General features: G+C 56.9%; 46 protein-coding genes and 1 tRNA gene (2 of these 47 only partly in view). 21 read left to right on the top strand and 26 right to left on the bottom strand.

What is annotated here, in order from left to right; genetic code table 11:
• The 3 genes in view from IM295_RS05720 to IM295_RS05730 are tightly spaced (at most 11 nt apart) and all read right to left on the bottom strand, a layout consistent with a single transcriptional unit that may run on beyond the window.
• A protein-coding gene (locus IM295_RS05720) for a tripartite tricarboxylate transporter permease (RefSeq protein ID WP_041908947.1) crosses the window boundary here: on the bottom strand, nt 1-930 show its 5' portion. 585 nt of this gene lie to the left of the window's left edge; 930 of the gene's 1,515 nt are visible here — the first part of the coding sequence; the start codon lies at nt 928-930; its stop codon lies off the left edge, out of view.
• A gap of 11 nt (nt 931-941) precedes the next feature.
• Nucleotides 942-1,373 carry a tripartite tricarboxylate transporter TctB family protein gene (locus tag IM295_RS05725; RefSeq protein WP_014884622.1) on the bottom strand — a complete coding sequence of 144 codons (432 nt, stop codon included), beginning with the start codon at nt 1,371-1,373 and terminating at the stop codon, nt 942-944.
• 11 nt (nt 1,374-1,384) lie between these two features.
• A complete protein-coding gene (locus IM295_RS05730; protein ID WP_047363034.1) occupies nt 1,385-2,365 on the bottom strand; it encodes a tripartite tricarboxylate transporter substrate binding protein in 981 nt (326 codons plus the stop codon).
• A gap of 137 nt (nt 2,366-2,502) precedes the next feature.
• Here IM295_RS05730 and tctD point away from each other — a divergent pair, with 137 nt between their 5' ends.
• The 4 genes from tctD to IM295_RS05750 all read left to right on the top strand — a co-directional run bounded on the left by tctD (nt 2,503) and on the right by IM295_RS05750 (nt 6,534).
• Nucleotides 2,503-3,177 (top strand): transcriptional regulator TctD, encoded by a 675-nt coding sequence (tctD, locus tag IM295_RS05735; RefSeq protein WP_049137273.1) that lies wholly within the window; start codon nt 2,503-2,505, stop codon nt 3,175-3,177.
• The gene (locus IM295_RS05740) at nt 3,164-4,573 is read left to right on the top strand and encodes a sensor histidine kinase (RefSeq protein ID WP_193066378.1); all 1,410 of its coding nucleotides are present in this window, start codon (nt 3,164-3,166) and stop codon (nt 4,571-4,573) included. The genes tctD and IM295_RS05740 overlap by 14 nt, the downstream gene beginning before the upstream one ends.
• Nucleotides 4,574-4,701: 128 nt before the next feature.
• Nucleotides 4,702-5,241, top strand: coding sequence for a YfaZ family outer membrane protein (locus tag IM295_RS05745; RefSeq protein WP_028013913.1), 540 nt, complete (start codon nt 4,702-4,704; stop codon nt 5,239-5,241).
• Nucleotides 5,242-5,334: 93 nt separating this feature from the next.
• Nucleotides 5,335-6,534, top strand: coding sequence for a nicotinamide mononucleotide deamidase-related protein YfaY (locus tag IM295_RS05750; RefSeq protein WP_193066379.1), 1,200 nt, complete (start codon nt 5,335-5,337; stop codon nt 6,532-6,534).
• Between the two features lie 33 nt (nt 6,535-6,567).
• Here IM295_RS05750 and glpC read toward each other — a convergent pair whose 3' ends face one another.
• Genes glpC through glpA form a run of 3 tightly spaced genes read right to left on the bottom strand, consistent with a single transcriptional unit; the run spans nt 6,568 to nt 10,590 of the window.
• A complete protein-coding gene (gene glpC / locus IM295_RS05755) occupies nt 6,568-7,758 on the bottom strand; it encodes an anaerobic glycerol-3-phosphate dehydrogenase subunit GlpC (protein ID WP_047363036.1) in 1,191 nt (396 codons plus the stop codon).
• Nucleotides 7,755-8,972: a glycerol-3-phosphate dehydrogenase subunit GlpB gene (gene glpB / locus IM295_RS05760; protein ID WP_193066380.1), complete on the bottom strand. Its 1,218-nt coding sequence runs from the start codon at nt 8,970-8,972 to the stop codon at nt 7,755-7,757. The genes glpC and glpB overlap by 4 nt, the downstream gene beginning before the upstream one ends.
• Nucleotides 8,962-10,590, bottom strand: coding sequence for an anaerobic glycerol-3-phosphate dehydrogenase subunit A (gene glpA, locus IM295_RS05765; RefSeq protein ID WP_193066381.1), 1,629 nt, complete (start codon nt 10,588-10,590; stop codon nt 8,962-8,964). The genes glpB and glpA overlap by 11 nt, the downstream gene beginning before the upstream one ends.
• 250 nt (nt 10,591-10,840) lie before the next feature.
• Between glpA and glpT the strand changes: the two genes are divergently transcribed.
• Nucleotides 10,841-12,193 carry a glycerol-3-phosphate transporter gene (glpT, locus tag IM295_RS05770; RefSeq protein ID WP_028013908.1) on the top strand — a complete coding sequence of 451 codons (1,353 nt, stop codon included), beginning with the start codon at nt 10,841-10,843 and terminating at the stop codon, nt 12,191-12,193.
• An 11-nt stretch (nt 12,194-12,204) separates the two neighbouring features.
• A complete protein-coding gene (glpQ, locus tag IM295_RS05775; RefSeq protein ID WP_041908960.1) occupies nt 12,205-13,257 on the top strand; it encodes a glycerophosphodiester phosphodiesterase in 1,053 nt (350 codons plus the stop codon).
• A 23-nt stretch (nt 13,258-13,280) separates the two neighbouring features.
• Here the strand turns inward: glpQ and yfaE are convergent, their stop codons facing one another.
• The 4 genes from yfaE to ubiG all read right to left on the bottom strand — a co-directional run bounded on the left by yfaE (nt 13,281) and on the right by ubiG (nt 18,076).
• Complete coding sequence (gene yfaE / locus IM295_RS05780; RefSeq protein WP_047367977.1) at nt 13,281-13,535, bottom strand: class I ribonucleotide reductase maintenance protein YfaE; 255 nt, start codon at nt 13,533-13,535, stop codon at nt 13,281-13,283.
• Entirely contained in the window at nt 13,535-14,665 is a 1,131-nt protein-coding gene (gene nrdB, locus IM295_RS05785; RefSeq protein WP_041908962.1) for a class Ia ribonucleoside-diphosphate reductase subunit beta, read from the bottom strand. The genes yfaE and nrdB overlap by 1 nt, the downstream gene beginning before the upstream one ends.
• Before the next feature lie 49 nt (nt 14,666-14,714).
• On the bottom strand, nt 14,715-17,000 hold the full coding sequence (gene nrdA / locus IM295_RS05790) for a class 1a ribonucleoside-diphosphate reductase subunit alpha (protein ID WP_028013905.1): 2,286 nt from the start codon (nt 16,998-17,000) through the stop codon (nt 14,715-14,717).
• Nucleotides 17,001-17,347: 347 nt separating this feature from the next.
• Complete coding sequence (gene ubiG, locus IM295_RS05795; RefSeq protein WP_020690665.1) at nt 17,348-18,076, bottom strand: bifunctional 2-polyprenyl-6-hydroxyphenol methylase/3-demethylubiquinol 3-O-methyltransferase UbiG; 729 nt, start codon at nt 18,074-18,076, stop codon at nt 17,348-17,350.
• A 146-nt stretch (nt 18,077-18,222) separates the two neighbouring features.
• Between ubiG and gyrA the strand changes: the two genes are divergently transcribed.
• Together gyrA and rcsC are read left to right on the top strand one after the other, a co-directional pair.
• Nucleotides 18,223-20,859, top strand: a complete 2,637-nt coding sequence (gene gyrA / locus IM295_RS05800) for a DNA topoisomerase (ATP-hydrolyzing) subunit A (protein ID WP_193066382.1) — start codon at nt 18,223-18,225, stop codon at nt 20,857-20,859.
• Nucleotides 20,860-20,993: 134 nt separating this feature from the next.
• Nucleotides 20,994-23,840: a two-component system sensor histidine kinase RcsC gene (rcsC, locus tag IM295_RS05805; protein ID WP_047367976.1), complete on the top strand. Its 2,847-nt coding sequence runs from the start codon at nt 20,994-20,996 to the stop codon at nt 23,838-23,840.
• A gap of 112 nt (nt 23,841-23,952) precedes the next feature.
• Here the strand turns inward: rcsC and rcsB are convergent, their stop codons facing one another.
• The gene (gene rcsB / locus IM295_RS05810; RefSeq protein WP_006176468.1) at nt 23,953-24,603 is read right to left on the bottom strand and encodes a response regulator transcription factor RcsB; all 651 of its coding nucleotides are present in this window, start codon (nt 24,601-24,603) and stop codon (nt 23,953-23,955) included.
• 16 nt (nt 24,604-24,619) lie between these two features.
• Complete coding sequence (gene rcsD, locus IM295_RS05815; protein WP_193066383.1) at nt 24,620-27,292, bottom strand: phosphotransferase RcsD; 2,673 nt, start codon at nt 27,290-27,292, stop codon at nt 24,620-24,622.
• A gap of 743 nt (nt 27,293-28,035) precedes the next feature.
• On the opposite strand from rcsD, the gene IM295_RS05820 reads away from it, so the two are divergent.
• From IM295_RS05820 to mgtE, 6 genes are all read left to right on the top strand, one after another.
• Nucleotides 28,036-29,148, top strand: coding sequence for a porin OmpC (locus IM295_RS05820; RefSeq protein WP_028013899.1), 1,113 nt, complete (start codon nt 28,036-28,038; stop codon nt 29,146-29,148).
• A 114-nt stretch (nt 29,149-29,262) separates the two neighbouring features.
• On the top strand, nt 29,263-30,318 hold the full coding sequence (apbE, locus tag IM295_RS05825; protein ID WP_193066384.1) for an FAD:protein FMN transferase ApbE: 1,056 nt from the start codon (nt 29,263-29,265) through the stop codon (nt 30,316-30,318).
• A gap of 72 nt (nt 30,319-30,390) precedes the next feature.
• On the top strand, nt 30,391-31,449 hold the full coding sequence (gene ada, locus IM295_RS05830; RefSeq protein WP_193066427.1) for a bifunctional DNA-binding transcriptional regulator/O6-methylguanine-DNA methyltransferase Ada: 1,059 nt from the start codon (nt 30,391-30,393) through the stop codon (nt 31,447-31,449).
• Nucleotides 31,449-32,105 carry a DNA oxidative demethylase AlkB gene (gene alkB, locus IM295_RS05835; RefSeq protein WP_193052311.1) on the top strand — a complete coding sequence of 219 codons (657 nt, stop codon included), beginning with the start codon at nt 31,449-31,451 and terminating at the stop codon, nt 32,103-32,105. Before ada ends, alkB begins: the two co-directional genes overlap by 1 nt.
• Before the next feature lie 69 nt (nt 32,106-32,174).
• Complete coding sequence (locus IM295_RS05840; RefSeq protein WP_041911987.1) at nt 32,175-33,818, top strand: multidrug ABC transporter permease/ATP-binding protein; 1,644 nt, start codon at nt 32,175-32,177, stop codon at nt 33,816-33,818.
• A 147-nt stretch (nt 33,819-33,965) separates the two neighbouring features.
• On the top strand, nt 33,966-35,402 hold the full coding sequence (mgtE, locus tag IM295_RS05845; protein WP_193066428.1) for a magnesium transporter: 1,437 nt from the start codon (nt 33,966-33,968) through the stop codon (nt 35,400-35,402).
• Here the strand turns inward: mgtE and IM295_RS05850 are convergent.
• Complete coding sequence (locus IM295_RS05850) at nt 35,365-36,654, bottom strand: SulP family inorganic anion transporter (RefSeq protein WP_045259768.1); 1,290 nt, start codon at nt 36,652-36,654, stop codon at nt 35,365-35,367. The two genes, mgtE and IM295_RS05850, sit on opposite strands and share 38 nt — an antisense overlap.
• Before the next feature lie 188 nt (nt 36,655-36,842).
• Here IM295_RS05850 and mqo point away from each other — a divergent pair, with 188 nt between their 5' ends.
• Nucleotides 36,843-38,492: a malate dehydrogenase (quinone) gene (gene mqo, locus IM295_RS05855; protein WP_028013892.1), complete on the top strand. Its 1,650-nt coding sequence runs from the start codon at nt 36,843-36,845 to the stop codon at nt 38,490-38,492.
• A gap of 80 nt (nt 38,493-38,572) precedes the next feature.
• Here mqo and eco read toward each other — a convergent pair whose 3' ends face one another.
• Nucleotides 38,573-39,076, bottom strand: a complete 504-nt coding sequence (gene eco, locus IM295_RS05860) for a serine protease inhibitor ecotin (RefSeq protein WP_028013891.1) — start codon at nt 39,074-39,076, stop codon at nt 38,573-38,575.
• A gap of 209 nt (nt 39,077-39,285) precedes the next feature.
• On the opposite strand from eco, the gene IM295_RS05865 reads away from it, so the two are divergent.
• Both IM295_RS05865 and IM295_RS05870 read left to right on the top strand, forming a co-directional pair.
• Entirely contained in the window at nt 39,286-39,546 is a 261-nt protein-coding gene (locus IM295_RS05865; protein ID WP_008500962.1) for a DUF2534 family protein, read from the top strand.
• A gap of 123 nt (nt 39,547-39,669) precedes the next feature.
• Entirely contained in the window at nt 39,670-40,857 is a 1,188-nt protein-coding gene (locus tag IM295_RS05870; RefSeq protein ID WP_193066385.1) for an MFS transporter, read from the top strand.
• Nucleotides 40,858-40,894: 37 nt separating this feature from the next.
• On the opposite strand, the gene IM295_RS05875 is transcribed toward IM295_RS05870, so the two are convergent.
• The 3 genes from IM295_RS05875 to IM295_RS05885 form a co-directional block, all read right to left on the bottom strand.
• Nucleotides 40,895-40,971 (bottom strand) — tRNA-Pro (locus IM295_RS05875).
• Nucleotides 40,972-41,043: 72 nt separating this feature from the next.
• The gene (yejM, locus tag IM295_RS05880) at nt 41,044-42,804 is read right to left on the bottom strand and encodes an LPS biosynthesis-modulating metalloenzyme YejM (protein ID WP_136485351.1); all 1,761 of its coding nucleotides are present in this window, start codon (nt 42,802-42,804) and stop codon (nt 41,044-41,046) included.
• 19 nt (nt 42,805-42,823) lie between these two features.
• Nucleotides 42,824-43,051, bottom strand: a complete 228-nt coding sequence (locus IM295_RS05885) for a YejL family protein (protein WP_014884596.1) — start codon at nt 43,049-43,051, stop codon at nt 42,824-42,826.
• A 134-nt stretch (nt 43,052-43,185) separates the two neighbouring features.
• Here IM295_RS05885 and yejK point away from each other — a divergent pair, with 134 nt between their 5' ends.
• Nucleotides 43,186-44,193 carry a nucleoid-associated protein YejK gene (yejK, locus tag IM295_RS05890; RefSeq protein WP_008500957.1) on the top strand — a complete coding sequence of 336 codons (1,008 nt, stop codon included), beginning with the start codon at nt 43,186-43,188 and terminating at the stop codon, nt 44,191-44,193.
• Between the two features lie 50 nt (nt 44,194-44,243).
• Here yejK and rplY read toward each other — a convergent pair whose 3' ends face one another.
• Both rplY and IM295_RS05900 read right to left on the bottom strand, forming a co-directional pair.
• Nucleotides 44,244-44,528 carry a 50S ribosomal protein L25 gene (gene rplY / locus IM295_RS05895; RefSeq protein WP_028013887.1) on the bottom strand — a complete coding sequence of 95 codons (285 nt, stop codon included), beginning with the start codon at nt 44,526-44,528 and terminating at the stop codon, nt 44,244-44,246.
• A 125-nt stretch (nt 44,529-44,653) separates the two neighbouring features.
• On the bottom strand, nt 44,654-46,414 hold the full coding sequence (locus IM295_RS05900; RefSeq protein ID WP_047363059.1) for a DEAD/DEAH box helicase: 1,761 nt from the start codon (nt 46,412-46,414) through the stop codon (nt 44,654-44,656).
• A gap of 152 nt (nt 46,415-46,566) precedes the next feature.
• On the opposite strand from IM295_RS05900, the gene rsuA reads away from it, so the two are divergent.
• From rsuA to IM295_RS05915, 3 genes are all read left to right on the top strand, one after another.
• A complete protein-coding gene (gene rsuA, locus IM295_RS05905) occupies nt 46,567-47,274 on the top strand; it encodes a 16S rRNA pseudouridine(516) synthase RsuA (protein ID WP_028013885.1) in 708 nt (235 codons plus the stop codon).
• A gap of 15 nt (nt 47,275-47,289) precedes the next feature.
• The gene (locus IM295_RS05910) at nt 47,290-48,486 is read left to right on the top strand and encodes a Bcr/CflA family multidrug efflux MFS transporter (protein ID WP_028013884.1); all 1,197 of its coding nucleotides are present in this window, start codon (nt 47,290-47,292) and stop codon (nt 48,484-48,486) included.
• Between the two features lie 279 nt (nt 48,487-48,765).
• The gene (locus IM295_RS05915) at nt 48,766-49,110 is read left to right on the top strand and encodes a YejG family protein (protein WP_193066386.1); all 345 of its coding nucleotides are present in this window, start codon (nt 48,766-48,768) and stop codon (nt 49,108-49,110) included.
• A gap of 3 nt (nt 49,111-49,113) precedes the next feature.
• On the opposite strand, the gene yejF is transcribed toward IM295_RS05915, so the two are convergent.
• From yejF to IM295_RS05950, 7 genes are all read right to left on the bottom strand, one after another.
• The gene (yejF, locus tag IM295_RS05920) at nt 49,114-50,703 is read right to left on the bottom strand and encodes a microcin C ABC transporter ATP-binding protein YejF (protein WP_028013882.1); all 1,590 of its coding nucleotides are present in this window, start codon (nt 50,701-50,703) and stop codon (nt 49,114-49,116) included.
• A gap of 1 nt (nt 50,704) precedes the next feature.
• Nucleotides 50,705-51,730 (bottom strand): ABC transporter permease, encoded by a 1,026-nt coding sequence (locus IM295_RS05925; protein WP_193066387.1) that lies wholly within the window; start codon nt 51,728-51,730, stop codon nt 50,705-50,707.
• Complete coding sequence (locus IM295_RS05930) at nt 51,730-52,824, bottom strand: microcin C ABC transporter permease YejB (protein WP_028013880.1); 1,095 nt, start codon at nt 52,822-52,824, stop codon at nt 51,730-51,732. Before IM295_RS05930 ends, IM295_RS05925 begins: the two co-directional genes overlap by 1 nt.
• Nucleotides 52,825-52,833: 9 nt before the next feature.
• Nucleotides 52,834-54,639, bottom strand: coding sequence for an extracellular solute-binding protein (locus IM295_RS05935; protein WP_193066388.1), 1,806 nt, complete (start codon nt 54,637-54,639; stop codon nt 52,834-52,836).
• A gap of 74 nt (nt 54,640-54,713) precedes the next feature.
• A complete protein-coding gene (locus tag IM295_RS05940; RefSeq protein WP_047367968.1) occupies nt 54,714-56,270 on the bottom strand; it encodes a cyclic di-GMP phosphodiesterase in 1,557 nt (518 codons plus the stop codon).
• Nucleotides 56,271-56,396: 126 nt separating this feature from the next.
• A complete protein-coding gene (gene mepS / locus IM295_RS05945) occupies nt 56,397-56,966 on the bottom strand; it encodes a bifunctional murein DD-endopeptidase/murein LD-carboxypeptidase (RefSeq protein ID WP_028013877.1) in 570 nt (189 codons plus the stop codon).
• Between the two features lie 415 nt (nt 56,967-57,381).
• A protein-coding gene (locus tag IM295_RS05950; RefSeq protein ID WP_028013876.1) for a phosphatase PAP2 family protein crosses the window boundary here: on the bottom strand, nt 57,382-57,671 show its 3' end. It continues 424 nt past the right edge of the window; only the last 290 of its 714 coding nucleotides appear in the window; its start codon lies off the right edge, out of view; it ends in the stop codon at nt 57,382-57,384.

A 57,671-nucleotide genomic window follows, 5' to 3' on the forward strand; every position in this document is an offset into this window, starting at 1 on the left:
GTTATTGGCCGCCTCAGGCGCGGCGACGCCGCGAATATCGCCTTTACCAAAGCTGTCGCTATTGCCGCTGAGCTTCTTCTCGGTCATGTAGGTGATGGCGCTGGCGATAGTAGCCCCGGCGCCCGGCAGGATGCCGACGAAGAAGCCAATCACCGACGAGCGCAGCGTGGCGCCGATGCACTGCGCGCCCTCTTTAGCGCTAAAGAGCATCCGACCGGTTTTGCGCACCAGCGTCTGCCCGCTGCTGGTATGCTCCAGCATCAGTAAGATCTCAGAGACAGAGAACAGGCCGATCACGACGACAATGAACTGCACGCCATCGGACAGGTGAACGCTGTCGAAGGTAAAGCGATAGACCCCGGTGTTGGCATCCACGCCGACGGTGGCTAACCCTAAGCCAATCAGCGCGGATAAAAACGACTTCAGCGGATTTTGCGCCATCATGCTGCCGAGGCAGGCAATGGCGAACACCATCAGGGCAAAATATTCTGCCGGACCAAACGCCAGCGACCACTGGGCCAGCGCAGGAGCGAACAGAATGATGCCGCCAATGGCAATCAGTGAGCCAAAGAATGAACTGACCGCAGAGATGGAGAGCGCCACGCCGCCGCGTCCCTGCCGCGCCATTGGGTAGCCGTCCAGCGCGGTCATGATCGCCGCCGCATCCCCCGGCACGTTAAGCAGGATCGACGAAATGCGTCCGCCATATTCACAGCCGATGTAGACCGTTGCCAGCAGGATCAGCGCCGATTCCGCAGGCAGATGCAGGGCAAACGCCAGCGGGAGTAAAATCGCCACGCCGTTGATCGGCCCAAGGCCCGGCAGCAAGCCGACAATCGTGCCCACGAAACAGCCGATCAGGGCGATCACCAGGTTTTCCGGGGTCATCGCCACGGCGAACCCCTGCGAGAGGTAAATCCAGGTATCCATAGCGTGCTCCGTTAATTAAGCCAGGCGCCGAGCGGTAACGTCACGTCCAGCAGGCGGTCAAAGGCGTACCACAGTAAAATCCCCATCACCACGCCTGAGATCCCCGCCGCGGGGAGGGTGGCGTTAAACAGCATGCCGATGACCATCGTCAGAATGGCGGTCGCCACCGGGAAGCCGAGCCACTCAAAGCCCCAGGCATACATCAGCAGGACAATCACCATCACCAGCAGACGCTGCAGAATGCGACGCGGCGGCCACTCGACGGTATCCGGGTGGCGAAGCAGCAGCGCCACCGAGCAGAGCAGCATCAGGCCGACGATGCCCATTGGGAAGGGGCGGGGTCCCACGGGTTCATAGCTGTATTCGCTGTGGATCTGCCAGGCGACAAACATCCCGCCAACGCAAAGCAGCAGCCATATCCCGGCAAAAATACGATCGCTCATAGCGCCTCCGGTTATTTCGCCAGGCCAAAGGCTTTCGCCTGTTCGCGGTAGTCATTCACCTGTTTTTTGACGTACTCATCCAGTGGCTTACCGGTCAGGTTAAACTCAAACAGTCCGCGCAGATCGCGCTGTTTCTTAAATTCTTCCGTCTGCTGGAGTTTGTTGAACGCGTCGACCCACCACTGGTACTCGGCGTCGGTCACTTTTGGCCCGACGAAGAAGCCGCGGATTATCGGCCAGACCAGGTTATAACCCTGCTCTTTGGCGGTCGGGACGTTCGCCAGCTGGCCCGGCAGACGGTTTTCCGAGAAGACCGCCAGCACGCGAATTTTATCCCCGCTCAGGTACGGCACCATCTCGCTGAGATCGCCGGAAACGGCCTGAACGTGGTTGCCCATCAGCGCCGTGACCGGTTCGCCGCCGCCCTCAAAGGCCACGTAGCGCATCTTGTGCGGGTCAACCTTCGCCTGCTGGGCGAGAAGGGCCGCTTTCATCCAGTCCTGGCTGCCGATAGACGCCCCTGCGCCAATCACCACGCTGTTCGGATCTTTTTCCATAGCGGTCAGCAGATCTTTCAGGGATTTCCACGGGGAATCGGCACGCACGGCAATCATTCCGTAGTCGGTGCCGACGGTCGCCAGCCAGCGCACGTCATCCACACCGTAGCGGCCAAACTTGCCCTGCGACAGGTTCAGCAGCGAGCCGCCGGAGAAGGCCACCACCGTTCCCGCTTCCGCCGGACGTTGCGCGACAATCGCGTTATAGGCCACCGCGCCCACGCCGCCTGGCATGTAGGTGACGCGCATCGGTTTCTCAATGGCCTTCGTCTCCAGCAGGCTGACCTGAATAAGCTTGCAGGTGAGATCGAAACCGCCGCCCGGTTTGGCCGGGGCGATACATTCGGTACGGGACGGAGCGTCCTGGGCCTGAACGACAGAGGTACTCAACAGCAATACGCTTGCAGCAAGGGTAGAAAGTAATTGTTTTTTCATCGTTTATCCTCACGCCGGGGGTACGGGTCTTTTTTTCTGATTATGTGAACCACCTTGTAGCGGTTCCGTTGCGTGATTGTTAAAACAATAACCTTTCATTTCCCTTTCAACGGGACACCAACTTTACAGGATGTGACATGCGTCTCTTACTCGCAGAAGATAATCGTGAGCTGGCTCACTGGCTGGAGAAAGCGCTGGTGCAGGAAGGCTTTGCCGTGGACTGCGTCTCCGACGGACGTGCCGCCGACCATCTGCTGCAGGGTGAAAACTACGCGGTCGCTATTCTGGACATCGGCATGCCCGGTTTTGACGGCCTGGAAGTGGTCCACCGCCTCAGAAAACGGGGGCAAACGCTGCCGGTGCTGTTTCTTACCGCCCGCAGCAATGTGGCGGATCGGGTGAAGGGACTGAACGCCGGGGCAGATGACTATCTGCCAAAACCGTTTGAGCTGGAGGAGCTTGACGCGCGTCTGCGCGCCCTGTTGCGCCGAAGCGAGGGTCGAACGCAGGAGCGCCAGCGCCTTGGGGAGCTGGAGTATGACGACGAGGGCTTTTTCCTGCTGCGCGATGAACCGCTTTCCCTGACGCCGCGGGAGCTCTCCCTGCTGAAAGTGCTGATGCACCGCCGGACCCGTCCGGTTTCACGACAGCAGCTTTTCGACCAGGTGTTCAGCCTGAACGACGACGTCAGCCCTGAAAACATCGATCTCTATATTCACCGGCTGCGTAAGAAGCTGACCGGCAGCGGCGTGCGGATCACCACCCTTCGGGGGCTTGGGTACGTGCTGGAGTGCGGCGATGAGGTGGGTTAAGCCGCAGTCGCTCTATCTGCAGCTGTTGCTTTTCCTGGGTCTGCCGCTGCTGCTGCTGTGGGGATTGTCGGCCTTTAACAGCTACGTTAGCGCACTGCAGGCGGCCACGCAGGCCTACGATCGCACGCTGTTATCCTCTGCCCGCACCATCTCCGAGCGGCTGGAGGTGCGCAACGGCAGGCTGGCGGTGGACGTGCCCTGGGTGGTGCTCGACAGCTTTGAGCTCAACATGAACGACCGGCTCTACTATAAGGTGGTCGACCCCGACGGACGGGTGATCTCCGGCTATGACGATCTGCCGAAGATGCCGCCTGCGACGTCGCGCACAACGCTCTATCCGGCGCTGGCCTGGTTTTACCACACCGAATATCGCGGCCAGGCGATTCGGGTGGCGCGCCTGCTGCAGCCCGTAAATGAAGATAATGTTTTTGGCATGGCGGAGATTTACGTCGCCGAGACGCTCCAGTCCCGCCGCTATCTCGCCAGCCAGTTGCTCTTTTCATCCTGGGTTTCACAGGGGCTTCTGGTGCTGCTGACGCTGGTGCTGACCGCATGGCTGCTGCGCCGCGTGCTGCGCCCAATGCGCCAGCTTTCGTCACTGATGGTGCGGCGCGAGCCGGGCCTGCTCGCACCGCTGCCGGAGCTGCTGCCCTGGTCGGAGACCCGGCTGCTGATAGTCGCCTTTAACCGCTATATCGACCGGCTGCGCGGCGTGCTTTCGCGTCAGGAACGCTTTAACGCGGATGCGTCGCACCAGCTCAAAACGCCGCTGGCGGTGCTTAAAACCCAGGTCACCGTCGCCCTCGCGCGTCAGGATCCCGCCCTGTGGCAGGAGAGCCTGCGGGCAATGAATGCCACCCTGGACGACACTATCGTGCTCACCGAGCGGCTGCTGCAGCTTTCAGCGGTGAAGGGAAAAGAGCAGGGGGATCGTCATTTCACGCCTGTGGATCTGGTTCAAGTGGTGCAGAACTGCTGTTTTTCCCGGCTGGCGCAGGCGCGGAGCAAGGCGATCGATTTAGGATATGACGGTGTACAGCAGCCGGTCACGATCGAAGGCGATGACGTTCTGCTGGGCGAGTTGTGCGCCAACCTGCTGGAGAACGCGATTAAATATACGCCTGCAGGCGGGACCGTGACCGTATTCCTGCGCGTGGATGGCGGCGCCGTTGAGCTGAGCGTTGAGGACAGCGGCCCCGGCATTGAAGAGGATCAGATCTACCAGGCGATGCAGCCTTTCCACCGTCTGGACAACGTCGGGAACGCCGCCGGTTCCGGGATTGGGCTGGCGCTGGCGGGGGATATCGCCCGGCTGCACCGCAGCCATTTGCAGCTGACCCGCAGCGAAACGCTGGGTGGCCTTTGCGTCAAAATGCGCTTTCTGCTGCTTACGTAAAAAAGCCGGGGGTTTCAAATCGTTACAATCTTCCTGTCCGCCGCACGCAGAGTGCTTGATCCCCCGCAGACTCAGGTTAAAATCTCGCGGTTTTGGGGACTTCTCTATAATTATGCAGGATCGCGATAATGAAAAAAGTGGCATTACTGGGCCTCGGCCTGATGGTTGTATCTGCGGCGGCTAACGCCATTAGCATTAATGGTTCGGCGGGTCAGGACTATACCCACCTCGGTTTTGGCATGGGTACTGACACCTCCGGTCTGGCAATGACCGGCGGCTGGACGCACAACGATGACGACGGCGACGCGGCAAGCCTCGGCCTCGGTCTGAATATTCCTCTTGGCCCATTCCTGGCCACCGTTGGCGGTAAAGGTATCTACACCAACCCGAATGACGGTGATGAAGGGTACGCAGCGGCAGTGGGCGGCGGCCTGCAGTGGAAAATTGGCGACAGCTTCGGCCTGTTTGGCGAGTACTACTACTCTCCGGATTCCCTCTCCAGCGGCATCGACAGCTATGAAGAAGCCAACGCCGGCGCGCGCTGGACCATCATGCGTCCGATTACCATCGAAGCGGGCTACCGTTATCTGAACCTGGCCGGTAAAGACGGCAACCGCGATAACGCGCTGGCTGACGGCCCGTACGTGGGCGTGAGCGCAGGCTTCTAATCGTTCCGGCGCGGCGTTCCGTCGCGCCAGTTTCTCTCATCTCCACCCCGCGTTTGCGCTATAGTGTTTTGACCAAATAAGCGGGAGAACACAATGATTAACGTGGAGATGTTATCCACCGGCGACGAAGTGCTGCACGGACAGATTATTGATACCAATGCTGCCTGGCTTGCCGATCTTTTCTTTGAGCAAGGATTACCGTTAACGCGCCGCAATACGGTAGGAGACAACCTTGAGTCCCTGGTCAGCATTTTGCGCGAGCGTAGCGAACAGTGCGACGTGCTGATTGTGAACGGCGGGCTCGGCCCCACCAGTGACGATCTTAGCGCGCTGGCTGCCGCGACCGCAAAAGGCGAAGGGCTGGTGCTGCACGAGGCGTGGCTTTCGCAGATGGAACGCTTCTTCTCCGAACGTGGACGCGTTATGGCTCCCAGCAACCGCAAGCAGGCTGAAATTCCCGCCAGCGCCGAGCTGGTTGATAACCCGGTCGGTACCGCATGCGGGTTTGCCATGCAGCTGAACCGCTGCCTGATGTTCTTCACGCCGGGCGTGCCTTCCGAATTTAAGGTAATGGTCGAGCAGCAGATCCTGCCGCGCCTTCGCCAGCGTTTTACTCTGCCTGAACCTCCGCTGTGCCTGCGCCTGACCACCTTTGGCCGCTCGGAAAGCGATCTGGCCCAGAGCCTTGACCACCTTCCGCTGCCGCCGGGCGTCTCCATGGGTTATCGCTCCTCTATGCCGATCATTGAACTCAAATTAACAGGACCGGCCACGCAGAAAGAGGCGATGCTGGCCCTGTGGCCTGAGGTGCAGCGCGTGGCGGGCGAAAGCCTGATTTTTGAAGGGACGGAAGGGTTGCCTGAGCAGATTGCAAAACATCTGCAGACTCGCCAGCTCAGCGTGACCTTAAGCGAGCAGTTCACCGGTGGCCTGCTGGCGCTGCAATTGTCGCGCGTCAACGCGCCGCTGCTCGCCAGCGAAGTGGTGCCGTTTCAGCAGGAGACCCTGGCGCAAACCGCCCGCTGGGCTTCCGAAAGAAGGGTGAAGCATTTTGCCGGTCTGGCGCTGTTTGTCGGCGGGCTGGATGAGGATTACCTCAACTTCGCGCTGGCGACGCCGGATGGCACCTGGGCGCTGCGGGTAAAAATGAGCATCACCCGCCACAGCCTGGCGGTGCGTCAGGAGGTGTGCGCCATGATGGCGCTGAATATGCTGCGCCGCTGGCTCAACGGCAAAGAGGTCGCCAGCGAGCACGGCTGGATTAACGTTGTCGAGTCGCTGTTCGTTGAGTAATGCCTGTGCCGGGGCCTTTCGCCCCGGCAACGTTCAGCCCAGCGCTTTCGCCAGCAGGGTAATCGGATGTTCGCAGCGCTTGCTGGTGGACATCTCAATCTGCCATTTACAGGTTTCGCAGTCCGTCACCACGATATCCGCGCCGCTCTCTTCAATCTGGCGGAACAGCGGGGCGCCAATTGCCTGCGAGGTTTCGTAGTTTTCACGCTTAAAGCCGTAGGTGCCTGCGATGCCGCAGCAGCGCGAATCCAGCACCGTCAGCTCCAGCCCCGGAATTAACCGCAGCAGCTCCAGCGTATAAAGCGACCAGCCCATTTTCTCCATATGACACGGGGTGTGATAGACCACCTTCAGCGGCAATGTTCCCAGCGGCAACGTCTGCCCGCTGTCCAGCTTGCGCCAGAGGAAGCGCGTCGCCAGCTCGATGTGCTCGCGCAGTCCGGCGTTATCCACGTCCAGCAGGTGCGGGTACTCATCGCGCAGGGTGAAGGTGCAGGTGGACGACGTCGCCAGCACCGGCATGCCTTTATCGACAATCGCTTCGCGCAGGGAGGTGACGTTGCTTTTGGCCTGCCTGCGCGCTTTATCGGTAAACCCGTTGGCAATCAGCGGCACGCCGCAGCACTTCTCTTTGCTAAGCAGCTGTACGCCGGTTCCCATGGCGTTGAGCACCTTCAGCAGGTCTTTTCCCAGCTGCGGGTGGTTGTAGTTCACATAGCAGCCGTGGAAAAAGGCTACCCGATCGTCGTACTGCGCCTGCTGCTCCGCGACGGTTTTATACCAGCGACGGAAGGTGCCGTGAGAATATTTTGGCAGGCTGCGGTGATGGTCTATTTTAAGCGTGGCATCCAGCAGCTGACGCACCGGCTTGAGTGAGGTTGCGGCATTCACCAGCGGGGCAAACGGCGTGGAGACGCTGCCCATCAGATCGGTATGGCTCAGGATCGCATCGCGCAGTGTCGGCTTTTGCGTGCTGTAACGCGCCCGGGCGCGCTGGATGATGTCGCCGATTTTCACGTCCGACGGGCAGGCGACCTCGCAGCGCTTGCAGTTGATGCAGTATTTCAGCGCCTCGTCGTACAGCCTGCCGTCCTTCAGGCGCAGGCGCTCGCCGTCCGGCCCGGCCTGCTTTGGCCCAGGGTAGCGCGGGTTTACGCCGCTGACCGGGCAGACGGTGGTACAGACCGTGCATTTAATGCAGCTTTCGAAACGGGTGTCGTTCATTGTTCAGCCTCCACGCGCTGGATAATCTGCTCGGCTACATACAGCGCCGTGACGGCGCAAACCCCGCCGCCGCATCCCTGGGGGATCGGATCGTATCCGCCCAGCAGCGAGCCGATGGCAAAAAGATTACCGACGGGCATACCGGAAAGCTGCGGATGTAGCCGGTTATCGACAATTACGCCAAACTGCTGCCAGGGCTGCGGCGTGAAGAAATCACACTGATACCAGTCCGCGCGGGAAGCGGTTTGCCGCACATCCAGCCCCATAATCGCTTCCCGGATGCCCTCCCGGCAGCTCAGCAGCCCGTTGCTGAAGAAGCTCCCGCTCGCCAGCACCGTATAGCGGGCGCGAAGCGGAATATCCTCGTGGTTGCGCGTCCAGATTTCGCTCACCGCGCCGTCAGTCAGGGTGATTTTTTTCACCTCGTCACCCGCCATCCACACGCCGCCCTGCGCAACAAACTGGCGCTGAAGCTGGGTATGCAGACGAATGCCGGGTACGGAAGGGGGAAGCATCGGCAGTAAACCGAGCGTGCAGGGCAGACGATCCGAGAGCCAGCGCCAGAGCCGGTTGTCGTTTAAACCAAAGCAGGCGGGCATTAACAGGGCATCGCAGGTTTCACCGAGCGGCCTGAGCGCGTCATACAGCAGCGGCCATTTGTCCTCGTTATCCAGAAAACGGGCGATATTCACCGCGCGAAACTCGCTCGGGTTATCGCGCAGGATATCCAGCTCGGGCAGCTCTATTTCTGCCGTGTCGGCGTTGATGCCCTGGCGACAGAGCGAGGCCGCCGCGAGATGGGGTTGAAAATCCAGAAAGCCGCTAATACCCACCACCCGCACTCGTCCCGCGCTGACGGGGGCCACGGGGACTTCCTCCGGGCTGAGCCACGCGGAGCGCAGGGTGCCGAGCGGCGTGATGCGCTGGTGATTTTGCCTGGCGCTTCCCTTCAGACGCGCGCCGCAGCCCGCCAGCAGCGCTTCGGCTTCCAGCGCAAAGCGGTCAATATGCTGCGCGCCAACCAGGTGATAGGGGTGCTCCGGCGGCAGCCTGTCGCGGTACGCTTCGTCCACCAGATCCAGCGATCCCGACGAGAAGTGCAGGGCGCTCTGGCCGCGGGTGATAATGGCGCAGCGCAGCCCCTGCTTCGTGAGTTTGATGCCGCAGAGCAAGCCTGCCAGCCCGCCGCCGACGATTACGGTATCAAATTTCATCGTGTTGCTCCTTCTCCAGGCCGCAAAGCCCCTGATAGACCCAGCGGGTAAATTCGCTTTCGCGCAGAGCATCGCCCCAGGCGACAGGCTGAATGCCTTTCCAGCGCTCGTTCAGAAACGCGCTGAGCTGATCGAGCGACTGGGTGGCGGTGGTGGTATGAAAACGCTGCAGCAGCCCGGCGGCACGGCAGGCGCACAGCTCGCCCTGACAGGTCCCCATTCCGACGCGGGTGCGGCGGCGGAGATCCAACAGGCTGTTGACCGTCAGGTTCTCTACCGCGTACTGCACTTCGCCTGCGGTAACGGCTTCGCACTCGCACACCAGGCTGCGGCTCAGTCGTCCTTCACCGAGCCACTGCGGCGTTCTGTCGCCGTGGCGGTAGATGGCCGAACCGCGCAGTGGCGCGGGCAGGGAGATGATTTTTTGCAGCGTTTTTTCGGTAGACTGGCGCGATCCCGGCAACGGCTGTTCTGCGGTAACGCACGGTTCGGTATTTCCGAGCTTGCGGCACACGGCATCGGTCGCCCACTCGGCCATCAGCCGGTAGGTCATCAGCTTGCCGCCGGTAATGGTGATAAACCCGTCCATGCCGTCGCGCCCGGCGTGATCGAGCAGCACGATGCCCCGGCTGACGTTACGTCCGCTCGGATCGTTATCGCTGGCGACAAGGGGACGCACGCCCGCGTAGGCGCGCAGGACACGCGTCTGCGCCATCACCGGCGCCAGCTTTTCCCCTTCGCGCAGCAGAATATCCACTTCTTCGGCGGTGACCCGGTTGACGTCAATGTCGCTGTAGTCAACGTGCGTTGACGTCGTACCGATGAGCGAAATGGTGTCGCCCGGCACAAGAATGTCGGCGTCAGACGGTTTGCGGCAGCGGTTGATGACGTGGTTATTGATGCGGTGGTCAAGGATCAGCAGCGAACCTTTGGCCGGGAACATGCGGATGGATAAATCGGCGTATTCCGCGATGCGCTGGCCCCAGATCCCCGCCGCGTTGACCACCACGGCGGCGTGCAGCTCGCTGTGCTCGTTATACTGCGTATCAAACACCCGCACGCCGCAGATGCGATGACCCTCGCGGATAAGCCCGGTCACTTCATGTCCGGTCAGAATGCGCGCGCCATGCTCGCGGGCGTCCAGCATGTTGGCGGCGGTCAGGCGGAACGGATCGACGGTGCCGTCAGGTACCTTCACCGCGCCGATCAGCGTCGGGTTCACCGACGGCTCCAGCCGCCGGGCCAGCGCCGGATCCATGGCCTCCGCCTGAATGCCCGCTGCAGTACAGGCGGTTATAAAGGTTGACTGAAAGGCGAGGTCATCTTCGGGAAGGGTAATAAAGAGGCCGTCGGTCGGCTCTATGCAGTGTCGGGCGATACGCTTGAGGATCTGGTTTTCAGCGATACATTCGCGCGCGGATTCACCGTCGGTGACCGCATACCGCGCGCCGCTGTGCAGCAGGCCGTGGTTACGTCCCGTCGCGCCGGTGGCTATATCGTGGCGCTCCAGAAGCGTGACGCTTAAGCCGCGAAGGGCGCAGTCGCGTGCGATGCCAGCGCCGGTTGCGCCACCGCCAATGATAATCACATCGCTGTAGCGTGGATCGTGAATTGTCATTGCCTTTCCTCTATGTTCGTTTTTTAGCATTTAGCCACATAGATCGTGTGGTTTGTTTGATTTCGAACATAAACGCGCGAAATTCGAAACTGAAACGTGATTTCATGCGCTTTTTTGCGCATTCTGTCATATTTCTGTAACAATCTGTGCGTTGATTCACAGTAACAAACCGCATGTTTTTTTAACATCCCCGCCTCTGTAACCGGGCGCGAGATGCCTGGTCATTTTTTGAAAGGCCACGGAGGCTGTTATGCTCAGTATCTTCAAACCTGCGCCGCATCGGGCGCGACTGCCAGAGGCAGAGATCGATCCTCTCTACCGCCGTCTGCGTTGGCAAATCTTCCTCGGGATCTTCTTCGGGTATGCGGCGTACTATCTTGTACGTAAAAACTTTGCGCTCGCCATGCCGTATCTGGTGGAGCAGGGCTTCTCTCGCGGCGACCTGGGCTTCGCGCTGTCGGGGATCTCCATCGCCTACGGTTTTTCTAAATTCATCATGGGTTCTGTGTCGGACCGTTCGAATCCGCGCGTGTTCCTGCCCGCCGGTCTGATCCTCGCGGCAGCGGTCATGCTGTTCATGGGCTTTGTGCCGTGGGCGACGTCCAGCATTGCCATCATGTTCGTGCTGCTGTTCCTCTGCGGCTGGTTCCAGGGGATGGGGTGGCCGCCGTGCGGACGTACCATGGTGCACTGGTGGTCGCAGAAGGAGCGTGGCGGCATTGTGTCGGTGTGGAACTGCGCGCATAACGTCGGGGGCGGGCTTCCACCTCTGCTGTTCCTGCTGGGGATGGCCTGGTTCAACGACTGGCACGCGGCGCTCTACATGCCTGCCTTTGGTGCTATTCTGGTGGCGATTATTGCCTTCGCCCTGATGCGCGACACACCGCAGTCCTGCGGGCTGCCGCCAATCGAAGAGTACAAAAACGACTATCCGGATGACTACAGCGAGAAGCACGAAGAAGAGCTGACCGCGAAACAGATCTTCATGAAGTACGTGCTGCCGAACAAGCTGCTGTGGTACATCGCGGTGGCGAACGTGTTCGTATACCTGCTGCGCTACGGCATCCTCGACTGGTCCCCGACCTACCTGAAAGAGGTGAAGCACTTCGCGCTGGATAAATCCTCCTGGGCGTACTTCCTGTATGAATATGCCGGGATCCCGGGCACGCTGATTTGCGGCTGGATGTCGGACAAAGTGTTTAAAGGCAACCGCGGCGCAACGGGCGTGTTCTTTATGACCCTGGTGACCATCGCGACTGTCGTTTACTGGCTTAACCCGCCGGGTAACCCATCAGTAGACATGGCCTGTATGATCGTTATCGGCTTCCTGATTTACGGCCCGGTGATGCTGATCGGTCTGCACGCGCTGGAGCTGGCGCCGAAAAAAGCGGCGGGCACGGCGGCAGGCTTTACCGGTCTGTTTGGCTACCTCGGCGGTTCCGTCGCGGCGAGCGCTATCGTGGGCTACACCGTTGACTTCTTCGGCTGGGACGGCGGCTTTATGGTGATGATCGGCGGCAGCGTGCTGGCGGTTCTGCTGCTGGTTGTTGTGATGATCGGCGAGAAACGTCACCACGCGGAAGTGCTGGCGCGTCGTCAATAAGGAGCATTGCGATGAAATTAACCCCATTAACCACCGGCCTGCTGCTGGCAGGCCTGATGACAGGCTCTGCCCTGGCGGCGGATAAAATCGTTATCGCCCACCGCGGTGCCAGCGGCTATCTGCCGGAGCATACGCTGCCGGCGAAAGCGATGGCCTATGCCCAGGGGGCGGATTACCTGGAGCAGGATCTGGTGATGACGAAGGACGACCAGCTGGTCGTCCTGCATGACCACTATCTTGACCGCGTCACGGACGTGGCGGAGCGTTTCCCGGACCGCGCGCGCAAAGACGGTCGTTACTACGCCATCGACTTTACCCTGGATGAAATTCGCTCTCTGAAGTTTACCGAAGGCTTTGAGATTGAAAACGGCAAGAAGGTGCAGGTCTACCCGGGACGCTTCCCGATGGGCAAATCTGACTTCCGGATCCATACCTTCCAGGAAGAGATTGAGTTTGTTCAGGGGCTGAACCACTCGACCGGTAAAAACATCGGTATCTACCCGGAAATCAAAGCGCCGTGGTTCCACCATCAGGAAGGGAAGGACATTGCCGCGAAGACGCTGGAGGTGCTGAAACAGTACGGCTACACCAGCAAGAAGGACAAAGTTTACCTGCAGTGTTTTGACGCAGCCGAGCTGAAGCGCATCAAAACCGAGCTGGAGCCGAAGATGGGGATGGATCTCAATCTGGTGCAGCTGATTGCCTACACCGACTGGAACGAAACCCAGGAGAAACAGCCGGACGGGAAGTGGGTGAACTACAGCTACGACTGGATGTTCAAGCCGGGCGCGATGAAGCAGATTGCGCAGTACGCTGACGGCATCGGGCCGGATTATCACATGCTGGTGGCGGAAGGCTCAACGCCTGGCCACGTGAAGCTGACGGCGATGGTGAAAGAGGCGCACGCCAGCAAGATGCAGGTGCATCCGTACACGGTGCGTGCCGACCAGCTGCCGCCATATGCCACCGATGTGAATCAGCTTTACGAGGTGTTGTATAAGCAGGCGGACGTGGACGGGCTGTTTACGGATTTCCCGGATAAAGCGGTGACGTTCTTAAAATAGAAAAAGGGCCGTAAGGCCCTTTTTTACATCTCGATCTCAATATCGCCTTTTGCCCGGCAGCAGCAGGGCAAAATTTCCCCTTCACTGATAAAGGCCAGCGGTTCGGTCAGCCAGTCCACCTGGCCTGCGACCAGACGGCAGCGGCAGGAGCCGCAATAGCCTTCACGACACTGGTACTCTACCTCCACCTGATGCGCTTCAAGCGCCACCAGAAGGGAAGGGTGCTCATCCTGGCACAGCACTTCGGTGCCAGAAAGGCTCAGCGTTACGCGCGTCATCAGAGCTGGAAGTCGCTCAGGTCGTCGGTGTTGACTTCAGAATCAATCTGACCGACCAGATAAGAGCTCACTTCCACTTCCTGCGGCGCAACCTGCACGTTATCGGATACCAGCCAGGTGTTGATCCACGGAATCGGGTTAGAGCGCGTCTGGAACGGCAGGTCCAGACCAACCGCCTGCATGCGGATGTTGGTGATGTACTCCACGTACTGGCACAGAATATCTTTGTTCAGGCCAATCATGGAGCCGTCGCGGAACAGGTAGTCTGCCCACTCTTTCTCCTGCTGAGCCGCCAGCACGAACAGGTCGTAGCACTCCTGCTTGCACTCTTCGGCGATTTCCGCCATCTCCGGGTCGTCCGTACCGCTGCGCAGCAGGTTCAGCATGTGCTGGGTGCCGGTCAGGTGCAGGGCTTCGTCACGAGCGATCAGACGGATGATTTTGGCGTTGCCTTCCATCAGCTTGCGCTCGGCAAAGGCGAAGGAGCAGGCGAAGCTCACGTAGAAGCGGATCGCTTCCAGGGCGTTAACGCTCATCAGGCAGAGGTACAGCTGCTTTTTCAGCGCGCGCAGGTTCACGGTAACGGTTTTGCCGTTCACGCTGTGGGTGCCTTCGCCCAGCAGATGCCAGTAGCTGGTCATCTCGATCAGCTCGTCGTAGTAGTGCGCAATGCCTTCCGCGCGCTTCTGGATCTGCTCGTTAGTGACGATATCGTCAAACACCACCGCCGGATCGTTCACGATGTTGCGGATGATGTGGGTGTAAGAGCGGGAGTGGATCGTCTCGGAGAACGCCCAGGTTTCCACCCAGGTTTCCAGCTCAGGAATCGAGATCAGCGGCAACAGCGCCACGTTCGGGCTACGGCCCTGAATGGAGTCCAGCAGCGTCTGGTACTTCAGATTGCTGATGAAAATATGCTTTTCGTGATCCGGCAGCGACTGGTAATCAATACGGTCGCGGGAAACGTCAACTTCTTCCGGACGCCAGAAGAAGGAGAGTTGCTTTTCAATCAGCTTTTCGAAGATGTCATATTTTTGCTGATCGTAGCGTGCCACGTTGACCGGCTGGCCGAAGAACATTGGCTCTTTGAGCTGGTCGTTTTTCGTCTGTGAAAAGGTGGTATATGCCATGAGTGTGTCCTGTCTTACGAAATAAAGGCGGGGATATCCCCGCCCTTCATTAGATCTTACATGCGCCGCTTTCGCAGCCATCGTCCTGAATTGACGGTACCAGGTCGTCCTGCGCGTCTTCTGCACCGTCACGGGTGTTGTGATAGTACAGCGTTTTCACGCCAAATTTGTAGGCGGTCAGCAGGTCTTTCAACAGCTGCTGCATTGGTACCTTGCCGGACGGGAAGCGCGTCGGGTCGTAGTTAGTATTGGCAGAGATCGACTGGTCGATAAACTTCTGCATGATACCCACCAGCTGCAGGTAGCCGTCGTTGTTTGGCATCTCCCACAGCAGCTCGTAGTTGTTGCCCAGCGTTTCGTAATCCGGCACCACCTGACGCAGCACGCCGTCTTTTGACGCTTTAATGCTGACGTGGCCGCGCGGTGGCTCAATACCGTTGGTGGCGTTGGAGATCTGCGAAGAGGTCTCGGACGGCATCAGGGCAGAGAGCGTGGAGTTACGCAGGCCGTGCGTTTTGATGGACTCGCGCAGGCCTTCCCAGTCCAGGTGCAGCGGCTCGCTGACGATCGCATCCAGGTCTTTCTTATAGGTGTCGATCGGCAGAATGCCTTTTGCATAGGTGGTTTCGTTGAACCACGGGCACGCGCCTTGCTCTTTCGCCAGCTCGTTAGAGGCTTTCATCAGGTAGTACTGAATCGCTTCGAACGTCTGGTGCGTCAGGTTGTTAGCGCTGCCGTCGGAGTAACGCTTGCCGTTTTTCGCCAGCCAGTAGGCGAAGTTGATCACGCCGATACCCAGGGTACGACGGCCCATTGCGCCGCGTTTAGCGGCCGGGATTGGGTAATCCTGGTAGTCCAGCAGGGCATCCAGCGCACGTACCGCCAGCACGGCCAGCTCTTCCAGCTCGTCCAGGCTCTTAATCGCACCCAGGTTGAACGCGGAGAGCGTACACAGGGCGATTTCGCCGTTTTCGTCGTTCACGTCTTCCAGCGGTTTGGTTGGCAGGGCGATCTCCAGGCACAGGTTAGACTGGCGCACTGGCGCAACCGCCGGATCAAACGGGCTGTGGGTGTTGCAGTGGTCAACGTTCTGGATGTAGATACGGCCGGTAGAGGCGCGCTCCTGCATCATCAGGGAGAACAGGTCTACCGCCTTCAGGCGCTGTTTACGGATGCTGTCGTCTTTTTCATATTTGGTGTACAGACGCTCGAACTCGTCCTGATCGGCGAAGAACGCGTCGTACAGGCCCGGGACGTCGGACGGGCTGAACAGGGTGATGTCTTCCCCTTTCAGCAGACGGGTGTACATCAGCTTGTTGATCTGCACGCCGTAGTCCATGTGACGCACGCGGTTGCCTTCCACGCCGCGGTTGTTTTTCAGTACCAGCAGGCTTTCCACTTCCAGGTGCCACATTGGGTAGAACAGGGTCGCTGCGCCGCCGCGCACGCCGCCCTGAGAGCAGGATTTTACCGCCGTCTGGAAGTGCTTGTAGAACGGGATACAGCCGGTGTGGAACGCTTCACCGCCGCGAATCGGGCTACCCAGCGCGCGGATGCGACCGGCGTTGATGCCGATACCGGCACGCTGGGAGACGTATTTCACGATGGCGCTGGAGGTGGCGTTGATGGAATCCAGGCTGTCACCACACTCGATCAGTACGCAGGAGCTGAACTGACGGGTAGGGGTGCGCACGCCAGACATGATCGGCGTTGGCAGAGAAATTTTGAACGTCGATACCGCATCGTAGAAACGCTTCACGTAGTCCAGACGGGTGTCGCGCGGGTAGTTTGAGAACAGGCAGGCAGCCACCAGAATATAGAGGAACTGGGCGCTTTCGTAGATCTCACCGGTCACACGGTTCTGAACCAGGTATTTGCCTTCGAGCTGCTTCACCGCCGCGTAGGAGAAGTTCATGTCGCGCCAGTGATCGATAAACCCGTTCATCTGCTCGAACTCTTCTTCCGTATAGTCTTCCAGCAGATGCGTGTCGTATTTGCCCAGCTCAACCATTTTCACCACGTGATCGTAAAGCTTTGGCGGCTCGAACTGGCCGTAGGCTTTCTTACGCAGGTGGAAAATCGCCAGACGCGCAGCGAGGTACTGATAATCCGGTGCGTCGCGGGAGATCAGATCCGCCGCTGCTTTGATAATGGTTTCGTGGATATCAGACGTTTTGATGCCGTCGTAGAACTGAATGTGGGAACGCAGTTCAACCTGGGAGATAGATACGTTGTTCAGCCCTTCTGCTGCCCAGTCGAGAACTCGATGGATTTTGTCCAGATTGATACGCTCGGTAGTACCGTCGCGCTTTGTCACCAGCAGACTCTGATTCATGTGGGTTTTACCTGTCCGTGAAATAAAAAATATCCCCCGCTTATCCACAGATCCGTCTTGTGACTAACTCTGTGGATAAATACTACATATAGGGGGTTTGCGATAAGAAAAACGCTATATGGTGAGTATTCTAGTATCGAATCTTTTCAGCACAAGGGTTGATTTTGAGGTTAAATTGAGGTTGTGAAAGGGTAAAAAAGCGTAAGTCCTCGTACCGTAAGGCCTGGAAGAGATGTCAATAATTAAGAAAAAAAATTCAAAATTTGATCGAGTGCTGATTTCTTCAACGGGCGGTCAGAATTGCGCAACATGATGTCGCGCAATCTTTATAAGAATAACGAATGACGTTAGTCGTTTTTGGCGGTTGTGTGCAACATATAGTTAACATCCACGCCCGGTGCGAGTTTGAATTTATCCGTTAGCGGGTTGTAGTGCAGGCCCGTGATGTGCTGCTCCTTAAGCCACGTCTGGTCAACCCAGCCCAGCAGTTCGGCAGGCTTGATAAACTTCTTCACGTCGTGCGTCCCTTTCGGCACCATGCGCAGCACATATTCTGCGCCGACCACGGCCATCAGCCAGGCTTTTCCGTTGCGGTTGATTGTCGAGAAGAAGACCTGGCCGCCCGGCTTCACCAGTTTTGCACAGGCGTTTACCACGGACTGCGGATCCGGAACGTGCTCCAGCATCTCCATGCAGGTCACCACATCGTACTGGTGAGCATGTTTTGCCGCGTGCTCTTCCACGGTTTCCTGCACATATTCCACCTGTATACCGGACTCCAGCGCATGAAGACGGGCAACCTGTAGAGGCTCGAAGCCCATGTCCAGGCCGGTGACGGTGGCCCCTTCGCGCGCCATGCTTTCCGCCAGGATGCCGCCGCCGCAGCCGACGTCGAGCACTTTCTTACCGAACAGACCGCCGGAACGCTCCGCGATATAGCCCAGACGCAGCGGGTTAATGCGATGCAGCGGTTTGAACTCACCTTCGAGATCCCACCAGCGGGACGCCACCGCTTCAAATTTGGCAATCTCTTCGTGGTCAACGTTGTGTGCCACCGGGGATTTTTCGGCATTCATGGGCGCTTTTACTCCTTATTTAGCAAGACAAATGAGTATATCAGGCAATCCCTGTGAATAAAGCGTATAGGTTTACCTGTATCACCGCGGCTGTGTTATAATTTGCGACCTTTGAATCCGGGATACAGTAGAGGGATAGCGGTTAGATGAGCGACCTTGCGAGAGAAATTACACCGGTTAACATCGAGGAAGAGCTGAAAAGCTCCTATCTGGACTATGCGATGTCGGTCATTGTTGGCCGTGCGCTGCCGGACGTCCGCGATGGCCTGAAGCCGGTACACCGTCGCGTACTATACGCCATGAACGTATTGGGCAATGACTGGAATAAAGCCTACAAAAAATCTGCCCGTGTCGTTGGTGACGTAATCGGTAAATACCATCCCCATGGTGATTCCGCGGTGTACTACACCATTGTCCGTATGGCGCAGCCGTTCTCGCTGCGTTACATGCTGGTAGATGGTCAGGGTAACTTTGGTTCTATCGACGGCGACTCCGCCGCGGCAATGCGTTATACGGAAATCCGTCTGGCGAAGATTGCCCATGAGCTGATGGCCGACCTGGAAAAAGAGACGGTTGATTTCGTTGATAACTACGACGGCACGGAAAAAATTCCTGACGTTATGCCAACGAAGATCCCTAACCTGCTGGTGAACGGCTCGTCCGGTATCGCCGTGGGTATGGCGACCAACATTCCGCCGCACAACATCACAGAAGTGATCAACGGCTGCCTGGCCTATATCGACGATGAAGACATCAGCATTGAAGGGCTGATGGAACACATCCCGGGCCCGGACTTCCCGACGGCGGCGATCATCAACGGTCGTCGCGGCATTGAAGAAGCGTACCGCACCGGTCGTGGCAAGATTTACATCCGTGCTCGCGCCGAAGTGGAAGCGGACGCCAAAACCGGCCGTGAAACTATCATTGTTCACGAGATCCCGTATCAGGTGAACAAAGCGCGTCTGATTGAAAAAATCGCCGAGCTGGTAAAAGAGAAACGCGTTGAAGGCATCAGCGCGCTGCGTGACGAGTCTGACAAAGACGGTATGCGCATCGTGATTGAAATCAAGCGCGACGCGGTGGGTGAGGTTGTGCTGAACAACCTGTACTCCCAGACTCAGCTTCAGGTCTCCTTCGGTATCAACATGGTTGCGCTGCACCATGGTCAGCCGAAGATCATGAACCTGAAAGAGATCCTGAGCGCGTTCGTGCGTCACCGCCGCGAAGTGGTGACCCGTCGTACCATCTTCGAACTGCGCAAAGCGCGCGATCGCGCTCATATCCTTGAAGCACTGGCGGTTGCGCTGGCGAACATCGACCCGATCATCGAGCTGATCCGCCGTGCGCCGACGCCGGCAGAAGCGAAAGCGTCGCTGGTTGCGCGTCCGTGGGATCTGGGCAACGTGGCGGCGATGCTGGAACGTGCGGGCGACGACGCCGCGCGTCCTGAGTGGCTCGAGCCTGAATTCGGCGTGCGTGACGGTCAGTACTACCTGACTGAACAGCAGGCCCAGGCGATTCTGGATCTGCGCCTGCAGAAGCTGACCGGCCTTGAGCATGAAAAACTGCTCGACGAGTACAAAGAGCTGCTGGAGCAAATTGCTGAGCTGCTGCACATCCTGGGTAGCGCCGAGCGCCTGATGGAAGTGATCCGCGAAGAGCTTGAGCTGGTTCGCGATCAGTTCGGCGACGAGCGTCGTACCGAAATCACCGCCAACAGCTCTGATATCAACATTGAAGATCTGATCAACCGCGAAGACGTGGTAGTGACCCTGTCTCACCAGGGCTACGTGAAGTATCAGCCTCTGACCGACTACGAAGCACAGCGTCGTGGCGGTAAAGGTAAATCTGCAGCACGTATTAAAGAAGAAGACTTCATTGACCGTCTGCTGGTGGCTAACACCCACGACACGATCCTCTGCTTCTCCAGCCGTGGCCGTCTGTACTGGATGAAGGTCTATCAGCTGCCGGAAGCGAGCCGTGGCGCGCGCGGTCGTCCAATCGTCAACCTGCTGCCGCTGGAAGCGAACGAACGTATCACCGCCATCCTGCCGGTACGCGAGTACGAAGAGGGCGTGAACGTCTTTATGGCGACCGCCAGCGGTACCGTGAAGAAAACCGCGCTGACCGAGTTCAGCCGTCCGCGTTCTGCCGGTATTATTGCGGTAAACCTGAACGAAGGCGACGAGCTGATCGGTGTGGATCTGACCTCTGGTTCTGATGAAGTGATGCTGTTCTCTGCGGCTGGTAAAGTGGTGCGCTTCAAAGAGAACGCCGTGCGCGCAATGGGTCGTACGGCGACCGGCGTGCGCGGTATTAAGCTGGCGGGTGAAGACTCCGTTGTTTCCCTGATCGTTCCACGTGGCGAAGGCGCAATCCTGACCGTCACCCAGAACGGCTACGGTAAACGTACGGCGGAAAGCGAATACCCGACCAAGTCACGCGGCACGCAGGGCGTTATCTCCATCAAGGTCACCGAGCGCAACGGGTCCGTTGTGGGCGCGGTGCAGGTGGACGATGCCGACCAGATCATGATGATCACCGATGCCGGTACGCTGGTGCGTACGCGCGTATCCGAGATCAGCGTGGTGGGCCGTAACACCCAGGGCGTTATCCTCATCCGTACGGCGGAAGATGAAAACGTGGTGGGTCTGCAGCGCGTTGCTGAGCCGGTGGACGACGAAGAGCTCGATTCCATCGACGGCAGCGTCGCGGAAGGTGATGATGAAATCGCACCGGAAGCAGAGAGCGACGACGACGCAGCGGATGACGCTGACGAGTAATCTCTTCTGACGCATAAAGGGCCGGATTCCGGCCCTTTTCTTTTGCAGATGCAGATACGTGAACGTTGCGACAAGCCGCGTTTACCGCTACCTTAACCACATTCTTTTGACCCCGACGGCGGAGCCTCGCCCCTTTGAAATACCTCGTCTCCTTTCGTACCACGCTGAAAGTTTCTCGCTATCTGTTCCGGGCGCTGGCGCTCCTGCTTTGGCTGCTGGTGGCCTTGCTGTCGGTGTTTTACATCGTCAATGCGCTGAACCAGAAAGAAGCGGAGATCCGCCAGGAGTTTAATTTAAGCTCCGATCAGGCCCAGCGCTACATTCAGCGAACGTCTGACGTGATGAAGGAGCTGAAGTATATTGCCGAAAATCGGCTGACGGCAGAAAACGGTATCCTTGCCCTGCGTGGGCGCAATGACAAAACCGAAGTGCCGGACTTCCAGCCGCTGTTCCCGGACTCCGATTGCTCCACCATGAGCAGCACCTGGCGCGGATCGCTGGAATCCCTCGCCTGGTTTATGCGCTACTGGCGCGACAACTTCTCCGCCGCCTACGACCTTAACCGCGTATTCCTGATTGGCAGTGAAAACCTCTGCATGGCTGACTTTGGCCTGCGCGATGTGCCCGTCGAGCGTGATGATGCGCTGAAAAGCCTGCACGAGCGTATTGTGAAATATCGCAATGCGCCGCAGGACGAGCGCGGGAACAACATTTTCTGGATTAGCCAGGGGCCGCGCATGGGCGTGGGCTATTTCTATGCGCTGACGCCGGTCTACCTGGGCAATCGCCTGCAGGCGCTGTTGGGGATTGAGCAGACCATCCGCATGGAAAACTTCTTCACGCCGGGCAGCCTGCCGATGGGCGTGACCATTCTGGATGAAAACGGGCATCAGCTGATCTCACTCGCCGGGCCGGATAAAAGTTTGAACGTCGATCCGCACTGGATGCAGGAACGCTCATGGTTTGGCTACACCTCCGGTTTCCGCGAGCTGGTGCTGAAAAAAAGCCTGCCGCCATCGTCGCTGAGCATTGTTTACTCGCTGCCGGTGGATATGGTCCTTGAGCGGATACGCATTCTTATTATGAATGCGATCCTGCTGAACCTGCTGGTGGGCGGGGCGCTGTTTACGCTGGCGCGCATGTATGAGCGGAGAATCTTTATTCCCGCCGAAAGTGACGCCCAGCGTCTGGAGGAGCACGAGCAGTTCAACCGCAAGATTGTCGCCTCGGCTCCGGTGGGGATCTGCATTCTTCGTACCCAGGACGGGACCAACATCCTGAGTAACGAGCTGGCGCACAACTACCTGAACATGCTGACGCACGAGGACCGGCAAAGGCTGACGCAAATCATCTGCGGCCAGCAGGTGAACTTTGTCGACGTGCTCACCAGCACCCACACTAACCTGCAGATCAGCTTTGTTCATTCCCGCTATCGCAATGAAAACGTAGCGATTTGCGTGCTGGTGGATGTCTCCGCGCGCGTGAAGATGGAAGAGTCGCTGCAGGAGATGGCGCAGGCCGCGGAGCAGGCCAGCCAGTCGAAATCCATGTTCCTGGCTACCGTCAGTCACGAGCTACGTACGCCGCTGTACGGGATTATCGGTAACCTTGATCTGCTGCAGACGAAGGAATTGCCGAAAGGCGTCGACCGGCTGGTAACGGCGATGAACAACTCCTCCAGCCTGCTGCTGAAGATCATCAGCGATATTCTCGACTTCTCTAAAATTGAGTCTGAGCAGCTGAAAATTGAGCCGCGCGAGTTTTCGCCGCGTGAGGTCATGAACCACATCAGCGCCAACTATCTGCCGCTGGTGGTGCGTAAACAGCTGGGGCTCTACTGCTTCATTGAACCGGACGTGCCGCTGACGCTGCACGGCGACCCGATGCGCCTGCAGCAGGTCATCTCTAACCTGCTCAGCAATGCCATCAAATTCACCGATATCGGCTGCATTGTGCTACACGTCTGCCGGGCGGGAGATTATCTCAGCATCCGCGTGCGCGACACGGGGGTGGGCATACCGGCCAAGGAGGTGGTGCGTCTGTTCGACCCGTTCTTCCAGGTCGGCACCGGCGTGCAGCGTAACTTCCAGGGCACCGGTCTGGGGCTGGCGATTTGCGAGAAGCTCGTCAGCATGATGGACGGCGACATTTCCGTGGATACCGAGCCCGGCATGGGCAGCCAGTTCACGATCCGCATTCCGCTCTATTCCGCGCAGTATCCGGCAAAAGCCACGGTTGACGGGCTGAACGATAAGCGCTGCTGGCTGGCGGTCAATAATGCCTCTCTGAATGACTATCTGACGGCGCTGCTCGCCCATAGCGGCGTGAGGGTCTGCCGCTATGAAGGCCAGACGCCGGACGTGGACGATGTGCTCATCGCCGACGAGATGCCGGAACAGCCGTGGCAGGGGAGAGGAACGGTGCTCTTCTGCCGTCGCCACATTGGCATACCGGTTGAACGTGCGCCGGGGGAATGGGTGCACAGCGTCGCAACGCCGCATGAGCTGTTGAGCCTGCTGGCCCGTATCTATAAAGTCGAGCTGGAAGAGAACGACGGTGCAGTCGCGCTGCCGTCACCGGAAGGTCTGGCGTCAGTGAATGACGATATGATGATTCTGGTGGTGGATGACCATCCGATTAACCGCCGCCTGCTGGCTGACCAGCTTGGATCGCTGGGCTATCAGTGCAAAACCGCCAATGACGGCGTGGATGCGCTGAATGTGCTGAGTAAAAATCATATTGATATCGTGCTGAGCGACGTCAACATGCCTAACATGGACGGCTACCGGCTGACGCAGCGCATCCGACAGCTTGGCCTGACGCTGCCGGTCGTGGGCGTGACGGCGAACGCGCTGGCGGAAGAGAAACAGCGCTGTCTGGAGTCGGGCATGGACAGCTGCCTGTCGAAACCGGTGACGCTGGACGTGCTCAAACAAACGCTGTCTGTTTATGCGGATCGCGTGAGAAAAACCAGAATATAAAAAAGGCCCGTAAGGGCCTTTTTTATTTGCCCGGCGGCGCTGCGCTTGCGCGGGCCTACGGGTTCTGAAGGCCGGGTAAGCGTGAGCGCCATCCGGCATTTACAGTGGGGGATCAATCCTTATCCGATGCGCTCAGCGTAACGGAGGAGAGATAGTTCAGCAGGGCAATATCGTTGTCCACGCCCAGCTTCATCATTGCTGATTTTTTCTGGCTGCTGATGGTTTTAATGCTGCGGTTCAGCTTCTTGGCAATCTCGGTCACCAGGAAACCTTCGGCGAACAGGCGCAGAACTTCGCTCTCTTTCGGCGACAGGCGTTTGTCACCGTAGCCACCCGCGCTGATTTTTTCCAGCAGACGAGAGACGCTCTCAGGCGTGAACTTCTTGCCTTTCTGCAGCGCAGCCAGCGCTTTTGGCAGATCGGTCGGGGCGCCTTGCTTCAGCACAATCCCTTCGATATCCAGATCCAGCACGGCGCTCAGGATCGCCGGGTTGTTGTTCATGGTCAGAACAATAATCGAGATGTCCGGGAAGTGACGTTTAATATATTTGATGAGCGTGATCCCATCACCGTATTTGTCTCCAGGCATAGAGAGATCGGTAATGAGCACGTGCGCATCAAGCTTTGGGAGGTTATTGATCAGTGCTGTAGAGTCTTCAAATTCACCGACTACATTCACCCACTCGATCTGTTCAAGTGATTTGCGAATACCGAACAGTACAATCGGATGGTCATCGGCAATAATTACGTTCATATTGTTCATGTATAAGGCTACCTTGCTACAGCAAGCTTTTGACGTAGGCGTCAATGTCGCTGATGTATTTTTCAATGCCAGAGGCATCTTTCTCACGAATTAGATGTTCCAGCGTTTCACATAACTGCTTGCCGGGAACCAGATTAAGCATGGCAAACACCCCTTTAAGCCGGTGTGCTGTCTGTGCCAGCGCTGCAAAATCATTCGCAGCGGACTCAGTATACAACCGCTTCACATCATCTGGTACTGTATCAACAAAGAGGGAATAGTATCCGCTGGCGTGAAGCTCGGCATTTTCATTACCGCCTAACGGGAATTCCGTTATCTCTTCCTGCGCCAGCTGCTCTTCTATTAGTTGTAGTACAGCTTCCTGCATCGCATTGCTTATATTAAAGTTGACGCGCAGCTGGCCAGGGCCGATTTTCCGCACGCCTGACTCATCATCGCTTAAAAGCAAGCCCGAGGCAGTAAGATTAGACGGATTATCAGTTAAAAACAGATCAAATTCTTGACTTGCCAGCCTTTCATCCGGCGTGATGCAGGCCGCGCCCCAGTTTTCGAGCTGACGAACCACAATATTGCGGATCTCGTTTGAGGTTACATCCACCATCACCACGACGTCATCCAGCAGGCGTTCTTCATCTTCTTCCTGTGGATTGGCGGCCATTTTCACGTGCAGAGAGTAACGGGTGCCGAGCGATTCACGGGCCTTGATATTCAGATGGCCGCCGAGCTTACGCGCCAGCTGATCGCACAGCCAGAAGGTCAGGGCGTTAGCCTTGCCGTAATGATCGCTTTGCGTGTCGTTCAGGAACGGGAAGTGCAGATTATCAATTTCACTCGCCGTCACGCCTTCCCCGGTGTCCAGAATGCGGAACGTCAGGCGATCTTCCGCCGACTCGTCGGTGCTCACATCAAGGGTGATCTTGCCGATCTGCGTGGTGGTCACGGCGTACTGAATAATCATCAGCAGAATACGACGCAGCGCCTCGCGGTCGCCGTGACGTTCGTCATTTGCCGGAAGATTGTTATTGATCAGCAGCTGCAGCCCTTTGCGCTTAATCACCGGCAGGACTTCCGGAACAACTTCATCGATCAGATCCTGAATAGAGAAGAGAGAAGGGGTACCTTTCCAGAAATCATTTTCCAGCATGTTTGCCAGCTGGATCTCATCTACCATGCGGACCAGCGAGTCGGCCTGGCAGGCGAGCTGGTGGCTTTCAGACGTGTTTAACGCTGCCGCCTGGGTCGCCAGCGTTTTTAACGGCTGCTTGAAGGCATCGCCAATATTCTGCATGAATGCCGCGCGCCCCTGCTGGTTCTTCTCATACAGCCTTTGCGCCTGCTTGAGCTTTTTATTCACCAGCACTTCGCGATCCTGATCGCGAATGATGAAGATTTGCGTACGCGGCGCCACCTGGCTGCGGAACTGACGGATCTCGTAAAGTTCATTGTTGATGGTGGCCTGAATAACCCCCTGGTGCTGATCCGCCATAGTGGTGATGTTCTGCAGGTTAAGATGCGGCAGCAGATGGTCAGCAATTTTATTGCTCATCACCGTGCGATTCGCTTCCTGATCGTGAACTAACACCCCTAGCGGCAGCACGGAGACAATCTCTTCATTGAGCGCGCGCAATACGCGTAGCTCGTTGGTGTTGCCCGCGGAGACCGCAGACGCGTCGCTCTGGCGTCCCGGCTGGAAGCGGAAGGTGCTGTAGCCGAACAGAGCCAGCGCCAGCAGACCAATATTCAGCAGCAGCGGCAGCAGAATATTTTGCAGGGTATCAAGCAGCAGCGTGCCGAACGGTACCTGCCACACCAGACGCATGCCGGTTGAGTTCAGCGACGAGGCAATTTCAATTTTCGAGCCGTTAAAGGAGATGGTGACGCTCTCTGCGGCCTCTTTATCGGACGCCGCACGCATGTTCTGGGTGCTGCTGTCCGGCTCCAGACGGAAGCTGTCGAGCGGCATATCCGGCGGGATCAAATCATTAATGGGTAAATCGAAGGCCACGACCGTCGCCAGATGACCCGGCTGGTTAAAGGTGGTACGCAGGGTAAAATAGTGACCATTCTGCCAGGCCAATCGGCGCAGCGATGAGAAGCTCTCACGTTCATCAAGGGCGTTGGCCTGCTGCAGCATTTCTGCCCGGCGGGAGTCGACAATGCTGCCGACCGTCGTCTCTTTAAATCCGGAAGAGAGATCTTTCAACGGCAGCGTCGAGATCAGGATCATGCTGTTGTCCTGACCGTTCAGATAGTACATCGACCACGGCACCGTTTCGGCGCCCCAGAGCGTATCCAGGTAGGTCGAAATACGCTGCGTCATCTCAAGGGTCGCGCTGTCGTGAGAGCCAAAGATAAGCGCTTCAGTCTTACGCTGCGGTTTTTCGAGATAGTAGACATCCTGTTTCAGCCGCGTCTCCTGAAGCCCATCTCCGGATGAGCTGGCAGGCGCTGCCGCAATGTTGTCGTAAATCTGCCAGGTGGCGTAGCGCCAGGTATCAATGCGCTTGTGTACGGCGTGGGTAATATCCACCACCTGATAGCTCTTATCCTTCAGCCAAGCGTTAACCGCGCTCTGCACCATCACGCCCATTGTGACTAACAGCACCACGATCAAAAGAAGAAAGAAACGGGTGATGCTCCCGGGCAGAAGGGAGAATTTGCTTTGGGCGGTAGTTTCAGTCTGACTCATTGATATCTTTAACCCGTGATGGTCGTGCTCTGTGGCGATAGGGCAGTATAAAGGGTAATAACTGAATTTCCAGCGCCACTGTCCTTGAACAAGCGACTTTTTCGATGGCCCGTACGAGAGAGGAAGTACGTCTTAAATGTGTACAAGAGCATAATGCATGTACAAATAAAAAATGCATTTCGTCAGAAAATAGCACGAATTAACAAGAAATTAAGTTTTGAGCGAATTTTCCCGTTATGCACAGGGGCGAGCGTGAATTTAGTTAATAGTCGTTACAATTACGCGGCGGTAGCACAAAAAAAGAAAAGTTACGTAAAGAAGGGTAAAAAAAAACCGAATGCGACGCATCCGGTTGAATTAGGGATAAACAGACATTCAAAGCTGAATGACGGTAATAAATAAAGTTAATGATGATAGCGAGAGTTATTTTAGAGACTGGAGTCGATCTTGTTTTGTCATTCAGTGCGGTAACGTTTTTTATTTTAACTCTTTGATATGTATTGGGTCATTTTTCGTTTTGATTATAAGTGCTAAATTTCTAAGCTTTTTGTGCTTTGTAAAAGTTCCTTTTCATTTACATTCTGAAACATGTTGATGGATAAATGAAACATCTTCAAAGTTTTCGTATCATATTCGCATTGGATTATTCTGTAATTTTGCGGAGAATGAATTTGCCGACTGGTTAATGAGGGTTAACCAGTAAGCAGTGGCAATTATAAGGCATATAACAGAGGGTTAATAAAATGAAAGTTAAAGTACTGTCCCTCCTGGTACCAGCACTGCTGGTAGCAGGCGCAGCAAATGCGGCCGAAATTTATAACAAAGATGGCAACAAATTAGATCTGTACGGCAAAGTTGATGGTCTGCACTATTTCTCTGACGACAAGAGTGCTGACGGCGACCAGACCTACATGCGTCTTGGCTTCAAAGGCGAAACTCAAGTTAACGATCAGCTGACCGGTTACGGCCAGTGGGAATACCAGATCCAGGGCAACACGACTGAAAGCGACAACCAGTCCTGGACGCGTGTGGCGTTTGCTGGTCTGAAATTCGCTGAAGCGGGCTCTTTCGATTACGGTCGTAACTACGGCGTGATCTACGACGTAACTTCTTGGACTGACGTTCTGCCAGAATTTGGCGGCGATACCTACGGCTCAGACAACTTCCTGCAGTCTCGTGCTAACGGCGTGGCGACCTATCGTAACCAGGACTTCTTTGGTCTGGTGGATGGCCTGAACTTTGCGCTGCAGTATCAGGGTAAAAACGGTAGCGTAAGCGGCGAAAACGTCGGTGGACGCAGCCTGCTGAAACAGAACGGCGACGGCTACGGTGCATCCGTAACTTATAACCTGGGCGAAGGCTTCAGCGTGGGTGGTGCGATGTCCTCCTCCAAACGTACCGCTGACCAGAACGCACCGGGCGTTTACGGTAACGGCGATCACGCAGAAGTCTATTCTGGCGGCCTGAAATATGATGCCAACAACATCTACCTGGCTGCGCAGTACTCTCAGACCTACAACGCAACCCGCTTCGGTACCTCTAACGGCAGCAGCCCGACTACCGCTTACGGTTTTGCTAACAAAGCGCAGAACTTCGAAGTGGTTGCTCAGTACCAGTTCGACTTCGGCCTGCGTCCATCCGTGGCTTACCTGCAGTCCAAAGGTAAAGACATCGAAGGTTACGGCGATCAGGATCTGCTGAAATATGTTGATGTGGGTGCGACTTACTACTTCAACAAAAACATGTCCACCTACGTGGATTACAAAATCAACCTGGTTGATGAAAATGAGTTCACCCGTCAGGCCGGTATCGGCACTGATGATATCGTCGCGCTGGGTCTGGTTTACCAGTTCTAATCGCGTCATCGTGTGACTAAGGGGCCTGAAGGCCCCTTTTTTGTGCTTTTTTTTGGCCTCACAATGCAACCGTTTTGGTGTACTCTTGCCGCCCTGGCATGAGGATAATAATGAATGGACATGACTTTTTTACGCGCCAGCTTTCTGGCTATGCTTTTTTTCCTGACCGCGTGTGACGATTCCGCGCCCGTGGCGAAAACCGATGCACCCGCCGCGACGGTGCTCGAAGGCAAAACGATGGGCACCTTCTGGCGCGTCAGCGCGATGGGCCTGGATAAAACGCGCGCTGATGAACTTCGCGGTAAAATCCAGTCTCAGCTGGACGCCGACGACCAGCTGCTCTCAACCTATAAAAATGACTCGGCGCTGATGCGCTTCAATCTTTCCACCAGTACCTCCCTGTGGCCGGTGAGCGAAGCGATGGCCGATATCGTCACCGAATCAATGCGCGTGGGATATAAAACCAACGGCGCGATGGATGTCACCGTCGGGCCTCTGGTCAATCTCTGGGGGTTTGGCCCGAACAAACAGCCGGATACCACACCCGATCAGGCGGCCATTGATGATGCCCGCGCCCGGACAGGGCTAAAGCATCTGACGGTGATCAACCAGTACGGCCAGCAGTATCTGCAGAAAGATATCCCCGACCTGTTTGTCGATCTGTCGACGGTAGGTGAAGGTTACGCGGCGGATCACCTTGCCGCGCTGATGACGCAGGAAGGGATATCGCGCTACCTGGTCTCCGTGGGCGGCGCGTTAGTCAGCCGGGGCATGAACGCCAGCGGTAAACCGTGGCGCGTGGCGATTCAAAAACCGACCGATCGGCAAAACGCCGTACAGGCCATTGTGGATATTAACGGGCACGGTATCAGCACTTCCGGGAGCTACCGTAACTATTACGAGCTCGACGGGAAGCGTATTTCGCACGTGATCGATCCGCTGACCGGACGTCCCATCACGCATAACCTGGTCTCGGTGACCGTGATTGCCCCCACTGCGCTGGAAGCCGACGCCTGGGATACCGGATTAATGGTTCTCGGCCCGGAAAAAGCCAAAGAGGTGGTTCGTCAGGAAGGGCTGGCGGTTTATATGATCACTAAAGAGGGCGACGGGTTCAAAACCTGGAGCTCGCCGCAGTTCAACAGCTTCCTGGTGAGCGACAAAAATTAAAAAGCAAGGTTGCGGGTTTTTTATCACTGGCACTCGGGCACGCTAAAGGTATGCTTGTAAGAGGAGCTGATGATGAAAAATCCAACCTATATGAATGATGAGGATCGCTGGCAGGCCGTTCTGGCTCGCGATCCGCGCGCTGACGATCGGTTTGTCTTTGCCGTGAAGACGACGGGGATTTTCTGCCGCCCGTCATGCCGCGCCCGTCACGCGCTGCGTAAAAACGTCTGCTTTTATCCCGATGTCCAGCATGCCGTTCAGGCAGGGTTTCGCCCGTGCAAGCGCTGCATGCCGGACAAACGCGATCCGAATCAGCAAAAGCTGGCGAAAGTGGAGCGCGCCTGTCGCCTTCTGGAGCAGGATCCCGCGCTGACGCTTGAAGGCCTGGCGCAGCAGGTCGCCATGAGTCCTTTCCATTTCCACCGGCTGTTTAAGTCCCTCACCGGGATGACGCCAAAAGCCTGGCAGCAGGCGGCGCGGGGGCAGCGTCTGCGCGCGGCGCTTGCGCAGGGAAACAAAATTACCGATGCCGTGCTGGCGGCAGGTTTTCCCGACAGCAGCAGCTATTACCGCAAAGCCAACGATGCGCTGGGCATGACGGCGAAGCAGTACCGCAAAGGCGAGGTGGCGGTGCGTTACGCCATCGGCGACTGTTCGCTGGGACGCTGCCTGGTTGCGGAAAGCGAGCGGGGAATTTGCGCGATACTGCTGGGCGACAACGATACCAAACTGGCAGAAGAATTTGCGACGCTGTTTCCAAACGCGGAGCATGCCCCGCAGGAAGATGCCTTTGCCCAGCGTATCAGCCAGGTCATTGCCAGTATTGATAACCACGCGGTGCCGCTGGCGCTGCCGCTGGATATACGCGGCACCGCGTTCCAGCAGCGGGTCTGGCAGGCCCTTCGTGACATCCCCTGCGGGGAAACGGCCAGCTATCAGCAGGTGGCGAAGGCGATTGGCCAGCCCAACGCGGTGCGTGCCGTCGCGGGTGCCTGTGCGGCAAACAGGCTGGCGATTGTGATCCCTTGTCACCGCGTGGTCCGCAACGACGGCGCGCTGTCGGGCTATCGCTGGGGGGCGGCGCGAAAAGCGCTATTACTGAAACGTGAGGCGAAACGCCGGGAGGGATAATGCTCGATCTTTTTGCGGATGCTGAACCGTGGCAGGAGCCGCTTGCGCCCGGGGCAGCGATCCTGCGCCGCTTTGCACTCTCCCGTGCGGCGGCATTGCTTGCCGGTATTGAAGAGGTCACGGCGGTTTCACCGTTTCGCCATATGGTGACGCCGGGCGGCTACACCATGTCGGTGGCCATGGCCAACTGCGGCGAACTGGGGTGGGCGACGAACGAACGGGGGTATGTGTATGCCCCGAACGATCCCACGACCGGCCGTCCGTGGCCTCCCATGCCTGCGGTGTTTCAGGCGCTTTGTCACGAGGCTGCCGTTGCAGCAGATTACCCTGACTTCCGGCCGGATGCCTGCCTGATTAACCGCTACGCCATCGGTGCGAAGCTCTCGCTGCATCAGGACAAAGATGAGCCCGATCTGCGCGCGCCCATCGTCTCGGTATCGTTGGGTCTGCCCGCCGTCTTCCAGTTTGGCGGATTGCGCCGCAACGATCCGCTCAGGCGCATTATGCTGGAGCACGGCGACGTGGTGGTGTGGGGCAGGGAGTCACGGCTGTACTATCACGGCATTCAGCCCCTGAAGCCCGGGGTTCATCCCCTTACTGGCGAATACCGATTTAACCTTACATTCCGTCAGGCGGGATTGAACAAACAAAAATAAGAATTATTCTTGATGTCCGCGCCGGGCAGTTTACACTGCTGGCTGATTTTTATTGTCCGGATTGCCTGCATGCAACTACTTCTTCTTGTCTGGCGTCAGTACCGCTGGCCCTTCATTGCCGTAATGGCCTTAAGCCTTGCCAGCGCGGCGCTGGGTATTGGCCTGATCGCGTTTATAAACGTGCGGCTGATCGAAATGGTCGATACCTCACTCTCGGTTCTGCCGGAGTTTCTCGGCCTGCTGCTGCTGTTGATGGCGGTTACGCTCGGCTCTCAGCTGGCGCTGACCGCGCTTGGTCACCATTTCGTTTTCCGCCTGCGCAGCGAGTTCATCAAGCGGATCCTCGACACGCAGGTTGAGCGCGTGGAGCAGCTCGGCAGCGCCTCCCTGCTGGCGGGGCTGACCAGCGACGTGCGCGCGATTACCATCGCGTTTGTCCGCCTGCCGGAGCTGGTGCAGGGGATCATCCTGACCTTTGGCTCGGCGGCCTATCTCGCCTGGCTTTCGACCAAAATGCTGGCGGTGACCGCGGTATGGATTGCCATCACCATCTGGGGCGGTTTCGTGCTGGTGTCGCGCGTCTATAAACACATGGCGGTCCTGCGCGAAACGGAAGATAAGCTCTATAACGATTACCAGACGGTACTGGAAGGGCGCAAAGAGCTGACCCTCAACCGCGAGCGTGCCGAGCATATCTTCAATAACCTCTATATCCCGGACGCGCGCGAATACCGGCACCACATTATTCGCGCCGATACCTTCCACCTGAGCGCGGTGAACTGGTCCAACATTATGATGCTGGGCGCCATTGGCCTGGTATTCTGGATGGCGAACAGCCTGGGCTGGGCGGACACCAACGTGGCGGCGACCTACTCGCTGACCCTGCTGTTCCTGCGTACGCCGCTGCTCTCGGCCGTCGGCGCATTGCCCACCTTGCTGAGCGCGCAGGTGGCGTTTAACAAGCTTAAGAAGTTCGATCTGGCGCCATTTAAGGCTGAATTCCCGCGCCCGCAGGCCTTCCCGAACTGGCAGACCCTCGAGCTGCGCGACGTGACGTTCCGCTATCAGGACAACGCCTTCTCCGTGGGACCGGTCAACCTGACGATTCACCGCGGCGAACTGCTGTTCCTCATCGGCGGCAACGGTAGCGGAAAATCCACGCTGGCGATGTTGCTCACCGGACTTTACCAGCCGCAGTCGGGCGAGATCCTGCTGGACGGTAAGGCGCTGAGCGCGGAGAAACCCGAGGATTACCGCAAGCTTTTCTCAGCGGTATTCACCGATGTCTGGCTGTTTGACCAGCTGCTGGGGCCGGAAGGGCAGCAGGCCAATCCGGCGCTGGTTGAGAAATGGCTTGCGCAGCTGCAGATGTCGCACAAGCTGGAGCTCCAGGACGGCAAAATCCTGAACCTCAAGCTCTCTAAGGGGCAGAAGAAGCGCGTGGCGCTGCTGCTGGCGCTGGCGGAAGAGCGTGACATCATCCTGCTGGATGAATGGGCGGCGGATCAGGATCCGCACTTCCGTCGCGAGTTTTATCAGGTGCTGCTGCCGCTGATGCAGGAGATGGGCAAGACCATTTTCGCCATCAGCCACGACGATCATTACTTCATTCACGCCGACCGTCTGCTGGAGATGCGCGACGGCAGGCTGAGCGAGCTGACCGGCGACGAGCGCGATGCGGCGTCGCGTGACGCGGTGGCGCGCACGGCCTGATGCCCTTACCCTAACCCTCTCCCCGTGGGAGAGGGGATAATCGTGGCCGTAATGCCGCTTTTTTCTCCATCCCGCCTCGCTGTTTATTCTTATTTACATATCCTCGCGCTATGCTTAGTCTCAACTCATTTAATGGATTTATGATTGATGTCGGTATTAAAGAAAAACAGCGCCAGGCAGCGTGACCAGGAACGTGCGCGACTCATCTGGCTTCTCACGACCGATAAAGCGGTCACGTCTACGCTATTAGGCAAACTGACCCTGGCTGAGCAATATGATGTCGGCACCTTAGCCGACGATATTGCTGAGGTAGGTGCGCTGGTTGCTCATTTACCGCCGCCGGATCTGGCGGATACCCTGGAAGCGCTTCCTTCGGAAGAGCGTCACGCCCTCTGGCGCCTGGTACAGGATCACGAGCGCGGCCAGGTTCTGCTTGAAGCCTCGGAAAACGTCTGGGATGACCTGATCGACGAGATGAGCGATCGGGATATCCTCGACGCCCTGCAAACCCTGGATATCGACGAGCAGATTTACCTTGTACAGCATCTGCCGCGTAACCTGACCGGGCGCCTGCTGGCCTCTCTGCCTGCCGATGAACGTGCGCGCGTGCGTCAGGTGTTGCACTACGAGAAAAACAGCGTCGGCGCGATCATGGAGTTCGGCGTTATCACGGTACGTCCGGACGTCACGCTCGGTACCGTGCAGCGCTACCTGCGCCGCCTGGGCAAAATGCCGGACAACACCGATAAGCTGTTTGTCACCTCGCGGGATAAAACCCTGCTCGGCGAGCTGGAGCTGAAAACCATCCTGCTCAACAGCGCTCAGCAGCGGGTGAGCGAGGTGATGGAAAACGAGCCGATGGTCTTCTCCCCGGAAGACGATGCGGAAAAAGCGGCGCGTACCTTTGAACGTGATGACCTTGTGAGTGCGGCGGTCGTAGACTCCGTTGGCAAGCTGATGGGCCGTCTGACCATCGATGAAATCGTTGACGTGGTTTATGAAGAGACCGATAACGACCTGCGCGCGCTAGGCGGGATCAGCGCCGAAGATGACGTCCACGCCTCCGTCGGTAAGGCGGTGAAAACCCGCTGGGCCTGGCTGGCTATTAACCTGTGTACCGCCTTCATCGCCTCCCGTGTGATTGACGGCTTTGAACACACCATTTCGCAGCTGGTGGCGCTGGCCTCGCTGATGCCGATTGTGGCCGGAATTGGCGGCAACACCGGAAACCAGACCATCACCATGATCGTCCGCGCGCTGGCGCTGGAAAATATTCAGCCCGGTAACTTCGCCTTTCTGATCTTCAGGGAAATGGGCGTGGCGCTGATTAACGGCCTGGTATGGGGCGGCATTATGGGCGGCATCACATGGTGGCTGTATGACGATATGGCCTTAGGCGGCGTGATGATGCTGGCGATGGTGCTGAATTTGCTGGTGGCATCGATGATGGGCGTCATTATCCCGCTGACGATGACCAAACTGGGGCGCGACCCCGCGGTGGGGTCGAGCGTGATGATCACCGCCATCACCGATACCGGCGGTTTCTTTATTTTTCTTGGGCTGGCAACGATTTTTCTGCTTTAACCCGACGCTTAATGCGGGCGGGGATCAGTGCCATGACGATAATCCCGCCCAGCACGCCAACCGCCAGATTGCCGGTTGATACCGTGGCGGCAACGGTCACCAGCATTACTACCGTTTCTGCAACCGGGGCATTTTTTATCGTGGCGGGCTGAAGGCTGTGCCAGCTGAAAGTTTTGACGGCAACAATCGCCATAATCCCCGCCAGCACCGCCATCGGGATTTTGGCCATCACTTCACTGAGTGCCGTCACCAGGAGCAGCAGCACGATGCCCGCCGCAATGGTTGAAATGCGGCTTCGTCCTTTCCCCATCTCCACGTTAACGATGGTTTGTCCGATCATCGCGCAGCCCGCAATGCCACCGTAGAGCCCGGCCATGATATTCCCCACGCCCAGCCCGATGCTCTCGCGACGCTTGCTGGAAGGCGTAACCGTCAGTTCATCCACGAGTTTTGCCGTCAGCAGGGACTCCAGCAGACCGACGAAGGCAATACTCAACGCGCAAGGCCAGATAATGTTCAGCGTCTGTAAATTAAGCGGCACCAGCAGCTCGGTAAATCCAGGCAGACCGCCAGTCATTGAGCCTTCATCACCGACAGTCGGCAGGATCTGACCGGTGGTGACGGTGAAAAGGGTTAACAGCACAATCGCAATCAGCGGGGAAGGGACGCTTTTAATATAGCGCGGCACCCACAGCACAATCAGCAGCGTCAGCACGAACAGGCCCACAATCAGCGGGCTTCGGCTCCAGAAATGCGGCACCTGAGCGAAGAAAATCAAAATGCCAAGGGCGTTAACAAATCCGGTCATCACCGACTGGGGAATAAAGCGCATCAGCCTTGCCATGCCCAGCACGCCAAACAGAATCTGGATCACGCCAGCCATCAGCACGGCCGGAAGAATGTACTGTACCCCGTGCTGATGCACCATCGGGCCAATCACCAGCGCTACGGAACCGGCCGCAGCCGTGACCATCGCCGGACGACCGCCCAGCACGGAGAGAGCAAGACACAGCACCACGGAGGCGATCAGGCTGACCTTCGGGTCAACGCCCGCCACCACGGAAAATGAGATCACTTCGGGGATCAGCGCCAGAGCGGTAATCACGCCCGCCAGCGTTTCACGCGCCAGTTGTTTAGGGGAGTGCAGCACGCTGGCTACACTGTCTTCAGGGGATACGGCAGAATGAGGTAAGGACATAACAGTTCGCTGGTTAGGGCAGGCTTCCGTGCGCGCGATCACAAAGTGCAGCATAGTAGCCATAAATTCCTCCTTATACCAGTTGCGCGCCGCAATCCCCTACAAACAATCCATCATTAAATTTCACAATTACAATAATTTCGTAACCTTTAAACAATATTTAAAAGTTGTTACCGTGCCCACGCAGCTTTTTTCACCTGCAATTTCCACGCATCAAGCACTTTTACACTAAGGCATAAATTATGAAAAAAATGACTGCCATGCTCTTTTCTCTGGCTGTCGGGCTCAACGCCGTCTCAATGGCAGCGAAAGCAGACGCACCAAAAGAGCAGGAAACGGACGTCCTTTTAATTGGTGGCGGCATCATGAGCGCCACGCTGGGAACCTATCTGCAAGAACTGCAGCCGGACTGGTCCATGACCATGGTCGAGCGCCTCGATGGCGTGGCGCAGGAGAGTTCGAACGGCTGGAATAACGCTGGTACGGGCCATTCGGCACTCATGGAACTGAACTATACGCCGCAGAAAAAGGACGGTTCCATTAGTATCGAGAAGGCGGTAGAGATCAACGAAGCGTTCCAGATCTCGCGTCAGTTCTGGTCCCACCAGGTCAACAGCGGCGTGATGCACGACCCGCACTCCTTCATCAATACCGTGCCGCACATGAGCTTTGTGTGGGGCGAGCAAAACGTGAATTTCCTGCGCGCGCGCTACGCTGCGCTGCAGCAGAGCACCCTGTTCCGCGGGATGAAATACTCCGAAGACCACGCGCAGATTAAAGAGTGGGCGCCGCTGGTCATGGAAGGCCGTGACCCGAACCAGAAAGTGGCGGCAACCCGTACCGAAATTGGCACCGACGTGAACTACGGCGAAATTACCCGTCAGCTGGTGGCGTCCCTGAAGAAGAAAGATAACTTCAATTTGCAGCTCAGCACCGAAGTGCGCGGCTTTAAGCGCAATGCGGACAACAGCTGGAGCGTGACGGTTGCCGATCTGAAAAACAATGAAGCCGAGCACGTCATTAAGGCGAAATTTGTCTTCATCGGTGCGGGCGGCGCGGCGCTGAAGCTGCTGCAGGAATCCGGTATTCCTGAAGCTGACGACTACGCGGGCTTCCCGGTCGGCGGCCAGTTCCTGGTGTCCGAGAACCCGGAAGTGGTGAACCGTCACCTGGCAAAAGTGTACGGTCAGGCTTCCGTCGGTGCGCCACCGATGTCCGTCCCGCATATCGATACCCGTATGCTTGATGGTAAACGCGTGGTGCTGTTTGGACCGTTCGCGACCTTCTCAACCAAGTTCCTGAAAAACGGCTCCCTCTGGGATCTGCTGAGCGCGACTACCACCTCTAACGTCAAACCGATGATGGACGTGGGCCTGGATAATTTCGACCTGGTGAAATACCTGATTAGCCAGGTGATGCTTTCTGATGAAGAACGCTTCGAGGCGCTGAAAGAGTACTATCCGCAGGCGAAGAAAGAAGACTGGCGTCTGTGGCAGGCGGGTCAGCGCGTGCAGATCATCAAGCGCGATCCGAAAGAGGGTGGCGTACTGCGTCTGGGGACCGAAGTGGTGAGCGATAAGGATGGCACGATTGCCGCGCTGCTGGGTGCGTCACCGGGTGCATCTACCGCTGCGCCAATCATGCTGCACCTGATGGAAAAAGTGTTTAAAGACAAAGTTGCCAGCCCGGAATGGCAGGCGAAGCTGAAAACCATTATTCCATCCTACGGTACGAAGCTGAACGGTAACGTGGATGCGACGGAACAAGAGCTGGAGTACACCAGCCGCGTGCTGCAGCTGCAGTACGTGAAGCCGCAGGCTGCGGATGCTGCGCCGAAGGCGGAGCTGAAGCCTCAGCCAGAAAACAAGCCGGTTGCGGATATCGCGCTGTAAGGTAAAAGCAAAACGGTAACATCTGTTACCGTTTTTAGTTTAGTTGGTCGGGTAAGGCGAAGCCGCCACCCGACTTGTTTTTAACGTACTACTGCTTGTCCGACCGTCTCTTCTGCCTTCCACACGCGATATTTTACTTCCACGTTTTCAGGCGTATATACCACGATCGGCAACTTGCTGTTGTAGCGCAGCAGGCTGTTGTCGCCCAGATAGGCCGTCACAAATTTCTTCTCTTTCTTGCCGTCCGGGCAGGCCATCATGGTAGAGACCGGAGAGGTCACTTTATCAAAAACGTAATAGTCATAACCCCAGCCTTCCAGGGTTTTGCTTTCCAGCTGGCCGCCCAGACGATGCTGATTGCAGTCCACTTCCAGCGTCTTGCCAATTAACAGTTCGACTTTGTAATTCGCTTCGTCCTGCTGAACCGGCAGTTGAATCACCTGACGCTTCATGCCTTTTTCCGCTTGCGGATAGGGTGCAACTTTTTCCAGCGGCTGCGCTTTTTGGGCGTCGCTGGCGAAAGCGCTGGTGCTGACGCACGCGGCGGCGAGAAGCGCGATGGCAAATTTAGGTGCGTTTTTCATTGTCATTCCTTTATGTCAAAACGGTCCTGAACAGACTAACATAACGAGTATGAATGATTGGTGTGATTTACTTACATTTTCATTATATGCAGCGTAATAAACTTAATATTAACCGTTTTGGCAGGTGTTTGTACTGGTGTGGAGTGTGACGGGCGTTCGTGTTATTTTAGTCCATCGATAATGTTATTCATCTGTGAAAGGGAAGAGAGATGGTTCGTGCAAAACTGAAAACACCTGAAGGCCGCAAGTTCCTCCTGGCGCTACTCGTCGTGTTTATGATTGCCGCCGCGTGCGTCGGGCGGGCCACCATTGTTGGCGTCATTGAACAGTACAACATTCCTCTCTCCGCCTGGACTACCAGCATGTATGTGCTGCAGTCGGCGATGATCTTCGTTTACAGCCTTGTCTTCACCGTTCTGCTGGCCATTCCGCTGGGCATTTTCTTCCTGGGCGGACGTGAAAAACACTGAGCATTCACCTGCTATAAGAAGCCAGCCTGCGGGCTGGCTTTTTTATATGTGATGATATTTATTCGCATTTCCAGGGTATTCTGTGTCGAACAAGGTCGTTCGACATAAAGCAGGAGATGTTCAATGTTATCCCGGTTTGCAACGCTCAGCCGGATCCCGAAAGGCGTCTGGGTTGTGGGTGGGGTCAGTATGCTGATGGATATCTCCTCGGAGATCATTCACAGCCTGCTGCCGCTGTTTATGGTCACGACGCTGGGAGCCAGCGTGATTTTCATTGGCTTGATTGAAGGCCTGGCTGAAGCCACCGCGCTGTTTATCAAAGTTTTTTCCGGTGCCATCAGTGACTACCTGGGTAAACGTAAAGGACTGGCGGTGCTGGGCTACGGTCTTGGCGCGCTGAGTAAGCCGCTGTTCGCTATCGCCTCTTCGTCGGGCATGATTCTGGGGGCACGCTTAATCGACCGGGTAGGGAAGGGGATCCGGGGCGCGCCGCGCGATGCGCTGGTCGCTGACCTTACGCCGCCGGAACTTCGCGGCGCGGCCTTTGGGCTGCGTCAGTCGATGGATACCGTTGGCGCATTTCTCGGGCCGCTGCTGGCCGTAGGCTTAATGCTGCTGTGGAACGATGATTTCCGCACGATTTTCTGGATCGCGGTGATCCCCGGCGTGCTCGCCGTGGCGCTGCTTTTCTTCGGCCTGCATGAGCCGAAAACGCCCGTCGAACATAAACGCACGAACCCCATCAAAAAAGAGAACCTCAGGCGCCTCGGGAAAGGCTGCTGGTGGGTTATTGGCCTGGGCGCCATCTTCACGCTCGCACGTTTCAGTGAAGCCTTTCTTGTCCTGCGCGCACAGCAGTCGGGGGTGCCGCTGGCGCTGATCCCGCTGGTGATGGTGGCCATGAATTTGCTCTATTTCCTTTCAGCCTATCCGTTTGGCAAGTTATCGGACGGGATGAGCCACACCCGACTACTGCAGTGGGGCCTGGTGATGCTGATTGGGGCAGATATTGTGCTGGCGCTAAGCACCCACTGGGCTGGAATGCTTCTGGGCGTTGCGCTTTGGGGGGTGCATATGGGGATGACGCAGGGGCTGCTGGCGGCAATGATCGCAAAAACAGCACCTGCGGATCTGCGCGGTACCGCCTACGGCATTTTTAGTCTGGTTAGCGGCGTGGGATTGTTAGTCGCCAGCCTGGGCGCCGGGGCCATCTGGGAAACGTTTGGCGCGGAATATACGTTTTATGCCGGAGCCGTGATTTGCCTGGTTACGCTGGTGTACCTGCGCAAAACACCGGACGAGGCAAAATAAAAAACCAGCCGTAAAAGGCTGGTTTTCAATGTGTTTTTGGTCGGCACGAGAGGATTTGAACCTCCGACCCCCGACACCCCATGACGGTGCGCTACCAGGCTGCGCTACGTGCCGACGCATAGAAAGAATACTACTCGATTCCGTTTCGAATGCAAGGGAATCCGTCGCTAACTGGTTTATTATTAATCAGTTAGCGATGAAGCGCTTCTCATCCGTCAGAACCTGTAACAGCAGGCTCAGCTGTGGTTTCTGGTCCTTCAGCCGTTCACCCTGCAGATTATAGGTCTGATAGTTCCCGTTGCTGTTCAGCACCAGCGTCAGCTTCGGCGTGGTCACCACCAGCGTGTTGCCGTCAGCTGCAGTCACCCAGTTATGGCGGCGCGTGGCGCTGAAGAGATCCTGCCCCTGCGAATACTCGTTTGCTGGCGTACTGACGTGCAGCAGGCGCTGCATCAGGGTCGTCATGACGTCTTTATGTTCTGTGAGCATATTGATGCGCTGCGCCGGCGTTCCCGGCCAGTGGATCACCAGCGGAACATGCAGGTTTGGACGTGACCAGCTCATGCTCTTCGTCTCGTCGCCTAACGGTACGCCATGCCCCGCGGTCACGATCACGACCGTGTTATCAAGCTTGCCTGATTCACGTAGCGCGTCAAGCACGCGGCCAATCTGTGCGTCAACATCGCTGGCCGCGCGGCCATAGCGGCGCGCAAAGCCAGCCTGGTTGCTGTCGTTAAGCGTTGTGCCGTTAAAGGCCACCCACGAGAACCAGCGGTTATCTTCCTGCGCGTAGCGCTGCAGCCAGTTTATCCACTGGTTTGCGGTCTGGGCATCAGACTGGCTCTGCGCGGCAGGCAGTGAGAAATCAGAGAGCAGCGCCTGGCGGTACAGTGGACTGTTGAAGCCGTCCGATGAGAACAACCCTAACTGATAGCCCTGCTGATTAAGCCCGGTGATCAGCGCCGCAGGAATGCGCGCAGACAGCACGCCGTCCATGTATCCGGCAGAAATGCCATAGAACAGGCCAAAGATACCTGCATCGGTTGAGTTACCTGAACTCATATGTTGGGTAAACGATACGTTCTGACTCGCGAAATCGGCCAGCGCAGGCATCTGCTTCTCGTAACGAGAATAGTTGAGGCCATCGACGGTAATCAGCAGGACGTTTTGCCCGCGACCCATATCGCGATAGCGCAGATCGCTCAGTGGATACTGCACGCTAACCGCTTCCGGATTACCCTGTTCGACCAGACGGCGCTGGTACTCCTGGGCATCAAGCAGGCCGTGTTTCTCAAGGAAACGACGGGCCGTCATCGGATAAGAGAGCGGCAGGTTAGCGCGCTGCATGGTAATAGGGCGATAGAAGTTCGCATCCGCCCAGATATACATGAGATGCGAACTGATAAATGAGACGAAAAAGAGCGCGGCGACGGGCTTCGCGTAATGGCGGCGTCGGGTCAGGCTGCGGAGCTTTTGCCAGCTCCAGGTGGCAAACAGCATCTCAATCAACAGGATCACCGGAACGCTGATGAACATCAGCTGCCAGTCGCGGGCCGTTTCGTTCTGGTCGGGGTTGATCACCAGTTCCCAGACGATAGGGTTGAGATGCAGGTGGAAGCGGGTGAACACTTCACTGTCGATAAGCAGCAGCGTCATCCCCACCGTCGCAAGGATTGCGGACAAGAACCGCATCAAACGCTGCGACATGACGATAAACGTCAGAGGAAACAGGATCAGCAGATAGGTGGCGAATACCAAAAAGCTAAAGTGACCAACAACGCTTATCCAGGAGTAGATACGCCCGGTTAGCGTTGTGGGCCAGTCTGCGACAAACAGATAACGACAGCCAATTACCGTCGCTAGCAGAATGTTGAACAGGGCAAACCAGTGTCCCCAGCTGACCATCTGGGAGACTTTTTCACGGTAGCGCTGACGATTCGTCACCATAAACTGTTGTTCGTTTCCCTTAATGGGCCTGGTCGTTGCTGACGGATGACTGTAACGCCTGGGCGAAAGATTTGGCGATCGCCTGACGCTGAGCCGGAGCAACGCTGGTGTTGATAAGGTTGGTGACCATATTTCCCAAAACCATTAGGGAGAGATCGGTCGGCGTTTTATGTTTTTCCAGTACGTTGACCAGCTCACTGAGCAGTTGTTCAACGTGTTCATCACTGTAGCGGGAATGTTGTGGCATAAATCAAAATCAGTTTGTTGATGAAAGGGCAACATATTACCGTAGCAACAGCTTTTTTTCCCCTTTTTTATCTGTTGTTGCACACATGTCCTGGTGGTGGTTGAATACCGCCCGGTCTAAAAGGAGAGTTTATCATGAGTCTGGAAATCAACCAGATTGCCTTGCACCAGCTTATCAAGCGTGATGAGCAAACCCTTGAAGTGGTGCTACGCGATTCGTTACTGGAACCCACGGCAACCGTTGTGGAAATGATGGCAGAGCTGCATCGCGTCTACAGCGCTAAAAATAAAGCCTATGGTCTGTTCAGTGAAGAGAGTGAGCTGGCCGATAGCCTGCGCCTGCAGCGTCAGGGCGAGGAGGATTTCCTGGCGTTTAGCCGCGCGGCAACCGGGCGTCTGCGCGACGAGCTGGCGAAATATCCGTTCGCCGACGGCGGTATTGTCCTGTTCTGCCACTATCGTTACCTGGCGGTCGAGTACCTGCTGGTTACCGTGCTGAATAACTTAAGCAGCATGCGTGTGAACGAGCAACTGGACATCAGCTCAACGCACTATCTGGATATCAACCATGCGGATATTGTGGCGCGTATTGATTTGACCGAGTGGGAAACTAACCCGGAGTCGACTCGCTACCTCACCTTCCTGAAGGGGCGGGTGGGCCGCAAAGTGGCGGATTTCTTTATGGACTTCCTCGGTGCCAGCGAAGGCCTGAACGCCAAAGCGCAGAACAAAGGGCTGCTGCAGGCCGTTGATGACTTCACGGCGGAAGCGCAGCTCGATAAATCTGAACGCCAGACCGTGCGTCAGCAGGTTTACAGCTACTGCAACGAACAGCTGCAGGCGGGGGAAGAGATTGAACTGGAGTCCCTGTCAAAAGAGCTGGCGGGCGTCAGCGAAGTGAGCTTCCAGGAATTCACCGCGGAGAAGGGCTATGAGCTTGAGGAGAGCTTCCCGGCGGATCGCAGCACGCTGCGTCAGTTAACCAAATTTGCCGGCAGCGGCGGTGGGTTAACCATCAACTTTGACGCCATGCTGTTGGGGGAACGCATCTTCTGGGATCCGGCCACCGATACCCTGACCATCAAAGGTACGCCGCCGAACCTGCGCGATCAGCTTCAGCGCCGCACGTCTGGCGGTAAATAGCAGCCATAAAAAAACCCCGCCGAAGCGGGGTTTTCTCGACAGGTTTGCGATTACGCGCGAACGAAGTCGATGTGAGTCAGTTTTGGCTTGAACGCGTGACGCTGAACAGCCTGAACCTTCACTTTTTCTTCTTTACCGCCAACAACGATGGTCAGAACTTCGCTGTAGAACTCAGCTTTGGTCTGCATGTTCCACACTTTGTCGTGATCCAGTTCGATAGCAACTGGAGCAGCTTCGCCACCGTAAACGATAGCCGGGAACTTGTTAGCGTTACGCAGGCGGCGGCTCGCACCCTTACCCTGCACGTTACGTACTTCTGCTTCGATAGTGAACATTGATTTCTCTCTGTATTTAAAACCCTACTACAGGCGACCCAGCAGCAGGTGAGTGTTCTGCCCCACGGATGTGAAGCGGGCGGCATTTTATACTCAAATGCCCCGCACATCAATGAAAAGTCCCGTTAACCGCGCAATTCATTTGCCCGACGGAAGCGACCTTCATAGTCAAAGACCTTCTCGCGAACCTGCCAGAACTGGCCTTTCTTACGGGCGACCACGAAGTCGGGGTGGCGCAGCAGCGCCTGCTGATGCACGATATCCGCCACGGTTATCCAGCGCAGCGGCACGCCAGGCGTGCGGGTATGCGGCCGGATAAACAGCTGCTCAAATGCCGTACGCTGGGCAGGCGTCTGAACCCTGAACCGTTCGCTGACGTCAGCGCCATCCTCATCGTAATAGGTGATTTTCAGCCATTCGCCTTTTTCATCCGCGCCGGGCTGCAGCGCCATGCCGGAGCAGCGCAGCACCAGCGCATCTTTCAGCTTCAGCGCCGCTTTCAGCATGTCGTCCGGGTCCACCAGCACCGTGTCGCACTCGCGGCAACGGCGGGCGGCGATGTCATTTTCGGCGTTGCACTGCGGGCAGTTTTTGAAGCGGAAGCGGAAATCGCACTGCTCGCGATGTCCCTCATCATCCTCAAACCAGCCCTGACAGCGGCGGCCAAAGTGTTCAATCAGCGTGCCGTCGGCGGTGGTTTTTCCCCAGAAGGTGTTGGCAAAGCCGCAGGCCGGGCAAAACACCTGTACCGGCACGTTGTCGCTTTTGCCTTTTGGCGCGCCCACTTCCGGGGAGTAAAGATCGTGCGGGTTGCCGGCGTAATCCAGTATCAGGCAGTCGGTTTTGCCCGGCGCCAGGCGCAGGCCACGGCCGACAATCTGCTGATACAGGCTGACGGATTCCGTCGGGCGCAGAATCGCAATCAGATCGACGTGCGGGGCGTCAAACCCGGTGGTTAATACGGAGACATTCACCAGGTAGCGGAACTGCTGGGCTTTGAAAGCCTCAATCAGCCTGTCGCGCTCCGGGCCGGGCGTTTCGCCTGTGATCAGCGCTGCGTCGTCAGCGGGTAGCAGTCCCGTGATTTCGCGCGCGTGTTCGACGGTGGCAGCAAAAATCATCACCCCTTTACGCGTTTGCGCGAACTCTTCAATCTGGCTGATGATATGCGGCGTGATCCGCTTCTGTTTTTTCAGCTCATGGTTAAGATCCGCCTCGCTGAATAGCCCGTTGCTCTGCGCCTGTAAGCGGCTGAAATCGTACTGCACGACCGGCATATCCAGCCGCTCGGGCGGCGTCAGGTAGCCGTGCTTAATCATGTAGCGCAGCGGAAGTTCATAGATACAGTCGCTGAACAGCGCTTTCTCGTCGCCGCGCACCATGCCGTGATAATGAAAGCGGTAGATCCAGCCTTTGCCCAGACGAAACGGGGTTGCCGTCAGGCCGAGCAGGCGTAAGTGAGGGTTCACCTCTTTAAGGTGAGTGAGGATTTGCTGATACTGGCTGTCGTCGTCATCGCTGATGCGGTGACATTCGTCGACAATCAGCAGCGAAAACTCGCTGCGGAACAGATCCAGGTTGCGGGCCACCGACTGTACGCTGCCGAAAACCACTTTGCCGTGGCTCTCTTTGCGCTTCAGCCCGGCGGCGAAAATGTCGGCTTCCAGCCCCAGCGCACAATATTTGGCATGGTTTTGCGCCACCAGCTCTTTGACGTGGGCCAATACCAGCACGCGACCGCGCGCCAGGCGCGCCAGTTCGGCAATCACCAGGCTCTTACCTGCACCGGTCGGGAGGACAATGGCCGCCGGTTCCCGGTGTTTACGGAACCAGGCGAGCGTCGCGTCAACGGCTTCCTGCTGATAGGGACGAAGTGTAAAAGTCATGGGGTCTCGGTTTCGTTAATCCGCATATAGTATGCCACGAAACTTTTTCCCTTGAGTGGCGCAACCAGACCATTATACTGAACCGTTCCTGACTGCTTCTTTTTTCGGACGCACGGTCCGACATCCAGCACCATTAAGGCTAAAAAGATTTCATGCGACTTGATAAGTTTATCGCTCAGCAACTCGGCGTAAGCCGCGCTATTGCCGGGCGCGAAATTCGCGCCAACCGCGTTACCGTGGATGGCGACATTGTGCGAGACAGCGCGTTCAAACTGCAGCCTGACCATCAGGTTGAGTACGACGGCAATCCGCTGACCCAGCAGCACGGTCCCCGCTATTTCATGCTCAATAAGCCGGAAGGCTATGTCTGCTCAACGGACGATCCGGATCACCCGACGGTGCTCTATTTCCTCGACGAGCCGGTGGCGCACAAGCTGCATGCCGCAGGCCGCCTCGACATCGACACCACCGGTCTGGTGCTGATGACCGACGACGGTCAGTGGTCGCATCGCATCACTTCCCCGCGCCACCACTGTGAGAAAACCTATCTGGTCACGCTGGAGTCACCGGTTGCGGATGACACGGCAGAGCAATTCGCGAAAGGCGTTCAGCTGCATAATGAAAAGGATCTGACCAAACCCGCCGTGCTTGAGGTCATCACCCCGACGGAGGTCCGTTTGACCATCAGCGAAGGACGCTACCATCAGGTGAAACGCATGTTTGCCGCCGTGGGTAACCACGTTGTGGGCCTGCACCGTGAACGCATCGGTGCGATTGCGCTCGATCCCGACCTGGCGCCCGGTGAATATCGTCCGCTGACGGAAGAAGAGATTGCCAGCGTCGGTCTGCCTTCGCACTAATTTCAGGAGAACCCTGTGACCACCAGGCCACACTCGTCGTTCAAAATTGTCTTCATTCTTGGCCTGCTGGCGATGCTGATGCCGCTGTCTATCGACATGTATCTGCCTGCGCTGCCGGTGATTTCCGCCCAGTTTGGCGTACCGGCAGGCAGCGCGCAGATGACGCTCAGCACCTATATTCTCGGTTTCGCGCTCGGACAGCTGCTGTATGGCCCAATGGCCGACAGCCTGGGGCGTAAGCCGGTTATTCTTGGCGGGACGCTGGTCTTTGCGGCCGCAGCGGTCGCCTGTGCGCTGGCGCAGAGTATCGATCAGCTGATTATCATGCGCTTCCTGCACGGGCTGGCCGCCGCTGCCGCGAGCGTGGTGATCAACGCCCTGATGCGTGATATCTACCCGAAAGAAGAGTTCTCCCGCATGATGTCGTTCGTCATGCTGGTGACGACGATTGCGCCGCTGGTGGCACCGATGGCCGGTGGTGCGGTGCTGGTGTGGTTTAGCTGGCACGCGATTTTCTGGATCCTGGCGCTGGCCGCGCTGCTGGCCTCGGCGATGATTTTCTTCTTTATTGATGAAACGCTGCCCGTCGAGCGCCGCCAGAAATTTCATATTCGAACCACGATAGGCAACTTTGCCTCGCTGTTTCGCCACAAGCGGGTGCTGAGCTACATGCTGGCGAGCGGGTTCAGCTTCGCCGGAATGTTCTCCTTCCTGAGCGCCGGGCCGTTTGTCTATATCGAACTGAACCACGTTTCGCCGCAGCATTTTGGCTATTATTTTGCGCTCAATATCGTCTTCCTGTTTGTCCTGACCATCATTAACAGCCGCTTTGTCCGGCGGGTGGGCGCGCTGAACATGTTCCGCGCCGGGCTGTGGATCCAGTTTGTGATGGCGGTCTGGCTGGTGGTGAGCGCGTTTCTGGACGTGGGCTTCTGGGCGCTGGTGATCGGCGTGGCGGCCTTTGTCGGCTGCGTGTCGATGATCTCGTCCAATGCGATGGCGGTGATCCTCGACGAATTCCCGCACATGGCGGGAACCGCATCGTCACTGGCGGGAACCTTCCGCTTCGGGATTGGTGCCATCGTCGGGGCGTTACTCTCTATGGCGACCTTTACTACGGCCTGGCCTATGCTGTGGGCGATGGCTTTTTGCGCAACCAGCTCTGCGCTTTTCTGTCTTTACGCCAGCCGGCCGCGAAAAGCGGCGCACTAACGCGCAGATAAGGCCCGAAAGGGCCTTTTTTGTTGACGCATATCAACCAAACTCGCGTTCGTTTATTCCGTGTTTGTTTATTTTATGTAAAATCTATTTATGTAAAAAGTCACATCATTGTATTCAAAAAGGTTGAGTTAGATCGCAGAAACGGGTACATATAGCGCCGACGCGAGCCTCGATACCGATAAAAAAGCGCTGAATAGTGCAGGTTGGCGATGATGTGTTACTATAAATGTAAATAAATTGTGAAGTAAATTTTGCTTCCGGGGAACGAACGTGAATACATTACAACTCTCCATTGTCCATCGCTTGCCCCAGAGCTATCGCTGGTCGGCGGGTTTTGCAGGTTCGAAAGTTGAACCGATTCCGCAAAGCGTCGCGGGCTGTGAGAATTGCCTGGTGGCGCTCAAGCTGCTGAGCCCGAGCGACGAAAATGCGTGGCGGGTGATGGAGCGTCTCAGCCAGGCCCTGGCGGATATCGAAGTGGACAGCTCCGTACTGGAGTGCGAAGGGGAGCCGTGCCTGTTCGTCAAAAGCCAGGACGAATTCGCCGCGACCTGCCGCCTGAAAAACTTTGGTGTTGCGATTGCTGAACCTTTCTCCGGCCAGTATCCGTTTTAAGCGCTAGTCTGCCGCGAGCAGCTGGCGCGTGTAGCTCTGCGTTGGCGCAGTAAATACGCGCTGGCAATCACCCTGTTCGACCACCTCACCCTGTCGTAGCACAATCACCTGATGGCATAGCGCCCGAACCACCTGTAGATCATGGCTGATAAAGATATAGGCCAGCCGGTGCTTTTCCTGTAGCCCTTTGAGTAGCGCCAGGATCTGCGCCTGTACGGTTCTGTCCAGAGACGAGGTCGGTTCATCCAGAATAATCAGCTCCGGTTTCAGGATCAGCGCGCGGGCGATGGCGATACGCTGGCGCTGTCCGCCGGAAAATTCCGCAGGGTAGCGGTGGCGAGTGTCGGGATCTAAGCCCACTTCCGCCATCACCCGCATGACCTCCTGTTCCCGCTGTTGCGCACTCAGGCCAGGCTGGTGAACGCGCAGGCCCTCTTCGATAATCTGCAACACGCTGAGGCGCGGGTTAAGCGAGGAGTTGGGATCCTGAAATACCACCTGCATGCGGGGCCGCACGGGCAGCATCTGGCGGCGGTTCCAGCGGTGCAGCGGCATATCGTCAAACAGGATCTCGCCCTGAGAGGCAATTAAGCGCAGCAGCGCCAGACCGGTAGTGCTTTTCCCCGAACCGGATTCGCCCACCAGCCCCAGGGATTCACCCGGTCGCAGCGAGAAGCGGATATTTTTCAGCACCGGGTTCTGATCAACGATGCGCCGCAGAACGCCTTTGCGGATCGGGAACGAGACGGATAAATCATCGACGCGCAGCAGCGGTGTGCTGTCTGCCGTGAGAGGCACCGGGTCGCCGGAAGGTTCGCTGTCGAGCAGGCGCTGCGTATAGGGATGCTGCGGCGCGTTCAGCAGCGTGGACGCGGTATTCTGTTCAACGCAGCGCCCGTTTTGCATGACCGCGACGCTGTCGGCCAGCTTTTTCACGATGCTCAGGTTGTGCGTGATAAACAGCAGGCTCATGTCCAGCTCGTCACGCAGCTCCCTCAAGAGCGTCAGAATTTGCGCCTGCACCGTGACGTCCAGCGCCGTCGTCGGCTCATCGGCAATCAACAGTTCGGGGCGCGTGAGCAGGGCCATGGCAATCATTACCCGCTGGCGTTCGCCGCCGGAGAGCTGATGCGGAAAATCATTCAGCCGTTTGGCCGCGTTGCGTATGCCTGTACGTTCCAGACAATCCAGAATTTCGCCCCGCGCGGCCTCTTTGCGCATCCCCCGATGAAGTGACAGCACTTCATAGAGCTGTTTTTCCAGCGTATGCAGTGGGTTGAGCGACACCATCGGCTCCTGGAAGATCATGGCGATCTTATTGCCGCGAATACCGCGCAGGGTATGTTCATCAGCGTGCAGCAGCGAACTGCCGTGGAACAGAATATCCCCTTGCGGATAGCTCACGGGCGGGGAGGGCAGCAGACGCAGGATGGAGAGCGCCGAGACGCTCTTGCCCGAACCGGATTCACCCACCAGCGCCAGCGTTTCACCGCGCTGGATCTGCAGCGACAGGTCGGTGACCACGGTACGGGTCTCGCCCTGCTTCGAGAAGGCAATCGACAGGCGATCAATACTGAGAAGAGGCTGCGTCATCTTATACCGCCTTGTTGGGATCGAAGGCATCGCGCACGGCTTCGCCAATAAAAATCAGCAGCGAAAGCAGCACGGCCACGGAAAGAAAGGCGGTGATGCCCAGCCACGGCGCCTGCAGGTTGTTCTTGCCCTGCAGCAGCAGTTCGCCGAGCGACGGCGACCCCAGCGGCAGGCCGAAGCCCAGAAAGTCCAGCGAGGTGAGGGTGGTGATGGAGCTGCACAGAATAAAGGGCAGGAAGGTGAGGGTCGCCACCACCGCATTGGGAAGCATATGGCGGAAGATGATTGCGCGATCGCTCACGCCTAACGCCTGCGCGGCGCGAATATAGTCGAAATTACGGGTGCGCAGAAACTCTGCCCGCACCACGCCCACCAGAGCCATCCAGCCAAACAGAACTGTGATGCCCAGCAGCCACCAGAAGCCCGGCTGTACCACGCTGGAAAGCAGAATGATCAGAAACAGCGTTGGCATACCGGACCAGACTTCGATGATACGCTGCCCCCACAGGTCAATTTTTCCGCCGTAGTAGCCCTGAACGGCGCCGGCCACTACGCCCATTACGCTGGAGAAGACGGTCAGCATCAGTCCAAAGAGAATAGAAATCCGCGTACCGTAGAGGATGCGCGCCAGCACGTCGCCGCCGTTGGCGTCTGTTCCCAGCCAGTTTTGCGCAGACGGCGGAGAAGGGAAGGGGGTTGTGGTCGCGAAGTTAATGCTGTTGGCGCCAAAGCGCACCGGTGCCCAGAGGGCCCAGCCGTGCTGTTCGATCTGCTGGCGCAGCCACGGATCCTGGTACTCCGCCGGGGTGGCAAACGGGCCGCCGAAGTCGCTTTCACTGTAGTTAGCCAGTACCGGCATGTACCAGCGGTCGTTAAAGTGCACCAGCAACGGTTTGTCGTTGGCGATCAGCTCCGAACACATGCTCAGGACAAACAGGACAGCAAAAATCCACAGCGACCAGTAGCCGCGGCGGTTATGGCGAAAACGGGCCCAGCGGGCCTGGTTAACGGGGCTTAAACGCGGCATCAGCGGCCCTCAAAATCAATTCGGGGATCGACCAGCGTATAGCTGATATCGCTGATGATATTCAGCAGCAGGCCAATCAGGGTGAAAATATAGAGCGTGCCAAACATTACCGGATAATCGCGCGATACGGTGGCTTCGTAGCCCAGCAGGCCGAGACCGTTGAGCGAGAACATCACCTCAATCAGCAGCGAGCCGGTAAAAAACATGCTGATGAACGTGGCTGGAAATCCGGCAATCACCAGCAGCATGGCGTTGCGGAAAACGTGTTTCCACATAATCTGCTTCTCGCTGACCCCTTTGGCGCGGGCGGTCACGACATACTGCTTGCGGATTTCATCGAGAAAGGCGTTTTTGGTTAACATGGTCAGGGCGGCAAACCCGCCGATCACCGTCGCCAGCACCGGCAGCGTGATATGCCAGAGATAGTCGGTGATTTTCTGGTACCACGGCAGCGTGCTGAAATCGGCGGAGACCAGCCCCCGCAGGGGGAAGATGTCGAAATAGCTGCCTCCGGCAAAGAAGACAATCAGCAGAACGGCAAACAGAAACGCCGGAATAGCATAGCCGATGATGATGAAGGTGCTGCTCCAGATATCGAAGCGGCTGCCGTTATGCACCGCTTTTCGGATCCCGAGCGGTATAGAGACCAGATAGATAATCAACGTCCCCCACAGCCCCAGCGTGACCGAAACCGGCAGGCTTTGCTTGATCAACGTTAATACGGACGCACTGCGGAACAGGCTATCGCCAAAATCAAAGCGGATATAATCCCAGAGCATCTTGAAATAGCGCTCGTGTATCGGCTTATCAAAGCCGTAGCGATGGGTGATCTCGGCGATCACTTCAGGATCCAGCCCGCGCCCGCCGCGGTAGTGGCTTTCACTGATATTCCCCACGCCGGTTCGCGCATGGCTGGCGCCCATGCCTTCTCCGCCGCCGCCGGGCATGCCGCCGCTGTTGCCAAACTCAATGGCGGCAATGGCCTGGTCGACCGGCCCGCCCGGGGCAATTTGCACGATAAAAAAGTTAATGGTGATAATGGCCCACAGCGTGGGAATGACCAGCAGAAGACGGCGTATTAAATAGGCACCCATGATAATTCCTTATCGCCGCTCGGCGGGCAGTCTGGCGGCTTTATTCACGTCATACCACCAGGTGTCAAAGCCCAGAGAATAGACAGGGCGCACGGCAGGCACGGAGAACTTGTCCCAGCGCGCAAGGCGGTCTTCGCCCATAAACCACATGGGCAGCATGTAGTAGTTCCAGGTTAACACCCTGTCGAGGGCGCGACCAAGCGGCAAGAGCTTATCTTTATCGCCCTGCGCCGCCACAATTTTTGCAATCAGGGCATCAATCGCCGGGCTTTTTACGCCTGGCGCATTGTACGAGGAGTCGATGTAGCTGGAGGCCCAGGAGATTTGCAGATCCGAGCTGGGCCACGGCTGTGCGGGCCACAGGCGTTGCATCATGTCGTAATCGCGGCTGCGCATGCGGTTGGTGATCTGCGCGTTATCGACCTGGCGAATGTTCATGGTGATCCCCAGCCGCGCAAGGTTGTGCTTAAACGGCAGCACCCACTGATCGTTGCCGCCGGAGGAGAGCAGCAGTTCAAAGCTTAAAGGCTTGCCGGTTTTCGCATTGACGCGTTTCTGGTTCTTCAGCTGCCAGCCTGCCTCATCCAGCAGCTTGCTGGCCTTCAGCAGGTTGTCGCGGTCGTAGCCGTCACCCTTTGAAGCGGGCGGCTGAAACACCGTGGTAAACACCTCCGGCGGCACTTCCGCTTTCAGCGGCGCCAGCAGGAGCAGTTCGTCGGCTTTAGGGTAGTCGCGCGCGGCATATTCGGTGTTCTGGAAATAGCTGTTCGCGCGGCTGTAAGCCCCGTAAAACAGGGCTTTGTTCATCCATTCAAAATCGAAGGCCAGGGAAATGGCTTCCCGAACGCGGCGGTCGGTAAATACCGGGCGCTGAATATTAAACGCCAGCCAGCGCGTGTCCTGGGCGGATTCGTTTTTGTGCTCGTCTTTGACGATGTAGCCTTTCGTGAAGTTTTTGCCGATATAGCGGGTCGCCCAGTTTTTGGCGCTGTTCTCCACGCGTAAATCGAAGGCACCGGCCTTGAACGCTTCAAACGCCACGTTATCGTCGAGGTAGTAGTCATAGCGAAGGGTGTCGAAATTCCAGCGCCCGCGGTTTACCGGCAGGTTAGCCGCCCAGTAATCTTTCACGCGGGAATAGACCACGTACTGCCCCATGCGCCAGTCGGTAATGCGGTAAGGGCCACCGGCCAGCGGCGGCGTGGAGAGCGGGTCGCTTAACTTATGGTTTTTCCAGAACGATTCAGGCATCACCGGCAACGAGAACAGGCTAAGCATATTCTCTTTGTTCGGTTCGCTCAGCTCAATGCGTACGGTGAGGGGCGCAATGGCGCGCACCGTTGCGCCTTTATACACAATGCGGAACTGGGGAACGCCTTCGGTCATAAATTTATGAAACGTAAAAGCGACGTCGCTGGCCTTGACCGGCGTGCCGTCGTGAAAGCGGGCCCGGGGGTTTAGGGTAATTTCGGCCCAGGCGAAGTTATCCGCATAGCGCACGTTATCGGCAATCAGCGGGTAATAGCTGCCGGGTTCATCATCCGACGTGACAAAAAGCGTGTCATAGAGCGATTCCGTTCGCGCCGCGGCCACGCCGCGCAGGGCGAAGCGGTTAAAGTTGTCGAACGTTCCCGTAGCCGAGAGCGTGACCTTTCCACCCTTAGGGGCGGCAGGATTGACGTAATCGAAGTGCGTAAAATTGACCGCGTATTTGGGCTCGCCAATCACGGCGAACGCGATGTTCTCTTTGATGGTTTGCGCCTGGCTGGACAGGCTCACGACTGCCAACCAAAGCAACATAAAGCGCATAAACATCTCGCGGCGGCTCCCTCTTTTACAGACCGGCTCAGTTAAGCTGAATAATAAGTGACGCCACGGGCAATGTGAAATTATTCCCCGTCAGGCGACACCGTATTTTGCCACGTGCGGAACTGCTCCAGCGGCATCGGGCGGCTAATCCAGTAACCCTGCAAGTAATTAACCCCATGCTCGCGCAGCCAGGCCGCCTGTTCCGGTGTTTCCACCCCTTCCGCAACGGTCGACATATTCAGTCGTCTTGCCAGCGTCAGTACGGCATCCAGCACCGGGGAGGTCACGGTTTCTGTGCCAATGGCGTTGACAAAACCACGGTCGATTTTCAGGTAGTCCATGGTGAAATGTTCAAGATAAATCAGCGCGCTGTGGCCGGTGCCGAAATCGTCGATGGCAATTTCAAACCCTTCGTTATGAAGCCATTCGAAGAGGCTGTTAGCTTCCCGATGGTTCAGCATGTCGCGCTCGGTAATTTCCAGTACGATCTGGAAGTAATCAGGCGGCAGCAGGGCTTTGAAGGTGCGCATATCGTCTTTGAAGCTTTCCGCATGCAGATGCCCCGGCGCGATATTAATGCCCACTTTGGCACCCGGCGGCAGCACGGTCTGTAGCACTGGCGCATCGTGAATAATCAGGTCAAAAAGATGCAGCGTGAGCGGAACAATCAGCTTCTGCGCTTCGGCAAAATTGATAAAGGCGTCCGGCGGGATCTCACCCATGGTCGGGTGCTTCCAGCGCATCAGCACTTCAAGCCCGGTCATCCTGAGCGATTTGGCGTCGACAACGGGCTGATAAACCACATAAAACTGGCCGCGCTTGATGGCGCTCAGAATCTCTTTGCCCGGATTGAGACGCGTCGTGAGGATGTAGAAGTTAAGCGACCCTGCCGCAATCCCGCACACCAGCCCGAAGAACAGGGCGTAAAGTATCTCATCGGTCGTCCACTCCTCGGCGTACAGGTTGATGGTCAGAGGAACGTCTTTGAGCGTCGCGGTGCGCGCCGGCGTTTCATGTAAATCCTTCGCTTTGACGAGGGCGCTTGAGGCAGTGGATAACGCATTGTCGCCGATGACGATCGCGATGCCCGCAAACTCGTCCTGGCGCGCGGTGTAAAGCAGGTACGGCGTCAGGTTAAGATTCACCGAGGTGAATACGCCGCCGTCCTTCACAAGCGGATTACGATACCAGATGGCAATCGCGGGCTTATTGGGCAGCATGGGCGTGCCGGGGAGCAGTGCGATATCAACCTGCTTGTTGATGTGCAGCTCGGGTATCAGCTCCTCCATCGGGGCATTCATTGGCCCTGTGGCTGACGAGCAGAACGCCATTTTGTCTCTGACCAGCAGGAAGGCGCGTACGTTGAGGCTGAAGGCCGCGCGCGAGGTCAGCTCCGCGTTAACGTCCTGGCAATTATTGAGCGTCAGCGGCTGGAGCACGTCGATGGAGGCTTTCAGCTCGTCAAAATAGCTCTCCATGTAGATGCGCACATCCATAATCAACGTATCGAATCGGATTTCCCGCTTGTGGTAGCTCCAGAAAAATTGCAATGAACCCAGGAGCAGGGCGGCGATCAGGCCGGTAATGATACTGAGGAACAGTATCTTTCGATGACTGGAGAAGTAGCGGGTGAGCATAAACGTCGTGGTTCCTGAATTGCCGCTGATTGTATTCATTGTAACGGGCAAAAAAAAACACCGCCGAAGCAGTGCTTTTTTTATTGTATCGCCAGCCAAGGGATAACCGACGATACAATTATCATATTAACTGCGGGTCAGTACGCGGCGCGCTTCGTTGTAGCGCTTCTTCCAGTACGGTTCATTCATGCTGGAAATGGTCACACCGCTGCTGGTGGAGGCATGTACAAACTGGTCATTACCAATGTAGATGCCCACATGTCGACCGGTAGAACCTGCACGGAACAGCACTAAATCGCCGGTGCGCAGTTTGGTACGTGAAATCGACTTGCCCATCTCCTGCTGTTCGTAGGTCGAACGCGGAAGATCTAACCCAAATTGCTCGCGGAAGGTACGCTGTACAAAGCCGGAACAATCAATGCCTTTTTTAGTGCTGCCGCCAAGACGGTAACGCACGCCTTTCCAGTCAGCATACTGGTCCATAATGCGGGACTTCACGTCCAGATTACGTACCATATTTTCAAATTCATCCTGAGAGGCTTGCAGTGAAGAGGAATCTTCCATTCCCACAACACGCGTCTCAGGATGCATATTCTTTGCGGTGTTCGATGTACTACATGCAGATAACAGTACCGCGACTGCTATCGCCGGGATCCCCCGTAAGATATATCTCAGAAACGGTTGAGATTTGACCATTTTGTTTATTTTCCCTTGAAGTCCTTAACGACAAATATCGTTATAAAAATGCCAAACGTGACGAGACTAATTATCTGTTCACATTGAGACAATTGTTTCTGGTGACATTTGTGGTGCAGCGCACAAAATTATTCACCATCGAAATAATTATCTCCATGGGGCAAAACGAGTTCGAGATTAACCGATTGCCAGGGCTATTGCGAGTAAAAAGAGCCTTTTTTTTATAAGAAATTGTGATACAGAAAGTAAAAATTTGTCATTGCACAAAATAGCGGCAGATCCGCCGCGTAATCGTGCAATTGATTCATTTTTATCACGAATGTGATGACAAGAATATGACAGCGCAGAAAGATCGCGGGAAGGGCGTTATCAGGGATCGTGATGATCCCCGATAGTTTACGTTAAAAAACGGTAATTATTTGTTCAATTTTTGTTGCTTTCTACGCGGAAGATAGCGATCGAAAAGGGTAATTAGGCGATCGCTCAAAGGCGTCATCAGAACCCACGGCAGACCAATCAGCACCGCGGAAAGGGAACCCACGACAATATCCGTCAGCCAGTGCGCGCCAATCATCACGCGCGGGAAGGCAAATATCACCACAATAAGCAGGGCGATTGCGAACGCCTTCTTACCGAAATAGCGCAGCATGAACCCAGAAAAAATAAGCAGCATCATGCCGTGATCGCCCGGGAAACTGTCCTTCG

The sequence above is a fragment of the Enterobacter cloacae complex sp. P14RS genome (assembly GCF_014895895.1).
In the GTDB taxonomy this organism is placed as follows: Bacteria; Pseudomonadota; Gammaproteobacteria; order Enterobacterales; family Enterobacteriaceae; genus Enterobacter; species Enterobacter bugandensis.

What these genes read in the sequence shown, in the direction of transcription:
- IM295_RS05820 (WP_028013899.1), top strand. Translation starts at nt 28,036, where the DNA reads ATGAAAGTTAAAGTACTGTCCCTCCTGGTACCAGCACTGCTGGTAGCA.
- yejF (WP_028013882.1), bottom strand. Translation starts at nt 50,703, where the DNA reads ATGACGCAGCCTCTTCTCAGTATTGATCGCCTGTCGATTGCCTTCTCG.
- glpB (WP_193066380.1), bottom strand. Translation starts at nt 8,972, where the DNA reads ATGAAATTTGATACCGTAATCGTCGGCGGCGGGCTGGCAGGCTTGCTC.
- mqo (WP_028013892.1), top strand. Translation starts at nt 36,843, where the DNA reads ATGAAAAAAATGACTGCCATGCTCTTTTCTCTGGCTGTCGGGCTCAAC.
- eco (WP_028013891.1), bottom strand. Translation starts at nt 39,076, where the DNA reads ATGAAAAACGCACCTAAATTTGCCATCGCGCTTCTCGCCGCCGCGTGC.
- mepS (WP_028013877.1), bottom strand. Translation starts at nt 56,966, where the DNA reads ATGGTCAAATCTCAACCGTTTCTGAGATATATCTTACGGGGGATCCCG.
- yejK (WP_008500957.1), top strand. Translation starts at nt 43,186, where the DNA reads ATGAGTCTGGAAATCAACCAGATTGCCTTGCACCAGCTTATCAAGCGT.
- nrdB (WP_041908962.1), bottom strand. Translation starts at nt 14,665, where the DNA reads ATGGCATATACCACCTTTTCACAGACGAAAAACGACCAGCTCAAAGAG.
- rplY (WP_028013887.1), bottom strand. Translation starts at nt 44,528, where the DNA reads ATGTTCACTATCGAAGCAGAAGTACGTAACGTGCAGGGTAAGGGTGCG.
- IM295_RS05900 (WP_047363059.1), bottom strand. Translation starts at nt 46,414, where the DNA reads ATGACTTTTACACTTCGTCCCTATCAGCAGGAAGCCGTTGACGCGACG.
- IM295_RS05740 (WP_193066378.1), top strand. Translation starts at nt 3,164, where the DNA reads ATGAGGTGGGTTAAGCCGCAGTCGCTCTATCTGCAGCTGTTGCTTTTC.
- glpT (WP_028013908.1), top strand. Translation starts at nt 10,841, where the DNA reads ATGCTCAGTATCTTCAAACCTGCGCCGCATCGGGCGCGACTGCCAGAG.
- yejM (WP_136485351.1), bottom strand. Translation starts at nt 42,804, where the DNA reads ATGGTGACGAATCGTCAGCGCTACCGTGAAAAAGTCTCCCAGATGGTC.
- alkB (WP_193052311.1), top strand. Translation starts at nt 31,449, where the DNA reads ATGCTCGATCTTTTTGCGGATGCTGAACCGTGGCAGGAGCCGCTTGCG.
- IM295_RS05940 (WP_047367968.1), bottom strand. Translation starts at nt 56,270, where the DNA reads ATGCTCACCCGCTACTTCTCCAGTCATCGAAAGATACTGTTCCTCAGT.
- IM295_RS05865 (WP_008500962.1), top strand. Translation starts at nt 39,286, where the DNA reads ATGGTTCGTGCAAAACTGAAAACACCTGAAGGCCGCAAGTTCCTCCTG.
- glpC (WP_047363036.1), bottom strand. Translation starts at nt 7,758, where the DNA reads ATGAACGACACCCGTTTCGAAAGCTGCATTAAATGCACGGTCTGTACC.
- IM295_RS05850 (WP_045259768.1), bottom strand. Translation starts at nt 36,654, where the DNA reads ATGCTGCACTTTGTGATCGCGCGCACGGAAGCCTGCCCTAACCAGCGA.
- ada (WP_193066427.1), top strand. Translation starts at nt 30,391, where the DNA reads ATGAAAAATCCAACCTATATGAATGATGAGGATCGCTGGCAGGCCGTT.
- nrdA (WP_028013905.1), bottom strand. Translation starts at nt 17,000, where the DNA reads ATGAATCAGAGTCTGCTGGTGACAAAGCGCGACGGTACTACCGAGCGT.
- IM295_RS05870 (WP_193066385.1), top strand. Translation starts at nt 39,670, where the DNA reads ATGTTATCCCGGTTTGCAACGCTCAGCCGGATCCCGAAAGGCGTCTGG.
- gyrA (WP_193066382.1), top strand. Translation starts at nt 18,223, where the DNA reads ATGAGCGACCTTGCGAGAGAAATTACACCGGTTAACATCGAGGAAGAG.
- IM295_RS05935 (WP_193066388.1), bottom strand. Translation starts at nt 54,639, where the DNA reads ATGTTTATGCGCTTTATGTTGCTTTGGTTGGCAGTCGTGAGCCTGTCC.
- rcsD (WP_193066383.1), bottom strand. Translation starts at nt 27,292, where the DNA reads ATGAGTCAGACTGAAACTACCGCCCAAAGCAAATTCTCCCTTCTGCCC.
- IM295_RS05750 (WP_193066379.1), top strand. Translation starts at nt 5,335, where the DNA reads ATGATTAACGTGGAGATGTTATCCACCGGCGACGAAGTGCTGCACGGA.
- IM295_RS05840 (WP_041911987.1), top strand. Translation starts at nt 32,175, where the DNA reads ATGCAACTACTTCTTCTTGTCTGGCGTCAGTACCGCTGGCCCTTCATT.
- rsuA (WP_028013885.1), top strand. Translation starts at nt 46,567, where the DNA reads ATGCGACTTGATAAGTTTATCGCTCAGCAACTCGGCGTAAGCCGCGCT.
- IM295_RS05725 (WP_014884622.1), bottom strand. Translation starts at nt 1,373, where the DNA reads ATGAGCGATCGTATTTTTGCCGGGATATGGCTGCTGCTTTGCGTTGGC.
- IM295_RS05730 (WP_047363034.1), bottom strand. Translation starts at nt 2,365, where the DNA reads ATGAAAAAACAATTACTTTCTACCCTTGCTGCAAGCGTATTGCTGTTG.
- IM295_RS05745 (WP_028013913.1), top strand. Translation starts at nt 4,702, where the DNA reads ATGAAAAAAGTGGCATTACTGGGCCTCGGCCTGATGGTTGTATCTGCG.
- mgtE (WP_193066428.1), top strand. Translation starts at nt 33,966, where the DNA reads ATGTCGGTATTAAAGAAAAACAGCGCCAGGCAGCGTGACCAGGAACGT.
- tctD (WP_049137273.1), top strand. Translation starts at nt 2,503, where the DNA reads ATGCGTCTCTTACTCGCAGAAGATAATCGTGAGCTGGCTCACTGGCTG.
- IM295_RS05925 (WP_193066387.1), bottom strand. Translation starts at nt 51,730, where the DNA reads ATGCCGCGTTTAAGCCCCGTTAACCAGGCCCGCTGGGCCCGTTTTCGC.
- apbE (WP_193066384.1), top strand. Translation starts at nt 29,263, where the DNA reads ATGGACATGACTTTTTTACGCGCCAGCTTTCTGGCTATGCTTTTTTTC.
- IM295_RS05930 (WP_028013880.1), bottom strand. Translation starts at nt 52,824, where the DNA reads ATGGGTGCCTATTTAATACGCCGTCTTCTGCTGGTCATTCCCACGCTG.
- rcsB (WP_006176468.1), bottom strand. Translation starts at nt 24,603, where the DNA reads ATGAACAATATGAACGTAATTATTGCCGATGACCATCCGATTGTACTG.
- ubiG (WP_020690665.1), bottom strand. Translation starts at nt 18,076, where the DNA reads ATGAATGCCGAAAAATCCCCGGTGGCACACAACGTTGACCACGAAGAG.
- glpA (WP_193066381.1), bottom strand. Translation starts at nt 10,590, where the DNA reads ATGACAATTCACGATCCACGCTACAGCGATGTGATTATCATTGGCGGT.
- IM295_RS05885 (WP_014884596.1), bottom strand. Translation starts at nt 43,051, where the DNA reads ATGCCACAACATTCCCGCTACAGTGATGAACACGTTGAACAACTGCTC.
- yfaE (WP_047367977.1), bottom strand. Translation starts at nt 13,535, where the DNA reads ATGACGCGCGTAACGCTGAGCCTTTCTGGCACCGAAGTGCTGTGCCAG.
- glpQ (WP_041908960.1), top strand. Translation starts at nt 12,205, where the DNA reads ATGAAATTAACCCCATTAACCACCGGCCTGCTGCTGGCAGGCCTGATG.